Source organism: Marimonas lutisalis (assembly GCF_005434965.1).
GTDB classification, from domain to species: Bacteria; Pseudomonadota; Alphaproteobacteria; order Rhodobacterales; family Rhodobacteraceae; genus Marimonas_A; species Marimonas_A lutisalis.
In genome coordinates, this window is the sequence record NZ_SKCI01000001.1 from 1,480,337 (window position 1) to 1,538,007 (window position 57,671).

Below are 57,671 nucleotides of genomic sequence, written 5' to 3' on the forward strand. Positions count from 1 at the left end.
TTTGTCCTGCTCCAGCAGTGGGACCAGCGTGTCTGGCATTGTGTTTTGGGTAAATGCCGCGCCAATGGTCCGCGCCAAAGGATCGTCGGGAATGCTTTCAGGTGGCTGTCCGCTTGCCAGCGCTGCCAAAAAAGCGTCGTCCGGGACGGACAGATCGAGCCGCGCCGCTTGTTCTTCATACTCAGACGAGAGTAGACCAATCGCCTTGGCGATGTTGCCGGCCTCGCCGGTTATTGGAAGCCGGATTAGAGAGACCGCGTAGAACCTTGCGAAAGGAACCTCGAGATGCACCGACTGCATCGCTTTCCACGCCCTGGGCAAGCTTGATGCAACGGCGCCCGGATCGCCCGACCTTATTGCCGTATCGAAGCGCTGAATCGCCTCTACGCGGTCCCATATTCCGCCCGATGCCGCCGGATGCCGCGCAGTGTAGAAATCAACCAGGCGGTTCTCGGACAAGGCACCAGTGCGTGTTAGGCGCTCGGCGGCTTCAAGCTCGGCCTTCCAACCCGCTGTATCGTTCAAATCGGCCATTGCGTAGGCTCTCGGCAGACTACCAGTCGGAAGCCGACGACCTGCAGCCTCAAATAGCCGAAAGACAAGCGGTGAAGTGGATGCGGGCGGCGGCAGTTCAGGCGAAGTTTCGACAAGCTCAGGATCAAGAAATTGTGCCAGCAGGCTGGCTTCCAACGGTTCGAGCAGGTCAAGCGCCATTGCGCTCTCCAGAGTCAACGCTGCTGCGTTCCAGTCTCCGCCGCGTGCCGTGCAATAGATGCGCGCCGCAGGGTCCTTTGAAACAAAGGGCTTTCGGTTCAGAGCGGCGCAGGCTTCGTCCTCGACTCCGAGAAGAAGGCTAACGTCAAACCAGATGGAAAAAAGCTCAGGCGTTTCGGGCCCGGCGCGTTGCAGCAGGGCGTGGGCCGGTTCAACTGCACCAAGCTGAAGCAGTTTTTCGATCCGGGCCTCCAAGAGGCTGTGGTCCGTTCCGGCATCGACCGGCGGCTCGGCTTCGGCAAGAAGCAAGGTGTAAAGAAGCGATTGCATCGCCGGCAAACCCAGCGTGTCTTGCGCATGAATGGCTCGCACAAGATCCTCGGTCTCGCTGGCAAACCATAACGAAGATGGCAGACCGGTAACGTTCGCAGGCAACAATCCGACGGCATCTGCGGACAATTCGCCGAGAGTCTGAACCGTCACTTGGGGAGTAACGGCCGATTCCGTGACCGGCGGTTCCTCTCCTGCGAGCGGAGCCGCACGAGGCACAATACGTGTCGTCAGGGGAACCGGGTTTGACAGCCAATCTATCGCGGAAAGAGGCTCCTGCGCCTCTACCGAAACCGGCAGCACGGCTGCGACAATCAGGGCTCTAGTTTGTATCCAATTCAATGACTTGACGAATCTCTTGCTCGGGCGGTGAAAAGTCGGCGCCGAAGAACGGTCCAAGATAAGCATAGGCAATCAAAGCAATCACCGCAAGAATTGCCAGTATAAACAGCCACTTGATGATGCGTCCCATGTTAAGCCTGCCTGCGTTTTGCCTGTTTTGACCAAGTTATAACTGGCCTTTTCGCCAAGATCACGTCATTCAGGCGACATTGGGAAAATATGGCAGGCGCGCGCCTATGGTAGCGCAGAGAACATGGGCTGGCAGGTCGACAAGACAATCGTGATGGTGGGTATGATGGGCGCGGGTAAGACAGCGATCGGTCGGGCCCTTGCCGCCATTCTGGATGTTCCTTTTCTTGACTCGGACGCCGAAATCGAACGTGCCGCGAACATGTCCATTGCAGAAATATTCGAGCGAGATGGCGAGGCATTTTTCCGCGACAAAGAGAGCCAGGTCATCAGCCGGCTTCTGGATGCGCCGCAAAAGGGAGTATTGTCGACCGGTGGTGGCGCGTTCTTGGCTGAGGCAAACCGTGAAATGATTACGAAACGCGGTGTCTCCGTATGCCTGATGGCGGACATCGATTTGTTGTGGAACCGCGTGAAACACAAGCAATCCAGGCCTTTACTACAGACAGCCGACCCACGCGCAACGCTTGAGGCACTGTATCGAAAGCGCGAGCCGATATACGAACAAGCCGACATCAAGGTGACGGCACGCCCCGAATACTCGATTGATGAGATGGCAGCCAAGGTTCTGGAAGCATTGCGCGGCCGCCCTGACGTTCTGAAGGAAACGCCATGAGAGAGACCGTGCACGTGGCGCTTGGTGCGCGCGCCTATGACATCCACATCGGCCCCGGATTACTGCAGGATTCGGGAGCATTGATAGCCCCGCTGCTCAACCGGCCGCGCGTGGCGGTGATCAGCGATGAAAACGTGGCCGCGCTGCACCTGGAAACGCTGCGCAAAGGATTGAAAGAACACGATATTAGCATGGTGTCGATGACTTTGCCTTCAGGCGAGTCGACCAAAAGCTGGCCGTACCTGACGCAAGCGGTTGAGTGGCTTCTGGACCAGCGTGTCGAACGACGGGATGTCGTGGTCGCCCTGGGCGGCGGAGTGATTGGAGACCTCGTCGGATTTGCAGCCGCGATATTGCGTCGGGGTGTTCGGTTCGTGCAGCTGCCGACATCGCTTCTGGCCCAGGTTGACAGTTCGGTAGGTGGCAAGACCGGAATCAACTCCCCCCATGGCAAGAACCTTATCGGCGCGTTTCATCAGCCGTCGCTTGTGCTCGCCGATACCTCGGTTCTGGAAACTCTCACGCCCCGTGATTTCCTCGCGGGTTACGGAGAGGTCGCCAAATACGGCCTTCTTGGCGATATGTCCTTTTTTCAATGGCTTGAGGAGCATGGTTCATCCATTTCAAGCGGCGACTTGTCAGCGCGTATCCATGCGGTCAAGCGCTCCTGCGAGATGAAGGCAGGGATCGTTGCGCGGGATGAGACCGAACAGGGGGAGCGGGCTTTGCTCAATTTAGGGCATACGTTTTGCCATGCTCTTGAGGCAGCGACCGGTTACTCGGACCGGCTGCTGCATGGCGAGGGCGTGGCGATCGGCTGCGCGCTGGCCTTCGAGGTGTCGGCCCGGATTGGGCTGTGCAGCCAGGAGGATCCCAGCCGTGTTCGCGCCCACCTTAAAGACATGAACATGAAGGCTGATCTATCTGATATTCCGGGAAATCTTCCCGATGCCGATGCCCTGATCGAATTGATGAAACAGGACAAGAAAGTCACCGACGGGCGGATCAATTTCATCATGGCGCGTGGTATCGGCGAGGCTTTCGTGACGCCAGATGTGGATCTCGATGTGGTCCGAAACGTCCTGACCGAGCAACTTGCCGCCAAAGGTTAACGCCACCGCACGGTCGAAATCACGGGGGGGGTGACATGCGTATGACTCCCGGCTGACATCCGGCTGCCGGGTGTAAATGACATGCGTTAACGCCCGTTAAGGTTAATGCACCGTCCGGCCTGCCTTCATCTGACCGGAAATACCTCGGGGGTTTGGGGGCAGCGCCCCCAATCATTCAAACCTGCGCGCCGCAGGCGCTCCGCAAGATCACCCCAACTCAGGCGCGCAACCGTTCGCCTTTCGGGTCAAAGGGCGGTTCGGACAGAATCGTGGCGCGGTGGGGTCGGCCCAGAACCATCACCTCGACCGCATCGCCGGGCGCTGCACCTTTGACATAGCCAAGTGCCAGGCTCATACCGACGGAGTAGCCGTAGGCGCCCGAGGTGACGCGCCCGACGCCCTGCCCGTCCTTGAAGATCGGCTCACCCCCCGTTGCATCGGCGTTCGAGGCGCGCGCATCCTCTTCGTTCAGCGCCAGCAGGACGAGGGATTCTCGCGCAGGTTTCGCCATTACCTCGGCGGCGGCGGCCTTGTTCAGGAAGTCCTTGTCCATCTTCACAAGCCGATCCAGCCCCACCTCCTGCGGCCAGTACTCGGGGCTGTATTCGCGGCTCCACGAGCCATAGCCCTTTTCGACCCGCAGACTCATCAACGCGCGGCTGCCCACCGGGCCGGCCCCCACGTCGCGACCAGCCTCGAGAAGCGCTTCGTAAAGGCGTTTTTGATCTTCGGTGGCGCAATGCAACTCCCATCCGAGATCGCCCGTAAAGGACACGCGCAGCGCGATACAGTCCACGCCCGCGATCTCGATCCGCTTGGAGCGCATGAAGGGGAAATCTGCCGTCTCGAGCGAGGTGTTGGTGAGCCGCTGCAGCATCTCGCGCGAGCGCGGCCCGGCGACGTTGAAGCCGCACATTGCCTCTGTCATCGGTTCGAACGTCGTGCCCTCGGGCAGCGGCACCATGTCGTAGAAGCGTTTCTGGTATCGTTCGGCCATGCCGGAACTGACGATCCAGAACTCGTCCTCGGCGGTGCGCGTCACCGTGGCATCCCCGGCGATGCCGCCGCGCATGCCGATCAGCGGTGTCAGGCAGGACCGGCCCACCTCGCGCGGCATGCGGTTGGCGAAAACGGCGTTGAGCCAGTCCTCGGCCCCTGCCCCGCGCACTCGGTACTTGGCAAAGTTCGAGATGTCGATGATGCCGGCGTTTTCGCGCAGCATGCGGCATTCTTCGCCCACGGGCCCCCACCAATTCTGGCGGTCGAATCCGTTGGTGTCTTTGGTGTCGGGCTGATCCGCAAACCACAGCGGGTGCTCCCAGCCGTAGTTGAGCCCCATAACCGCGCCCATGTCCTTTTGCATGTCATAGACGGGGCGTGTGCGCACCGGGCGGCCCGCCTCGCGCTCTTCGTTCGGGAAATGGATCGAGAAGCGATGGGCATATTGGTTCTGGACCCGCGCCATGGTGAATTTCTTGTCGGCCCAGTCCCCGAACCGCGCCACATCCCAGGCGAACATGTCATACTGCATTTCGCCTTCGATCAGCCATTGCGCCACCATTAGGCCCATTCCGGCGGATTGCGAAAATCCGGGAATGATGCCGCAGCAGGCGAAATAACCCCTGAGTTCGGGCACCGGGCCGAGGAGAACGTTGGAATCCGGCGACCAGATCATCGGGCCGTTGATCACCCGTTTGATCCCCGCCGTGCCCGCGACCGGCACACGGTCGATGGCGCGCATGATGTTTTCCTCGATCCGTTCCAGATCGTCGGGGAAAAGATCATGGGCGAAATCGAGCGGCGTGCCGTCTTCGGCCCAGAACTTCATGTCGCGCTCATAGGCGCCGATCAAGAGGCCCTTGCCCTCTTGCCGCATGTAATATTCGCCGTCGCGGTCGGCGACCGACGGCAGGCGGCGATCGAGCGCCGCGATCTCGGCGATGGTTTCGGTGACGAAATACTGGTGCTCGGTCGGCATCAGCGGCAGTTCGATCCCGGCCATCGCCGCCACTTCGCGCGCCCAGAGACCCGCGGCGTTGATCACCCAGGGTGTTGAGATATCGCCCTTGGGCGTGCGCACGATCCACGAGCCGTCGGGCTGCGCCTCGGTGCCGATCACGGGGGTGAAGCGGTGAATCTCGGCACCGCGCTGGCGCGCGCCTACCGCATAGGCGTTGGTCACTCCCGAAGGATCGACGTTGCCGCCATCGGGTTCGTACATGATGCAGCGGATGCCGTCGAAATTGACCAGCGGGTGCAGGCGCTCGGCCTCGTCGCGGCTGACCTCGTGGAAGTTCATGCCGTAAAGGCGGGCCTTCGATTCCTGCAGGCGCAGCTGGTGTTCGCGCGCTTGGGTCTGCGCGAGATAGAGCGAGCCGGGCTGAAACACGCCGCAGGACTGGCCGGTCTCAGACTCGAGATTCTTGTAGAGCTGCATCGTGTAGTGCTGAAGCCGCGAGATGTTGGCGCTGTCATGCAGGCCGTGGATACCCGCGGCGGCGTGCCAGGTGGAACCGCTGGTGAGCTCGTCACGCTCGAGAAGCACGACATCGGTCCAGCCGAGTTTCGTGAGGTGGTAAAGGATCGAGCAGCCGATCAATCCGCCGCCGATCACGACGGCCTGGGCGTGGGTGCGCATGGGGACTCCGTTCTTTGGTCGCGGCCAGATTGGACGGCGCGCGGGGCGCTTACATGGCGGTTCCCGACATAGGCGCGCCTGTCTGCGTCAGAGACGCCGCATGATCGGCCAGCGCCTGGCGGTCGATCTCGTGCGGGATGGTCTCGAGGGCACGGGTCAGCGCCTGCCCGCGAAGCTCTTCCGCGACGGCGGCCAGCACCGGGTCCGGATGCCGAGCCAGTGCGAACAAGCGTTCCTGCAGCACCGCCTGGACCTCGTAGACGCCCGCGCCGTCACGCGCGATCAGACCCAGGGGACGGCGGATCAGGTGGTCGGGGTTGAGCGCGCGAATAAAGACGCGCGGATATGTGGCCGGATCCCCCGGGCTGGCCTGGGGCGCCTGCCAGCCCTGCAGGATTCCGGCGATCCGATCGATCATGTCGATGGCGGTGCCGCCGTCATTCACGCCGGGCGACAGCGCCTTCGAGGCGATCTCGGCCAGCATGGTCAGGCCGAAGCCGGGATCCTGTTCGACATCGCGCATCTCGCCGATCTGGACATTCGCCACGACGGAGGCGACGAGCGCGTCATCCGTGACATGGGCGATGATGTCGCCCTTGTCGATATAGTCGCCGACCTCGCGGATCAGGTAGGCGTGGCCATCGCAGGCCTTGGCGCGGGCATCTATGGCCGCGGGAAAGATCCGTTCGACATAGCCCGAGCGGTTGGCGCGAATATCGGTCACGCCTTCGGGGATCACCATCGCGTCGGTCAATGCGGTCGCGCCCAGGCAGGGGCGTTCCATGCGGTCGTGAAATGCTTTGGCGGTCAGCTCGCAGATCCTGTCGGAGATGTCAGCGAGGCTGCCCATGGTCTGCAGCCGCACCAGCCAGCGCATGATCATAACCACGACGAGAACGATCACCACGAGTGTCATGGCAAAGAGCACGACGATATCGCGATCCTCGAAAAACTGGGTCGAGCGCAGGATGATCGATGAGAGCGCGTAGACGAAGGCGCCGATGAAGGTGGCGAGTACCATCTGGGTTGAACGGTCGCGGAGCTGGATCCGGTGGGCGCGCGGTGTCCATTGCGCCGAGATCGAGCGGTGCACCGAGACCATCACCGACAGCGAAAACGTGGTGACGGCGAGCATCGAGCCGGACAGGATGTCAAGGAGTTGATCAACCGAATTGGCCCCGATCCAGAGGGCGAGCGACGGCGGCAGGAAAGGCCCGATCAGCTTGGCCGCGAGGACAGCCACGACCCCGAGCAAAGAGATCGCCGCAACGCGCAGCCAGAGTTTTCGAAACAACAATCGCACGCGTTGAACAAACGAGGTAAACATGCCGTATCACCTTGGTTTCGGAGCGGTTCAGTGCGCCTGAAACGACGCGGGGCGTCGCTGGCAGACATTCTCCGCCCTCGGGACTTGTCACATTCTGGCAGAGTGCTCCGGCAATAAAAAGGAAAGGTTGCAATGAAATCCACGGCGCAGGTTGTTGTCATCGGAGGCGGGGTTGTCGGGTGTTCGGTGCTGTATCACCTGACCAAGCTGGGCTGGTCGGACGTGATGCTGGTGGAGCGCTCGGAATTGACGAGCGGCAGCACCTGGCACGCGGCGGGCGGGTTTCATACGCTGAACGGCGATACCAACATGGCCGCGCTGCAGGGCTATACCATCCGTCTCTACAAGGAGTTGGAAGAGATCACCGGCATGTCCTGCGGGCTGCACCATGTGGGCGGGGTGACGCTGGCCGACAACCGCGACCGGATGGACATGCTGCTGGCCGAGCGCGCCAAGCACCGCTACATGGGGCTGGAAACCGAAATCGTGGGCCCGGATGAGATCAAGCGCATCGCGCCGGTGACCAATGTCGAGGGCGTGATCGGTGCACTCTACGACCCGCTTGACGGGCACCTGGACCCGAGCGGGACGACCCATGCCTATGCCAAGGCCGCGCGGATGGGCGGTGCCACGATCGAGACGCATTGCATGGTCAAGGAAACCCGCCAACGCCCCGACGGCAGCTGGGACGTGGTGACCGACAAGGGCACGGTCCATGCCGAGCACCTGGTCAATGCCGCGGGCCTGTGGGCGCGCGAGGTGGGCGCGATGGCGGGCGTCTATTTCCCGCTGCACCCGATGGAGCACCAGTACCTGGTAACCGAGGAAATTCCCGAGATCGCCGAGATCATCGACGCGGGCGGCGAACACCCCCACGTTATGGACCCCGCCGGCGAATCCTACCTGCGGCAGGAAGGCCGCGGCCTGTGCATCGGGTTCTACGAACAGCCCTGCCGCCCCTGGGCGGTGGATGGCACGCCGTGGAGCTTTGGCCACGAACTGCTGCCGGATGATTACGACAAGATCGAGGACTCGATCGCGTTCGCCTACAAGCGTTTTCCGGTGCTGGAGCGCGCGGGCATCAAATCCGTCATCCACGGCCCCTTTACCTTTGCGCCCGATGGCAACCCGCTTGTGGGCCCCGTCCCGGGGATGCGCAACTACTGGTCGGCCTGTGCGGTGATGGCGGGCTTCAGCCAGGGCGGCGGTGTTGGCCTGATGCTGGCGCAGTGGATGATCGAGGGCGAGTGCGAGCGCGACACCTTCGCGATGGATTGCGCGCGCTTCGGAGACTGGATCACGCCCGGCTACACGCGGCCCAAGGTGATCGAGAACTACCAGAAACGGTTCAGCGTGGCCTATCCGAACGAGGAACTGCCCGCGGCACGCCCGTTCCGGCAGACGCCGATGTATGACGTATTCGACGCCATGGGCGCAGTCTGGGGCGCGCAATACGGGCTGGAAGTGCCGAACTATTTCGCCGAAGGCGATGAGCCACGATATGAAACACCTTCATTCCGCCGCTCGAACGCCTGGGAGGCCACCAGGCGCGAGGTGAAGACCGTGCGCGAAGCCGTTGGAATCAATGAGGTTCACAACTTTGGCAAATACCTGGTGACGGGCCCCGGCGCGCGGGACTGGCTGGACCGGATCATGGCCGGGCGCGTGCCCAGACCGGGGCGGTTGAGCCTGACGCCGATGCTGAGCGCGAAGGGGCGCATCATTGGTGATTTCACCATATCCTGCCTGAGCGACGAGGCGTTCCAGCTGACAGCAAGCTATGGCAGCCAGGCCTATCACATGCGCTGGTTCGAGCAGCACGAAGCCCCCGGCGTGACGGTGGAAAATGTCAGCGACCGTCTGAATGGGTTCCAGATTGCCGGGCCGAAGGCGCGCGCGGTGCTGCAATCGGTGGTGCGCGAGGATATTTCCGACATGCGGTTCATGGACCTGCGGCACCTGACGGTTGGCATGGTTGATTGCCTGGTGCAGCGTGTCAGCTATACCGGCGATCTGGGGTTCGAAATCTATTGCGATCCGATGGCGCAGCGCAGCCTGTGGGACACGCTGTGGCAGGCCGGCCAGCCGCACGGGATGAAACCCTTTGGCATGCGCGCGATGATGAGCCTGCGCCTGGACAAGTTTTTCGGGTCGTGGCAGCGCGAGTTTTCACCGGATTACACGCCGGGCGAAACCGGACTGGACCGCTTTATCCAGTGGTCGAAAGACGTTGATTTCATTGGCAAAGAGGCCGCGCTGGCCGAGCGTGAAAAAGGCGCGGCGAGGCGCCTGGCGGTGTTCGAGGTTGATGCCGATGACGCGGATGTGGTGGCCTATGAGCCGATCTGGCTGGATGGCGAAGTGGTGGGCTTCTGCACCTCGGGCGGCTATTCGCACCATGCCGACAAGTCCATCGCCCTGGGGCTGGTGCCGAAGGATGCGGTCAGCCCCGGTCTAGAGGTCGAAATCGAGATCCTGGGCCAGATGCGCAAGGCGCGCGAGATCAAGGAGCCGCTTTTCGATGCTGACGGGGCCCGGATGCGCGGCTAACCTGCGGGCATGTCGGATGTGTTGATCCTGATCCCGGCCGCCGGCGCCTCGAGCCGGATGCGCGGGCGAGACAAGCTGATGGAACTGGTGGATGGCGAACCGTTGTTGCGGCGCCAGGTGCGCCGAGCCCTGGCCACGGGCACCGATGTCGTGGTGACGGTCTCGCGGGAATTTCCGCAGCGGGCCGAGGTGCTGAAGCAGATCGCGAGCCCGTCTTTGACGGTTCTGGACGGAATCGACGGGCGCGAAGGCCTGGCGGTATCGCTCCGCGAGGCTGCCCGGGTGGCGAAGAACGCCGCCGGGTTGATGGTTCTGCTGGCGGATATGCCCGAGATCACCCGGGCCGATATCGAGACCATGCTGAACGCGTTTCGCGCGGAGCCTGACGCGGTGCACAGGGCCACGGACCGGGATGGCACACCGGGCCATCCGGTCGTGTTTCCTGAGCGATTGTTTCCGAAACTGGCGCAGATCACCGGCGACAGGGGGGCGCGGGACGTGCTGAGAGAGGAAACCGTGCGCATGACCCCCCTGCCCGCGCGGCATGCGGTCACCGACCTGGATACACCGGAAGACTGGGCCGCATGGCGCGCGGCCCGGGATGGTTAAGCAGTTTGCATGCTCGGGGGAACGATGATTTCGTCGACCCCCTGGAACACGATTGAATCGGCGCCATCCGTGATCACCCCGCAATCGGGGCCCGACCATTCGATCAGGACCGGGTAGATCAACGCGCTGAGATCGATGACGAAATAGCGCGGACCGGTGGTACCACCGATCAATATGTCTTCACCGAGACCGAGGCACCGCGGGGTCAAACGATAGATAGAAGGATCGGCTTTATTCGCCACAAAGCATTCCGCTGCACTCATAATTTCTGCTCCTTTTGCCGGTTTCCCCGCGGTTTCCGGGTACCGATCTGTACTGTTTACAGGGAGAGGGTGTGCGATGGCTTTGGCAAAATTTGGGCAGGCTCGGGGTCATTTCTGACGCTAAAGCGAGACAGGTGGTTTCGGCAAACCAAAAACGGGAAGAGATGCGAACACCTCTTCCCTAGCGCCCGGGCGAAAGGGTCAGGGCCCGGGACAGCTGCATACCCATTTTCTTGGTGGCGCCCCCGGGGCCGCCCCTGTGAGCCGCCCCGGGAATTGTCTTGTCAGCGCGCGCCTCGTGCTTCTTGAGCGAGCGGCGGGCGGCGGTGTATTTATTCACACCTACACGCGTCTCAAGCTCGGGGAAGAGCTCGAAGATTTCATCGCGCTGCGCGTCGCCCAGTCCGTCGAGGACATTAGCCCCCGGCTGGAAGCTTTCGGTCCAAGCCCCGTTCGAGAGCACCACTTCGTGCTGGTCGAACATGAAGTGGACAAAGGTCACGCCCAGCGTTCCAACCTCGTCCACGCCGTTCAGATCGGTCAGGTGCTTGGCCGCGGCGAGGACTTCACGCTCTTCGAAATAGAGCTGCGCCTTGTCGCCGGTCATCAGCAGGCGATGCTGCGGGCTGACCAGGATGTCGTGCTCGGGCAGGTTGTCGCCCAGGCTACCCTTCTGGATCAGGATCGGACGCAGATGCGGTGCCCGGGCCAGCTCTTGACCGGTGAGGTTACGGCTGCCGATCCAGCGGATCTCCTGGATGCCGTTGTCACGGGTGATGATCTTGTCGCCGACCTTGAGGTCCTCGACCAGACGCTCGCCCTTGGGCGTCGCGATCGCGGTTCCCGGCGTGAAGCAGGGTACGACATTCTCGATCTCGGTGAAGGTGAGCGTCCCGGTGACGTCGCCGTCGGCATCGCGATAGGTCACGATCCCATCCTAGCTGTCCGGCGATGTGTAGGTCACATTGAGCGACCCACCCGGAACCGCGGAACCTGTGAGATCGAGCCTGTCGAAATCGTCTGGTCCGTCATCGACCGGGCCATCGCCGCCGTCGATCACGTCACCCTTGTTGACGTTCAGAAAAGTGTCGCGGCCATCGCCCCCCAAAAGCGAGTCCTTGCCGGCTCCGCCATCAATGGTGTCATTGCCCGCACCGCCCGTCACGGTGTCGTCGCCGTCGCCTGCCAGGACAGAGTCGTCGCAGGTGGTGATCGTATCGTCGCCGTCGCCGGCCATGACCAGGTCGCGGTCATTATCGGGGTCGGGGTCGGTAGCGTCGTCCTCTTTGGTGGTCGAGCAGGTGTCGATCAGGTCATCGCCCGCACCGCCGCCCACGGTATCGGCGCCGTCGCCGCCATCAACCGTATCGTCGCCATCGCCGGCCAGAACGGAGTCGTCGCCTGCGCCCGCATCCACAAGGTCGTCGTCGATGCCTGTGTCGATCACGTCGTCCCCGGTGCCGCCCAGCAGCGTGTCGTCATCATCTTCGCCGAAGATAGTGTCGTTGCCCGCGCCGCGGTCGACGAAATCCAGCCCGTTGATCGGAACCGGATCGGTTTCGTCCGGAGCCTGGCCGAAGAGCAGCGTGCTGTCGCCGGCATTGATCCAGTCGTCGCCGTCTTCGCCGAGGATCGAGTCGGAACCATGCCCGCCGATGATAGAGTCGTCTCCGGCGCCGCCGTCGATCAGGTCGGCATCATCGCCGGTCGAGATCAGATCGTTGCCGTCTCCGCCGGTGACAGTGTCGCGCCCTTCGGTGGTGTTGGGATCCGAAAGGATCGTGCCAATGGGCAGGTTGGGATCATCGCCTACGTAGTCGGAGAACGTGTCGACGCCGGCGATGATGGTGTCATCCCCTGCCCCGCCATCAATGCTGTCGGCGCCCTGGATGTCATTGATCGAATCATTGCCGTCGCCAGCATCGACCACGTCATTATCGATACCGGGGTTGATCACGTCGTCACCAGCACCGCCGGAGATGGTGTCAGCATCGTCGCCGGTGGAAATCGTGTCATTCCCATCGCCACCATCGACGATGTCGAGATCGTCGGCCGGATCGGAATCGACCGGGATGCCCGGGAATGTCGGCACGTCGATCGCCGGGGTGCCCGGTGCCGAGGTGTCGATCACGTCACCGCCCAGGCCACCATCGGCGGTATCGTTGCCATCTCCGCCCAACACGAGTCGGCGTCATCGCCGCTGTCGTCGCCTTCTCCGGCAAGCACGGTGTCATCGCCGCCGCCCACGACAACGATATCATCCTGCGGCGGGTTGCCCGGCATGTTGTCCATGTTGTCGATCATGTCGCCTTCGGGGTCACCCATGTAGGCGTCATCGATCAGGTCGTCGCCCTCGCCACCTTCGACGATGTAATCGGGCATGACTTCGGGCGCCACGGTGACGGTGGCGGTATCGGTTGCACCCAACTCATCGGTGATGCTGTATTCGAACGTGTCGGGGCCCGAGAAGCCGGGTTAGGCGTGTAGACCGGCATGCCCGAGACCGGATCGATGACCACGGTGCCATTGGCCCCATCGGTCACACCGGTGACATCGAAATCGTCGCCCTGCGGGTCGACATCGTTGCTGACCACGAGAACCATGACCGGCGTGTCGACATCGGTTGTGGCAGTATCGTCGACGGCGTCCACGGTATTCACGGGGGTGCCATCGCCCACGGTGACGGTCACGCTGGCGGTGTCGATCGCACCCAGATCATCGGTGATGGTGTAGTCGAACGTGTCCGTGCCGGTGAAGCCGGCATCCGGCGTGTAGACCGGGTTGCCGGAGACCGGGTCGATGGCCACGGTGCCGTTGGTGCCATCGGTCACGCCGGTGACGGTGAAGCTGTCGCCCTGCGCATCGCTATCGTTGTCAAGGACCGGAACGATGACGGGCGTATCGAGATCGGTGCTGGCCGCATCGTCGACCGCGTCGACATCGTTAGAGTCGGTGGTCGAGAAGTGGATGTCCGAAACCATGACGCGCTGATCTCCATCACCGGCATTGTCGTACTCGATCACGATCTGCGATACCGGACCGTCGATCTGAACAAGGGCCGAACCTTCGCCGTCGGTCGGTTCCCATGCAGATCCACCTTCGAGCGTGTTGGAGCCACCGGTGACATCGGCGCCCGGAATGATCGTCACCGGCACTTCGTTGCCATTAGCATCGTAGGCGCGGATGGTCAGTAGATCGAGGTGATAACCGCTGGGCTCACCGGTATCGTCGACGCCCGAGTCGATATCGTTGATCCGGAAGCTGACATTCTGGACTTCGTCGCCATAGGCCACATCGGATGCCGCGAACGAGATGGTTGTGGTCGAGGTGTCGTCGATGCCGCCTTCACCGCCTTCGACGAACAGCTTGAGGAAGGAAAACGCGCTGAAGGGATCATCGGAAGCGACATAGCCTTCGGCGTAGAAGGCAAAAGCCTGCGCGCCTTCGTCGATACCCTGAAAACCAACGGTGACATCCACACCGCCCGTATCGACCGTTTGGGTTGCCCCCATACTCGTACCGTATGTACCGAACAAACCCCAATCCAGAACCAGATCAGCCATAGTTAACGACCCTTTCAACTCTCACCATGCACGCCATTTACGCAGCACTGTGACCATCGGACCCCTGCCGGATGCCTCCGCACAGGGCCCGCAAACCCTTTCTTTCATGATGCAAAATTGGGACGTGAAAAGCACGAACGCCTGGTGGGGGGGGGTCCCCCAACTCTGGCAGCTCTGGCGGCAGGCTTGGCACTCGTTAACACCGGCTTGCGCCACTTTTCCCGCATCCAATGGATGCATCACAGTTCAGCGGCCGCCCCTTGGCCAGCAGACATGCCCCCCAGTCGGGCACCAATATCGATACTGCAGAAGGACGCCGACACAAACCCAAATTTGGCGGGAAAAAGGCACGCCAAGTCCCCTTTCGCCTTTTTTCGGCTGCACCGTCGGCAAGGATTCGTCGGCATTTCCGAGAATTGTTTCCCAACGGAAAACACAGCGAGAAGGCGAATTCAGGCAATAGTGAAAGTGATACGCGTCTCGCCGGCGATGCGACTCCTGCGGAAAGCAGGCATCTACTGTTTCTGTTTTGTAAACAGCGAGAATTCGCCAAAATATGGCGGAAATTTGTTTACCATGGTTAACTGCGGCGCGGGTCTGCTTGACGCGTTTCGATCCAATCCGGAGAATTGATTAGGTATTCTGAAATAATTGCCTCAATTCGTCGCGAATCGCGGATACCGGCCCGCGAGAAGAAACCGGGATATTGGTGCCCAAGGTGAGACTCGAACTCACACGGTATTGCTACCGGGGGATTTTGAATCCCCTGCGTCTACCATTCCGCCACTTGGGCCCTGCAAGATCCGGGTTTACAGCGTTGGACCGGGGATCGGAAGAGGGAAATTGCCCCGTGCGCAGCCGTTGGCCTGGCATCACAGCGGCCGCCGGGCGTAACGGGTTGACGGCGGCCCCGGTTCCATAGGCATATGCGGGTCAACAACAACGAGGCAGGCATGTTACGCGGGCTGTATAACCGGACGATGCAACTGGCAGATCATCCGCGCGCGATGTGGGCGCTGGCAATGATCGCCTTCATCGAAAGCTCGGTCTTTCCGATTCCGCCCGATGTTCTGATGATCCCGATGATCCTGGCGCGGCCCAGCCGGGCCTTTGCCATTGCCGCGGTGGCGCTGGTGGCGTCGGTGCTGGGCGGCATGCTGGGCTATGCGATCGGATATTTCGCCTACGAGCAGATCGGCCAGCCGATCCTGGCATCGATGGGCAAGGCCGAGGCGATGGAGGCGTTCAACACGCGGTTCAACGATTTCGGGTTCTGGGCGGTGCTGACTGCGGGCATGACGCCCTTCCCTTACAAGGTGATCACCATCATGTCGGGCTGGACCGCGATGCCGCTGCCCACCTTCATCGCCACGTCGATCCTGGCGCGGGGGTTGCGTTTTTTCATCGTCGCGGCGCTCTTGTGGAAATTCGGCGCACCCATTCGTGATTTCATCGAACGGCGGCTGGGCTTGATGTTCATCCTGTTCGTGATCATGCTTCTGGGCGGATTCTACGTGGTGAAATACCTATGACACTCAACCGGCCTGCCCTGATCCTGCTGGCCGCCGGGGGATCGGCGGCGATGATGATCGGGGCCCTGCTGTTCCAGTACGTGGGTGACATGGCGCCGTGCAAGCTGTGCTACTGGCAGCGTTATCCGCATATCGCGGCCATTGGCATCGGAGTGCTGGCGCTGATGGTGCCGGGGCGCGGGTTTCCCCTGCTGGGGGCGCTGGCGGCCGCGACGACGGGCGCGATCGGCGTCTATCACACCGGGGTCGAGCGCGGCTGGTGGCCGGGCCCGGAAAGCTGCACCGGGGGTGGCGGGCTGGGCGGCCTGAGCGGTTCCGACCTGCTGAGCCTGGATACGCCCACAGGGGTCGTGATGTGCGACGAAGTCCCCTGGGAGATGTTCGGCCTGTCGATGGCCAGCTGGAATGCGGTGGCCGCGTTCGGCTTTGTACTGATCTGGCTGCTGGCAGCGCGCAACCGGGTTTGACCCTTTCGAAGTGAATGTACCGGGCTGCGCCACGCACACGGCGCAGCCCGGCGGATGCCGCACCGCTCTTGGGGACAGCGGCGCGGATCACGGGAACCGTCAGTTGCTGGACGGGGTCTCCATCAAGCCTGCGGCCTGCGCGGCCTTGACCTCTTCATCGTCGAGCGCGCCATCGCCGCTGGTGTCCATTGCCGAGAAGCTGTCGGCGGTGACTTCCGGGTAGACGGCCTGCACCTCTTCGATGGTCAGCATGCCATCGCCGTTGGCGTCCACCTCGGTGGCGCTCATGGCCAGGGCGGGTGTCAGAATGACGGTAAGTGCCGCGATGGTGGGATAGATCGTCTTCATGTCTTGTCTCCTCATGTGAGTAACGAAGGTCTTTGCCTTCGGGGACATGAAGCGTTGCGCGGACGGGTTTGGAAACGCGCAGGCCGCGGCGGCGCGGTTTCGGGCCGAAAGGTGCCCAAAAGTGCCAGGCACACGCGCCGGAGTTGGCCGGGCAAAATCCTGCCACCATGGGTTGCGCGACTTTCCCCCGCGGCGCGGCGTGGTTTTGCGCGGAGATCGGCCGGAAAAGCGCTCTGCCCGCCCGTCGGCGGCGGATTGCCGGATGCGCGACTCGGCCAAGAAAAGAGGGGGGCCCGGAGACCCCCCTTGAGTTTCGCCGTTCAGGCTCACTCTTTAATTTACCGCCCGGTTTCTGCCTGCGGCCTGAACGTCGCAAGGGGCGAGCGCACCCGCCCCGTTGACCCTTAGCTGCACCCGCTTGTCGCGCCGCAGGTGTTGCATTTCATGCAGGTGCCGTTGCGCACCAGCGTGTAGTTGCCGCAATCGCCGCAGGCCTCGCCTTCGTAGCCCTGCATCTTGGCCTTGGTGCGCGCATCCATCCCGACCGTGCCCGAGGACATCGCCGTCGTCGACGCGACCGACGACGCCACATCACCCATCGAGGTGGTGGTTGCCACCGCATCGGCGGTTTCGGGCACCAGCGTGTTGAGGGTGGCGACCGGATCGGCCGAGCCATCGAGCGCGGTAGCGCCGATCGACTGACCGCCCTGCAGCACCACGAGCTCTTGTGGCAGGCGCTTGCGCAGGTAGCCCGTCGAGCTGATCTGTTTCAGCACTTCGAGCGAGCGCGAGGCGGCGGTATCCGACATCTCCTTGATGTTCGACACGCCCTCTTCCTCTCCGCGGCCCAGATCGTCGAAGGTCGCGCCTTCGGGCTTCACATGGGCAAGGTCGGTGCGGTCGAGATAGGAGACCGCCAGTTCGCGGAAGATGTAATCAAGGATCGAGGTCGCGTTCTTGATGCTGTCATTGCCCTGCACCATGCCCGCTGGTTCGAACTTGGTGAAGGTGAAGGCATCGACGAACTCTTCGAGCGGCACACCGTATTGCAGGCCGACCGATACGGCGATCGCGAAGTTGTTCATCATCGCGCGGAAGCCGGCGCCTTCCTTGTGCATGTCGATGAAGATCTCGCCCAGGGAGCCGTCTTCGTATTCGCCGGTGCGCAGGTAGACTTTGTGCCCGCCGACGATCGCCTTCTGGGTATAGCCCTTGCGGCGCTCGGGCATCTTTTCGCGGTGCGATTTGATGATCTCCTTGACCACGACCTTCTCGACGATCTTCTCGGCCAGCGTTGCCGCTTTCTCCTGCGGGGTGCCGGTTTCGAGAATTTCCTGTGCCTCTTCGTCATCCTCGACCAAGGCCGCGGCGAGCGGCTGGCTGAGTTTCGAGCCGTCGCGGTAGAGCGCGTTGGCCTTGACGCCGAGGGACCAGGAGAGCTCGTAGGCTTTCTGGCAGTCCTCGATGGTGGCGTCGTTGGGCATGTTGATCGTTTTCGAGATCGCACCCGAGATGAACGACTGTGCCGCCGCCATCATCTTGATGTGGCTGTCGACCGACAGGAAGCGCTTGCCCTTTTTGCCGCAGGGGTTGGCGCAATCGAACACGTGGTAGTGCTCGACCTTGAGATGCGGTGCACCTTCGAGCGTCATGGTGCCGCAGACGTGGTCATTCGCGGCCTCGATATCGGCGCGGGCATAGCCCAGATGGCGCAGCATGTCGAAGGTGGGATCGTTCAGCTTCTCGGCCGGGATGCCCAGCACCTTGGTGCAGAACTCTACACCCAGGGTCCACTGGTTGAACACGAAGCGGATGTCGAAGGCCGAGCCAAGCGCCGCCTCGATCTTGTCGAGCTCGTTCTGGCCGAAGCCATGCCCGATGAGCGAGGTGTGGTTGATGCCGGGCGCATTGCCGATCGTGCCGTGGCCCACCGCGTAGGAAATGATTTCCTCGATCTGGGCCGAGCCGTAGCCGAGCTTTTCAAGCGCGGCAGGCACCGACTGGTTGATGATCTTGAAGTAGCCGCCGCCGGCGAGCTTCTTGAACTTCACCAGGGCGAAGTCGGGCTCGATCCCGGTGGTGTCGCAATCCATCACCAGGCCGATGGTGCCGGTGGGCGCGATGACCGAGACCTGCGCATTGCGGTAGCCGTGCTTCTCGCCCAGCTTGTAGGCCTCGTCCCAGACGGCCATCGACAGGTCGACCAGTTTGGGATCGGGGCAGTTCTGCAGGTCGAGCGGCACCGGCTTGACGGCGAGATCTTCATAGCCCTCGGTCGCGCCGTAGGCGGCGTTGCGGTGGTTGCGGATGACGCGCAGCATGTGCTGGGCGTTGCGCTGGTAGCCCGGGAAAGTGCCCAGTTCGCCGGCCATCTCGGCCGAGGTGGCATAGCTGACGCCGGTCATGATCGCGGTGAGGGCACCGCAGAGCGCGCGGCCCTCGTCGCTGTCATAGCCGAGGCCCATGTTCATAAGCAGGCCGCCGATATTGGCATAGCCAAGGCCGAGCGTGCGGAAATCATAGGAGAGCTGCGCGATTTCCTTGGAGGGGAATTGCGCCATCATCACCGAGATTTCCAGCGTCACGGTCCAGAGCCGGGTGGCGTGCATATAGTCCTCGGCCTGGAACTCCCCGTCCTTGAGGAAGGTCAGCAGGTTCATCGAGGCCAGGTTGCAGGCCGTGTCATCGAGGAACATGTATTCCGAGCACGGGTTCGAGCCGCGGATTTCGCCATCTTCCGGGCATGTGTGCCAGGAATTGATCGTGTCGTGATACTGGATGCCGGGATCGGCGCAGGCCCAGGCGGCGTGGCCGACCTGCTCCCAGAGATCACGCGCCTTGATGGTCTTGGCGACGCTGCCGTCGGTGCGGCGGATCAGTTCCCAGTCTTCATCGTTTTCGACCGCCTTGAGGAAAGCGTCGGTCACCCGGATCGAGTTGTTGGAGTTTTGTCCGGAGACCGACGCGTAGGCCTCACTGTCCCAGTCGGTGTCGTAGGTGGGGAACTCGATGCTGCCATAGCCCTGCTTGGCGTAGTCGAGCACACGCTTGATGTAGGTTTCGGGAATGGCAACCTTCTTGGCTTCGCGGATCGCGGACTTGAGCGCGTCGTTTTTCGACGGCTCGACAGCGTCGTTCAGATCACCGTCCCAGGTGCGGATAGCCGCGAAGATGCCGTTGAGCTTCTCCTCGTGCATCTTGGAGCCGGCCACGATCGAGGCAACCTTCTGCTCTTCCTTGACCTTCCAGTTGATGTATTCCTCGATATCGGGGTGGTCGGCATCGACGATCACCATCTTGGCGGCGCGGCGCGTGGTGCCACCCGACTTAATCGCGCCGGCGGCGCGGTCGCCGATTTTCAGGAAGCCCATCAGGCCCGAGGACTTGCCGCCGCCCGAGAGCGATTCACCTTCGGCGCGGAGCGACGAGAAGTTGGTGCCGGTGCCCGAGCCGTATTTGAAGAGACGGGCCTCGCGTACCCAGAGGTCCATAATGCCGCCCTCGTTCACCAGGTCATCGGCGACCGATTGGATGAAGCAGGCGTGCGGCTGCGGATGTTCGTAGGCGCTGGTCGACTTGGTCAGCTTGCCAGTTTTGTAATCAACATAGTGGTGACCCTGGCCGGGGCCGTCGATGCCATAGGCCCAGTGCAGGCCGGTGTTGAACCATTGCGGGCTGTTGGGCGCGGCCATCTGCGAGGCCAGCATGTAGCGCATCTCGTCATAATAGGCGCTTGCGTCCTCTTCGGAGGAGAAGTAGCCGCCCTTCCAGCCCCAGTATGCCCAGGCGCCGGCCAGGCGATCGAACACCTGCTTGGCCGAGGTTTCGCCGCCGAATTCCACGTCGTCGCCATCGGGCACGGCACGCCAGAGGAACTCGGGTACGCCCTTATCCTTGACCTTTTTCAGGCGCGAGGGGACGCCCGCCTTGCGGAAATATTTCTGCGCGATCACGTCGCTTGCGACCTGGCTCCAGCTCGACGGTACTTCGACTTCGTCGAGACGGAAGACCACGGTGCCATCGGGATTACGGATTTCCGACGCCGTGGTGACGAATTCCAGGTCCGCGTAAGCGTCTTGTCCTGCCTTGGTGAATTTTCTTTCGATTTTCATCGCTGCCCCATGTGTCCCAGCTTTTGACTTCCCCAAACGCCCGATAACCTTGGGCGTTCCGACCATCGAGGGGCGAGAGGCAAAGATCCGCCGCACGCGGCCCGGAGAAACCCGGTTCCGACGATGCGTGCCACCCGTTGACCCGGCGGCAGTGTTGCGCGTTTAGTCTCTACCTGCCTGTCCCTCTGTGGCCACTATATGTTGTGGCCTTCTGACCGGCCCGCACAATCTGGCGTAGTCAGCCATATGAGGTCAACGGATTTATTTCAAAGAATCCCCGATTTTGATGTTGACCGTGTCCGAGACACAAACTCTGGGGGCGGCAAGGTGATTCACCTGTCTGAGGGATGCCACTTACCGAGACGTGACTTGACCTTGTGGATAAGCCGGGAAACATAATGTGTTTCGGCATAGTTATGGCAGCTGCCCTTGACCACCGGCATTTGGACCGCGACGCCACCGTTCGGTTTGAAGCCTTCACGACGACGCCGACCAAAAAAATTTCGACGATCCGGCGATTGTCACGTTCAGGACACAAAGGACACACCCGTGACCCCTTCGAAGCGATTCTTTTTGCCCGTCGCGGTCGGCTTCGCGGCATTGCTTGCCGGCTGCGACGCACCGGCGCCGAGCGGCCCAGCGGTTCCACAGGTGGAAAGCGCCTATTTCGCCGAACGTCCGGATGCGCTGATCAAGGCAGCGCAGCTCGCCTGCAGCGGGCCGGGCGAAACGGTGCATGCGCCGCGCCCCGGGGTGGTGCAGTGCCATATGCTGCTGGAGCCGCAGTCCACCGCGGCGGCGATCCTGGCCTATGACGGAACGGTTGATGATCTTCCGCGGCTCGTGGTCAGCCTGGCCAGCGCACGGGCCGGCGACGGCTATGTCGTGACCGGCTGTGCCTTTCTGAAAGTGCCGCAAAAGGCCGGCGGCGTAAAACGTGTCGTTCACAACGATCCCAGAATCGCCACCCGGCTGCGCCGCATGCTTGAATACCTGGGCGGTCAGCCGCTGCGGGAGGTTCCGGAAGGCGCGCGGGAGGCTTGCCTTTCGACCTGAGCGGACAGTTTGAGAAGGGCCCAATGCCGATTGGGCCGGTGACATCCGGCACAAACGCCTGAGCCATGAGATTGGTCGGGGCGGCGAGATTCGAACTCACGACCCCCTGTACCCAAAACAGGTGCGCTACCAGACTGCGCCACGCCCCGAACCGGGTCTGTGTGTAGTCGGGCGCCCTACCCTTGTCCATATCAAATGAAAACGGCCCCGGAGATGCCGGGGCCGTTTCGTTGTAGAAGCTCAGAAATCAGTTCAGCGCGGCATCGGTGATGTCATGCGTCCAGGCCCCTTCGGGTTCCTTCGTGATCACCGGATCCGAGCCGCCGGAGAGCAGCGACTTGACCGTGCGCTCGTAATCGGCCGGATCGAGCGCGCCGTTCGAACCCGCGGTCAGCTTGGCGATCTCGCCCATCATCCGCTTCTGGTGCTTTTCGGTCTGGGCGCCGGTCTCGTCATATTCGAGCACGATCATCGCCGCTTCGTCGGGGTTTTCCTCGGCGTATTTCCAGCCCTTCATCGCGGCGCGGACAAAGCGCACCATCTTGTCCTTGAAGGCCGGATCGGCGAGCTTGTCCTCGAGCACGTAGAGCCCGTCTTCGAGCGTGGCAACGCCTTCGTCCTCGTATTTGAAGACAGTGAGGTCTTCGGGGGTGAGGCCCGCATCGATGACCTGCCAGTATTCATTGTAGGTCATGGTCGAGACGCAGGCGGCCTGGCCCTGCAGGAGCGGATCGACGTTGAAGCCTTGTTTCAGGACGGTCACGCCGTCATCCCCGCCATCGGTGGAAAGGCCCAGCTGGCTCATGTAGCTGAGGAAGGGGAATTCATTGCCGAAGAACCAGACGCCCAGCGTCTTGCCCTTGAAATCGTCGGTGCTTTCCACGCCAGCATCCTTGCGGCAGGTCAGCATCATGCCCGAGCTTTTGAACGGCTGGGCGATGTTGACCAGCGGCAGGCCCTTTTCACGCGCTGCGAGCGCCGCGGGCATCCATTCGACGGTAACATCGGCGCCGCCGCCGGCGATCACCTGGGTGGGGGCGATATCCGGGCCGCCCGGCTTGATCGTCACATTGAGGTCTTCCTCTTCGAAGAAGCCCTTTTCGAGCGCGACGTAGTAGCCCGCGAACTGTGCCTGGGTCACCCATTTGAGTTGCAGCGTCACGTCATCGGCGGCCTGCGCCAGCGATGCCGCGGCGGCCATGGCGCCCGCCATTACGGTTGTCATCAGTTTCTTCATTTGTCTTCAGCTCCCTGTGTTGCTGGTTATTGAATTCTCTTGCCGTGTCTTGCCCGCGTCAGCCCCGTTGCGAAGGGTGCCAGAAGGTGACCCCCTTCTCTATCAATGCCAGAATACCATAGAAGGCGCTGCCCACGATCGCGGCGACGACGATTTCCGCCCAGACCATATCGAGTGCGAGTTGGCCGACCGAGGTGGAAATGCGAAAGCCCATGCCGATGATGGGCGAGCCGAAGAATTCGGCCACGATTGCACCGATGAGCGCCAGTGTTGATGAAATCTTGAGCCCGTTGAAGATGAAGGGCATGGCCGCCGGCAGCCGAAGTTTGAAGAGCGTCTGGCGATAGCTGGCGGCATAGGTATGCATCAGGTCGCGCTGCATGGCGGTGGTTTCCTGCAACCCGGCCACCACGTTGACCAGCATCGGGAAGAACACCATTACCACGACCACGGCGGCCTTCGACTGCCAGTCGAAGCCGAACCACATGACCAGGATGGGCGCAGTGCCGATGATCGGCAGGGCGGCCACGAAATTGCCTACTGGCAAGAGGCCGCGCTGCAGGAAAGGCGAGCGGTCTATGGCGACGGCTGTGAGGAACGCGGCGCCGCAGCCGAGGATATATCCGGTGAGCGCGCCCTTGACGAAGGTCTGCACGAAGTCGCCCCAGAGGATCGGCAGCGAGGTCGACATTTTGACTGCGATCGCCGAGGGCGGCGGCAGGATGACGAAGGGCACCTGCATGGCGCGCACTGTGACCTCCCACACGACCAGGATCAACAGGCCGAGAATAATGGGCGCGGACAGGCGCGCCCAGCCCGCGCCGCTGAAATGCCGGGCGAGACCGCGGATTACGAACCAGCCCAGCCCCGTGGCCACGAGAGCAAGCACCACGCCGACCCATCCCGAGCCGTCGGCCACAGACAAGGCCAGGCCGGAGAGGATGACAAAGCCCGGAAGGGTCAGCCCGATGGATTTCATCGCCGCATTCATGCCTGTATCCCCATGCGTTTGAGCGTGAGCCGCTGGATCAGGCCGATGAGACCGACGAGAACGGCCGCGAGGATCGCGGCGGCAAAGAGCGCCGACCAAATCTGGATGGTCTGGCCATAATAGCTGCCCGTCAGCATCCGAGCGCCGAGGCCACGCACGGCGCCGGTGGGCAGTTCGCCCACGATCGCGCCGATCAGCGAGGCCGAGATGCCGATTTTTAGCGAGGCGAAGAGGTAGGGCATGGACGCCGGCAGGCGCAGTTTCCAGAAGGTCTGGGCCCGCGTGGCGTTATAGGTGCGCATCAGGTCGAGCTGCATCGCGTCGGGCGCGCGCAGGCCTTTGACCATGCCGACCACCACGGGAAAGAAGCTGAGATAGGCGGAGATGATGGCCTTGGGGATGAGACCCTGAAGCCCGACCGAGTTCAGCACCACGATGATCATCGGAGCGAGCGCAAGGATCGGGATGGTCTGCGAGGCGATGGCCCAGGGCATTACGCTCATGTCCATGGCGCGGCTGTGCACGATGCCCACCGCCAGCAGGATGCCGAGGCCGGTGCCGAAGACGAAGCCCAGAAGCGTGGCGCTGAGCGTGATCCAGCCGTGAAAGATCAGGCTGCGCTTGGAAAAGGCGCGGCCGTTGGCGGCCATGGCGCCGGTGGTTTTCCAGAGCTCGGCGGCGACCTGTTCGGGGGATGGCAGGCGCGGACGTTCCTGGCCGAAAGCGCCGCCCACGAGGCCGGGGTTTTTCAGCGCGAGAGCGATGCCGCCCATCTGCAACCGGTCGATCGCCTTGGCCGGGGTCACCTCGGCCCCTGCCCGTTCAGCCTGCTGCACGGCCTCGTGCATGTTCATCGGGATGCAGGCAAGATACCAGATCCCGATGATCGCCGCGACGACAGTGAGGACAGAGAGCGCCGACTTAATCATCGTAGGCGTGCCCCGCGCGCAGCCCTTCGCGGACGCGATGGGCGATTTCGAGGAATTCCGGCGTGTCGCGGATATCCAGCGGACGTTCGCGCGGAAGCGTGTTTTCGATCACGTCGGTGATCCGGCCGGGCCGCGGTGACATGACGACAATCTTGGTCGAGAGATAGACCGCTTCGGGGATCGAGTGGGTGACGAAGCCGATGGTCTTGTGGGTCTTGTCCCAAAGTTCCAGCAACTGTTCGTTGAGATGGTCGCGCACGATCTCATCGAGCGCGCCGAAGGGTTCGTCCATCAGAAGAATATCGGCATCGAAGGCGAGTGCCCGGGCGATCGAGGCGCGCTGTTGCATGCCACCCGAGAGCTGCCAGGGGAATTTCTTGCCAAACCCTGCAAGATCAACGAGTTCAAGGACACGCTTCACGTGATCATCCTGCTCGGACTTGGGATATCCCATGATCTCGAGCGGTAGCTTGATGTTGCCTTCGATCGTGCGCCACGGGTAAAGGCCCGCGGCCTGGAACACATAGCCGTAGGCACGGGCCCGGCGGGCGTCATCGGGGCTCATCCCGTTCACGGTCACCGTGCCGCCGGTGGGTTCCTCAAGTGCTGCGACGACGCGCAAGAAGGTCGTCTTGCCACACCCCGACGGACCGATGAAGCTGACGAAATCGCCTTTCATGATATCGAGGCTGACATCTTTCAGCGCATGCACCGGGCCATCGTTCGTCTGGAAGGTCAGATCGAGGTTCCGGGCCTGGATGACGGGGGTATTTTCGTTCACGCTGTGCGCTCCCACAGTTTCGGTTCGGCGAATTCCACGCTGTTGCCGGCCGGATCGCGCACGTAGATCGAGCGCGCGCCGCCCGGCCAGTTGAAATCGGCCTCGATCTCGATGCCCGCGTTTTCAAGCCGCGCGCGCCACCCGTCAAGCGCATCTGCGGGAACATTGAAGCACAGGTGCCCCGGACCGGTGGCCCCGTGGGGCGGCACCGGCAATTCTGTGTCGGAGCGCGGCGGGATACGGGTTTCACGCGCCACGAACAGCAGAACGATGGTTGCGCCGGCGCGATAGAACAGGTTGCGCGGATCCTGCCGCCGAACCTCTTCCAACCTCAGCAGATCGCCGTAGAAAATCGCCGCCGCATCGAGATCATCGACGTAAAGCGCCGCTTCGAGCACGCCGGATATGGTGGGCGTATCGCTCATACGCCGGTGGCCGGGATGCCGCTGCGTTCGACGGGCCGCGGCGCGGTCAGTTCCTTCCACTGGCTGAGCGCGCGGTTGACCGGGGCGTTGGGTTCGCGGGCGACAAACTTGCCGTGGCCTTCCTGAGTTTGCATCGTGCCATCCATGACCGCGATCTGACCACGGGACAGCACGAAACGCGGCAGGCCCTTCACGTGTTTGCCTTCGAACACGTTGTAATCGATCGCGGATTGCTGGGTCTTGGCCGAGATGGTCTTTTCCTTTTCCGGGTCCAGCACCATGATATCGGCGTCCGCCCCGACAAGGATCGCACCTTTTTTCGGATAGCAATTCAATATCTTGGCAATGTTTGTTGATGTAACGGCCACGAATTCGTTGGGGGTGAGACGCCCGGTGCCGACGCCGTTGGTCCAGAGCATCGGTATCCGGTCTTCGAGGCCCCCAGTGCCGTTCGGGATCTTGGTGAAATCGCCCACGCCATAGCGTTTCTGTTCGGTCGTGAAGGCGCAGTGATCGGTGGCCACCACGGAAAGCGAGCCCGATTGCAGCCCGTTCCACAGACTGTCCTGGTGCTGCTTGTTACGGAACGGGGGCGACATTACGCGGCGGGCGGCGTGATCCCAGTCCTTGTTGAAATACTCGGATTCGTCGAGCGTCAGGTGCTGGATCAGGGGCTCGCCCCAGACGCGCTTGCCCTGCATGCGGGCGCGGCGGATGGCTTCGTGGCTTTCCTCACAGCTCACGTGCACCACGTAGAGCGGTGCGCCGGCCATGTCAGCGATCATGATCGCGCGGTTGGTGGCCTCGCCCTCCACCTGCGGCGGGCGGGAATAGGCGTGCGCCTCGGGGCCGGTATTGCCCTCGGCCAGGAGCTTGGCGGAAAGCTCGGCCACGACATCGCCGTTTTCGGCATGCACCATCGGTGTGGCACCGAGTTCGGCGAGACGCTGGAACGACGCGTAAAGCTCGTCATCGTTGACCATCAGCGCACCCTTGTAGGCCATGAAATGCTTGAAGGTGTTGATGCCACGCTCGCGCACCACCTTTTCCATCTCGTTGAAGACCTGCTCGCCCCACCATGTTACCGCCATGTGGAAGGAATAGTCACAATTCGCGCGGGTCGATTTGTTGTCCCAGCGTTTGAGCGCATCGAACAGCCCCTCGCCCGGGTTCGGGAGGGCGAAATCGACCACCATCGTGGTGCCGCCTGCCAGCGCGGCGCGGGTGCCGCTTTCGAAATCGTCCGAGCTGTAGGTGCCCATGAAGGGCATTTCCAGGTGGGTATGCGGGTCGATGCCGCCGGGCATGACATAGCACCCCGTGGCGTCCAGTTCCTTGTCGCCCTTGAGGCCCGCGCCGATCTCGGTGATGACGCCGCCCTCGATCAGCACATCGGCCTTGTAGGTCAGATCGGCGGTGACGATGGTGCCGTTCTTGATGACTGTGGTGCTCATTTCATTCTCCCCGTTGGTCTGGCGCGTCGTCTATTGGACGCATAGCGGTGCATCGGTGATACCAGCCGCGCGCATTTCCGGCGTGATCAGTGGATAGCGTTCGCCATATTGGACGTAATAGTAGCATGGACCCGGTCGTTCCGGATCATAGCGTGCGATCAAGTCGTCGAGTGTCACGCTCGATGGAAGCGCCGCCAAGACTTCGGGCGGCGGCGTGTGATCGAGTTTTTCCCAGCGCTGTCCCGGCGAATCCGGCAGGGGCGTTTTCGCGCATCCGGCGAGTATCGCGCTCGAAGCGAGGAGCAGCAGGACAGGCCCGAGATTGCGGCGTGCGCGGATCATCAGTGGATACTCCCGAAAACCGAGACGGCATCGCCGTGCACGCCGATATCCACCGGCCCGAACTTGCTTTCCACCGCGAGCGAGAACATCTCGGCCCACGGAATGTAGATCACGCGATAAGCACCGTTCGAGCAGGTGACGGCCCAGCAGGTGGCCGTCATGCCGCCGGAAAACAGCGTTTCCACCTCGTAAGGATCAATCAGCGCCGCGCGGAATTCCTTGAGAAGAAGCCGGTGCCAGTCGGCCGGCATGGGAATGACCTGTCCGACACTGCGCAGGTTGCCGGCATCGGGATCGTAGTCGTGCAACTCTTTCTCGATCAATTCCTTTATCGTCGCTGTTGGTGTCACTCCACGATCTCCGCCGTTTCCACCACCGCATGCATCAGCACGTCGGCCCCGGCGGTGGCCCAGTCCTTGGAGATCTCCTCGGCCTCGTTATGCGACAGACCGTCGACGCAGGGGCACATGACCATTGCCGTGGGCGCCACCTGGTTGATCCAGCAGGCATCGTGGCCTGCGCCCGAGATGATGTTCATGTGGGAATATCCCAGCCGCTCGGCGGCGTTACGCACCGCCGTGACGCACCCGTCGTCAAAGGTTACCGGGTCGAAGCCGCCCACCTTCTCCATCTCGAGGCCCAGGCCCATGTCGCTGCAAATCTCTTCTGCCGCCGCCTTGAGCCGCGCCTCCATGTCGAGGATCACCGCATGTTCGGGAGAACGGAAATCGACGGTGAAAACCACCTTGCCGGGGATCACGTTGCGCGAGTTGGGGTAGACGTCGATATGGCCGGCCGCACCCACCGCGTGGGGCGCGTGGGACCAGGCGATTTCATCCACCTTTTCAAGGATGCGCGCCATGCCGAGGCCCGCGTTCTTGCGCATGGGCATCGGCGTCGAGCCGGTATGTGCGTCCTTGCCGGTGATGGTGATCTGTGTCCAGCTGAGCCCCTGCCCGTGGGTGACGACGCCGATATCCTTGCCTTCTGCCTCCAGGATGGGCCCCTGTTCGATGTGCAGTTCGAAAAACGCCTTCATCTTGCGGCTGCCCACCGGTTCATCGCCCTCCCAGCCGATGCGCTTCAGTTCATCGCCGAATTTCTTGCCCTCGGCGTCCTCCCGGCTCTTGGCCCAGTCTTCGGTATGAACGCCCGCAAAGACGCCGGAGGCGAGCATGGCGGGGGCAAAGCGGGTGCCTTCCTCGTTCGTCCAGTTGGTGATGACGATCGGGTGCTTTGTCTTGATGTTGAGGTCATTGAGCGTGCGGACAAGCTCGAGCGCGCCGAGGACGCCCAGGACACCATCATACTTCCCGCCCGTCGGCTGCGTATCGAGATGCGAGCCCACGTAGACCGGCAGCGCATCGGGATCCTGGCCCGGGCGCATCGCGAACATGTTGCCCATCGTATCGACGCCCATGGAACAGCCCGCATCCTCGCACCATTTCTGAAACAGCGCGCGGCCCTCGGCATCGGCGTCCGTCAGAGTCTGGCGGTTGTTCCCGCCGGCGACGCCCGGGCCGATCCTTGCCATCTCCATCAAACTGTCCCAAAGGCGATCGCCATTGATCTTGAGGTTCTCTCCGGGGGCTGGCATGCGCAATCCTTCCTCGTGCATATCCGGCACATGGGAGGGCAGTATACGGCACCATCCCCACATGCGCCTGTTTTGACCAACTGGTAAAACCGACGCTAACACGGCTTTACACCCAGTCAAGAACTTCGCATCATCGGGGTCCGGAACAAAGGGTTTTTCCGAAGTTCTGGTCAAAGAATGATCACCTGACCACGGCCCGACGCGGAAGACATGCAACGCCCCGCCCGAACCATCACGCGCATACAGCGCAAGAACACCGCGGCGATCCTGGACGCGGCGCTGGAGGTGTTTTCGGCACATGGCTTTCGGGGCGCGACTGTGGACCAGATCGCCAAGGCGGCCGGCCTGTCGAAACCCAACCTGCTATATTACTTTCCGTCAAAGGAGGCGATCCATGCGGCCCTACTGGACGGGTTGATGGAAACCTGGCTGGATCCGCTGCGCGCGATGGACGAGGCTGGCGATCCGTTGGAGGCGGTCCTGGGCTATGTGCGGCGCAAGTTGGAAATGAGCCGGGATTTCCCGCGGGAAAGCCGGCTGTTCGCGAACGAGATCATCCAGGGCGCACCACGGATCGGGCCGAACCTGTCGGGAGAGTTGAAGGAACTGGTCGACCAGAAGGCCGAGGTGATCCGGCACTGGATCGAGGATGGTAAGATTGCCGAGATCAATCCGCATCACCTGATATTCTCGATCTGGGCACTGACCCAGCATTACGCCGATTTCGACGTGCAGGTGCACGCGGTGCTGGGCGGGGACCACGTGGACCCCTACCCCGAGGCGCAACGGTATCTTGAAACCCTGTTCACGCGGTTGCTAACGCCCTGACAGCTTGCATTTACGCGGCATTAACCATGTCCGTGGCAGATTGCGCGCATGCAACCGATATCAAGGCAAAACAGCTCTGAATACTGGCTCGATCAGATCTTTTCGGCCAAGGCCGCGACAAAGGGCTCTGTCATCCGTCGCTCGATCAACTGGATTGACCGCGAGGTCGGTCGTGACCGTTTCGAAGCCAAAGCAAGACGCCGGCGATTTCACCTGCTGCAAACGGCCGACCAGTTCATCGTGGTCTGCCACAGCGGTTCGATCCGGATGCTCTTCTAGAAATTTCGCAGAAAGTTCGTTTTCGATTTTTCTGCGAAAAATCGGACTACTCCGCCGCGCAGGCCCCCGGGTTGTTGGGGTGTGTCGTCCAGTTTGCGTAGTCGTCCGAAACCGTCTCGCCGGTTCGGGGATCGACCGAGCCGGCCGTCATGCGCTCCATGGTGATGCAGTCCTCGACCGGGCAGACATTGACGCAGAGGTTGCAGGCGACGCATTCGGCATCGTTCACCTCGAACACCCGGCCCTCTTTCATCCAGATCGCCTGGTGCGAGGTGTCTTCGCAGGCGGCATAGCAGCGGCCACACTTGATGCACTTGTCCTGGTCGATCTTGGCCTTGGTGACGTAGTTCAGGTTCAGGTACTGCCAGTCGGTGACATTCGGCACCGCCTGCCCGATAAACTCAGCGGTGCTGGCATAGCCCTTCTTGTCCATCCAGTCGCTGAGGCCCGAAATCATTTCCTGCACCACCTTGAAGCCATAGGTCATGGCCGCCGTGCAGACCTGCACGTTACCGGCGCCAAGCGCCATGAACTCGGCCGCGTCGCGCCATGTGGTTACACCGCCGATGCCCGAAATCGGCAAACCGGCGGTTTCGGGATCACGAGAGATTTCAGCGACCATGTTGAGCGCGATCGGTTTCACCGCCGGTCCGCACATGCCACCGTGGCTGCCCTTGCCGTCGATAGAGGGCTCGGGGCTGAAATCGTCGAGATTGACGGAGGTGATGGAACTCACCGTGTTGATCAGGCTGACGGCATCGGCGCCGCCGGCCCTGGCCGCGCGGGCCGGGTAACGGATATCGCTGATATTGGGCGTCAGTTTCACGATAACCGGCTTGTCATAATTCTCCTTGCACCAGCGGGTGACCATTTCGATGTATTCGGGAACCTGCCCCACCGCCGCGCCCATACCCCTTTCGGACATGCCGTGCGGGCAGCCGAAATTGAGTTCGATCCCGTCGCAGCCGGTTTCGGCCACGCGCGGCAGGATCGCTTTCCAACTTTCCTCGGTGCAGGGCACCATGAGCGACACGATCACCGCGCGGTCGGGATAGTCTTTTTTCACACGGGCGATTTCGTCGAGGTTGGTTTGCAGGGGCCGATCGGTGATCAGCTCGATATTGTTGAGCGCCAGAAGCCGGCGGTCTGCGCCCCACATCGCGCCATAACGCGGGCCGTTCACATTAACGATCGGCGGGCCATCTTCGCCCAAGGTTTTCCAGACGACGCCGCCCCATCCCGCCTCGAAGGCGCGGCGGACGTTGTATTCCTTGTCCGTGGGCGGCGCCGAGGCGAGCCAGAACGGGTTGGGTGATTTGATACCAAGGAATTCTGTCGTAAGATCAGCCATTTTGCCGGCCCTCCTTCAACCCATCAGGGTCTGGTGAATGTCTTCAGCCGCGTCGCGGCCCTGGGCCACGGCGGTTACCGTCAGGTCTTCGCCGGGCGCCGAGCAGTCGCCACCAGCCCAGACGCGGGCTAGAGAGGTCTTGTGTGTCTCGTCTGCCAAGAGCGCCGAGCCGTCGCGTGCGAGGCCATCTGGCGCATTTTCGAGCGTCTGGCCTATGGCCAGCAGTACCTGGTCCGCTGGCAGATCGAAGGTTTCGCCCGTGCCGGCCAGCTTTCCCGCCTCTTGCGCGGTGTATTCGAAGCTTACCCCGGTCACGTCCCCTGCACCGGTTGCTGCAACAGGTTGGGCATTGAACACCAAAGTGACGCCCTTGGCGGCGGCAAGATCCTGTTCGAACCGGCTGGCGGGCATCTCGCCGCGGGCGCGACGATAGACTATGGTGACGTTTTCCGCGCCCAGCAGCTTGGATTGTACCGCGGCATCGACGGCGGTCATACCGCCGCCGATGACCACGACATTGCGCCCGACAGGCACGGAGGAGAGATCGCCGGCCTGACGCAGATCGGCGATGAAATCGACCGCGGGGCGGATACCCCCGAGATCGAACCCGGGCAATGCGTGCACACCCGGCTTGCCCATCCCGAGGAACACGGCATCATGATCCGCCACCAGCTGGTCGAGCGTTTCGTCCCGTCCCAGCTGCTGACCGTAACGGATTTCAATGCCGCCTATGCCGAGCAGCCAGTCGACCTCGGCCCGGGCGAAATCGTCGACGGTTTTGTAGCTGGCGATCCCGTATTCGTTGAGACCGCCGGGCTTGTCGCGCTTTTCGAAGACCACGACGTCATGGCCATGCATGGCAAGGCGGTGGGCACAAGCCAGGCCGGCCGGGCCTGCCCCCACCACGGCCACCTGCTTGCCAGTGGGCGCCGCACGGGAGAACGGTTGCGGGCCCTTGGCCATCACGGCATCGGTGGCGAAACGCTGAAGCCGCCCGATCTCGACTGGTTTACCTTCGGCGATTTCACGCACGCAGGCCTCTTCGCAGAGCGTTTCGGTCGGGCAGACCCGGGCGCACATGCCACCCAGAATGTTCTGCTCGAGGATCGTCTTGCCCGCCGCCAAGGGCGTGCCGGTGGCGATCTGGCGGATGAAGAGCGGGATGTCGATCGAGGTGGGACAGGCCGTGATACAGGGCGCATCATGGCAGAAATAGCAGCGATCGGCGGCCACGTGGGCCTCGTGCGCATCGAGCGGCGGATGCAGGTCCGCGAAATTCTCACTCAGAACCTCGGCCGACAGACGGCCTGCAACGATTCCGGGGGTTCGTGTCGAATGCGCCATCATGGCACCTCTCGCTGGCTTCCTTTCATTCAGCGTGCCACAGAATATTTTTTTATCAAATGGTAAATTTTCGAGAATGCGGAAAACACACTGATGCTGCATTCAACGCCCGAAAATTATGCAGGTTTTGCAGTCAGACGCCGAGGTAGCGGTCGCGGCGTTCATCGTCCAGCGCGTCGAAGGCACCGCCCCAGACCGAGCGACCACGCTCGAGAATCACACCGCGATCGGCAACGGTGGACAACTCCCTGAGCGACTTGTCGACCACGAGGATGGCAAGACCCGTGTCGCGCTTGAGACGGCCGATGGCGGCCCAGATTTCGTTGCGGATCACGGGGGCCAGGCCCTCGGTAGCCTCATCCAGGATCAAAAGGCGCGGATTGGTCATCAGCGCGCGGCCGATGGCGAGCATCTGCTGTTCGCCGCCAGATAGCGATGCCGCCATCTGGTTCTGGCGTTCTTCTAGGCGCGGAAAGAACTCGGACACGCTGCGCAGGGTCCAGTCACCCGGACGGGCCGAAGCCAGAAGGTTCTCACGCACTGTGAGATTGGGGAAACAGCGCCGGCCTTCGGGCACAAGGCCGATGCCGGCACGCGCGGCCCGGTAGGACGGCCAGCGCGCCATATCATGGCCATCGAGCATAACCGCCCCGCCTCGATGTTTCAGCATCCGGCAAATCACCTTGATCGTCGTGGACTTGCCCATGCCGTTGCGCCCCATGAGCGCCAGAACCTCACCCTGGTCGAGGCTGAGCGACACATCAAAGAGCGCCTGGCTGGGACCGTAGAAGGCCGAGATGTTCTGAAGCCGCAAGAGGCTCATGCGTCGTCCTCCTCGCCGAGATAGGCCTCGCGCACCTGCGAGTTGGCGCGGATCTCGTCCGGGGTGCCGGTGGCGATGATCCGGCCGTAGACCAGCACGCTGATCCGATCGGCCAGCTGGAACACGGCGTCCATGTCATGTTCGACCAGCAGGATCGGCGCGCGGGATTTGAGGCCGTGCAGGAAGTTCACCAGCAGCGCCGACCCATCGGCGCCGAGCCCGGCCATCGGCTCATCCATCAGGAATACGTGCGGTTTGAGCGTGAGCGCGACGGCCACTTCGAGCTGACGGCGTTGTCCGTGCGACAGGTCGGCGGTGCGGAAATGAGCGAATTCATCCAGTCCCACCTCGCTCAGGGCGGCCATTGCGGTATCGCGCAGGTCAGCCTGTTTCATCACCGGACGCCACAGCCCCGGCGCGCGGTGGCGGGCGCCGAGCGCGCCAAGCACGGCGTTTTGAAGCACCGTGTCCTCCATCGCCAGCGAGGAAATCTGGAAAGTGCGGCCCAGCCCGGCCTGCGCGCGGGCCACGGGGCCATCAAGGGTCACGTTGCGCCCTTCGAGCCAGACCTCGCCTGTGTCGGGTTTCAGGCTTCCGGCGATCTGGGCGATCAGGGTGGATTTGCCCGCCCCGTTCGGTCCGATCAGCGCATGGATTTCGCCGGCGCGCAGATCGAGCGAGACATCGTCAGACGCCTTGAGCGCACCGAAGCTTTTGGAAATGCCGCGAATGTCGAGGATAGCATCAGTCATCGTCATCCCCCTTGCCCTGCCCCGCCAACAGCCCGATCAACCCGCCGCGCGCAAACAGCACCACGATCAGCAGAAGCGCGCCCAGATAGATGTGCCAGTATTCCGACAGGCCGCCCAGCACCTCTTCGAGCAGGATGAACAGAGCCGCCCCAGCCACCGGCCCGAAGAGCCGCGCCACGCCGCCCAGGATCACGAAGACCATGATTTCACCGCTGGTCTGCCAGCTGAACATCGTGGGGCTGACAAAGCGGTTGAGATCGGCATAGAGGGCGCCGGCCAGCCCGGTGATGGCCCCCGAGATGATAAAGGCCATGAGGCGCAAGCGGTAGGGTTCGATCCCCACGGCGCGCACGCGTGCCTCGTTCTGGCGGGCGGCATTGAGGGCGAGGCCGAAGCCCGAGCGCGCAAGCCGCGCCACGACGAACAGAGCAAGCAACAGGATCACGAAACAGAGCCCATAGAACTGGATCGGATCGAGCGTGTTGAGCCCCGGGAAATGATCACGCACGTAGATCGAAAGGCCGTCTTCGCCGCCATAGGCCGGCCAGGAGATGGTGAAGTAGTAGAACATCTGCCCGAAGGCGAGCGTGATCATGATGAAATAAACGCCCGAGGTCCGCAGGGACAGCGCGCCGGTGGCCAGGGCGACCAGCGCCGAGACAACGATCGCCAGCAGCCAGATGACGGGCATGGATTGTGTGCCCTCGATCAGGAACGGCCATTCCATGATCGGGTCATAACTTTGGGCATGACTGGCTAGGATACCGGCGGCATAGCCACCAATGCCGAAGAACATGGCGTGGCCGAGGCTGACCAAGCCGCCAAGGCCAAGCGCCAGGTTCAGACCGACACCGGCCAGCGCGAGGATCACCACCTTGGTGGTGAGCGTGATGACATAGGGTTCATCGGCCATGTAGGCCCAGAGCGGCACCGCCAGCAGGCCCACCACGATGAGCGCGTTGATGAGAGGTTCGCGACGCATGACTCAGGCGCTCCCGTAAAGCCCGGTGGGCTTGATCAGCAGAACGGCGGCCATGAGGATGTAGATCGACATCGAGGCCAGAGCCGCGCCAACCGCGGTGGCCGAGGACGGATCCATGAACGTTCCGAAGAGCACGGGCAGCAGGACGCGACCCATCGTGTCGGTCAGCCCCACCAAGACCGCGCCGACAAACGCGCCGCGGATCGAGCCGATCCCGCCGATCACGATGGTGACGAAAGCAAGGATCAGCACTGGTTCGCCCATGCCGACCTGCACCGACTGGATAGCGCCGACCAGCGCACCGGCGAACCCGGCGAGCGCCGCGCCCAGGGCGAACACAGCCGTGTAGAGCACCGAGATGTTGACGCCGAGCGCGCCGATCATCTCGCGATCGCTTTCACCGGCGCGGATGCGCATACCGATGCGGGTGCGGGTAATCAGCAGGTACATCGCCAGCGCGACCAGGAGGCCGAAGCCGATGATGGCAAGGCGATAGGCCGGGTAATTGATGCCGAAGGGCAGAGCTACGGCGCCCGACAAAGCCGCCGGCACATCGAGGTAGAGGGGGAACGACCCGAATACCCAGCGGGTGCCTTCGGAAAATATAAGGATCAGCGCGAAGGTGGCGAGCACCTGATCGAGGTGATCGCGATCATAGAGCCGGCGGATCACCACTATTTCCACGATCACGCCCGCCAGCGCCGCAGCCGCCAGCGAGGCGATGAGCGCCAGGGTGAACGAGCCGGTCGCGGCCGCCACGGCGGCGGCGGCAAACGCCCCGACCATGTAAAGCGAGCCGTGCGCAAGATTGATGAGCCCCATCACGCCAAAAATAAGCGTCAGCCCAGCCGCCATGAGAAACAGCATGACGCCGAACTGAAGCCCATTGAGGAGCTGCTCGATCAGAAGGATCAGGTTCATATGCCCGAAAGACCTGCCAAGAGGATCGCCGGGGCGCAGAGCACCCCGGCGACGCCTGTCTTACATCTTGCAGTCGGCGCCGTAGACGTCGGTGTGGTCCTTGGCGGCCACGCCGATCACCTTGTTGGTGACAACATCGCCCTCTTTTACCACCTCGCGCATGTAGATGGTGTGGATCGGGTGATGGTTCGGCGCGAACTTGAAGTCACCCCGGACCGACTGGAAGTCGGCTGCTTCGAGCGCGGCGCGGAAGGCATCGGCATCCTTGACGTCGGCTTTGGCCGCGGCCGAGGCGAGCAGCAGACCGGTGTCATAGCCCTGCGCGGCGTAGAGCGACGGCAGGCGGCCGAACTCTTCCTGGAAGGCCGCGACGAACTCGGCATTGCCGGGCACATCGAGGTCTTTCGACCAGTGCGAGGTGTTCTTCACGCCAAGCGCAGCCTCGCCGATGGCGCCGAGGATGCCCTGATCGAAGCTGAAGGCCGGACCCATGACGGGCTTTTCAGCACCAGAGCCGGCATATTGCTTCATGAAGGAAATCCCCATGCCGCCGGGCAGGAAGTAGTAGATCATGTCGGCATCCGACGCCTTGATCTGGGCGATCTCGGCGGCGTAATCGGTCTGGCCAAGCTTGGTATAGACCTCGTCGCTCACTTCACCTTTGTAGAACCGCTTGAAGCCCGCGATCATATCCTTGCCCGCCGGGTAGTTGGGCGCCATCAGGAACACCTTGCCGATACCGTTTTCCGACGCCCAGGCGCCCGCGGCTTCGTTGAAGGCGTCATTCTGCCAGCTGACGTTGAAATAGTTCTTGTGACAGCCCTTGCCCGCCAGTGCCGAAGGTCCGGCATTGGGCGAGAGATAGAACTTGCCCTGCGCCGTTACGGCCGGAACGACCGCCATTGCCAGGTTGGACCAGATAATGCCGGTCAGCACGTCGACTTTTTCCGATTGCACCAGCTTGTCGGCCAGTTGAACGGCGACATCGGGTTTGCGCTGATCGTCCTCGACAATGAGTTCGATATCGGCGCCGGTCTTCTTCATGGCCAGCATGAAGCCGTCGCGCACGTCGATTCCAAGGCCCGCGCCGCCGCCTGAAAGCGTGGTGATCATGCCCACCTTCACGCCTTCGGCATAAGCCGCACCTGCTGTCATCGCGGCGGCACAGGCCGCCAACATCAGGGATTTGAGTTTCATGGTTTTCCTCCCGGTTATGCGCAATATAGTGCCTCAGCCGTTACGAGCGCGGTGCTCCGCACAACTCGTCATCTGATAACGCTCTGTTTTCGTTGTCTTGCGATCACAGACACATGTGGCAGATGCATTATACTGCTATTTTGCCTGCACAGGGTTCCGTTAGCGCGCACCGTTGTCAATACAAACTTGGCAAACATTCCCAAAAAGACACCCGGACCACCAAATGCATAAGCGTACCGCCCTCCACCATGATCACAGCTCGCTTTGGCCTTCGATATTTTAAGTTTGAAATAACTGCTGGCCGAGGTTACGCTTTCAGAAAAGGGGCGCAAAGCACCCCGCCGAATCATGGGAGGACAGGATGCGGATTGCATGCCTTGGAGGGGGTCCCGCCGGCCTCTACTTCGCGATATCCATGAAACTGCGCGATCCGGCCCACGATGTCGTCGTGATCGAACGCAACCGCGCCAACGACACGTTTGGCTGGGGCGTGGTGCTGTCGGATGACGCGCTGGACCAGCTGGAGGCAAACGACCCCAAGAGCGCCAGGGCCATCCGTGATCATTTCGCCTATTGGGACGATATCGCCGTGATTCACAAGGGCCAGCGCACCGTATCGGGCGGGCACGGATTTGCCGGGATCGGGCGCAAGCAGCTTTTGACCCTGCTGCAGGAACGCGCCCGCGAACTGGGTGTCGAGCTTCGGTTCGAGACCGAGTTCGAAAGCGCAGAGAACTACCACAAGGAATATGACCTGGTCGTTGGGTGCGACGGCATCAATTCGCGGGTACGAGCGGAGTATGCCGAGGTGTTCCGGCCCAATGTCGAGCTGCGCAAGTGCAAGTTCGTCTGGCTGGGCACGCATCAGAAATTCGACGATGCGTTCACTTTCATCTTCGAGAAAACCGAGCACGGATGGATCTGGGCGCATGTCTACCAGTTCGATGCGGACACGGCGACGTTCATCGTCGAATGCAGCGAAGAGACTTGGGCGAATTTCGGTTTCCAGGACATGAGCAAGGAAGAGATCGTCACGACATGCGAAGATGTCTTTGCCGCGCATCTGGGCGGTCACAGTCTGATGTCGAACGCGGCGCATCTGCGGGGTGCAGCGGTCTGGATCAACTTTCCCCGCGTTCTGTGCGAACGCTGGTACCACGAAAACGTCGTGCTGCTTGGCGATGCTTCGGCCACGGCGCATTTCTCGATCGGCTCAGGCACGCGGCTGGCCTGCGACAGCGCAATCGCGCTGGCCGACTACCTGCACTCCGAGCCCACGCTAAAGGCTGCGTTCCAGCGGTACCAGGATGAGCGCCGACTGGAGGTGCTACGGCTGCAATCCGCGGCGCGCAACAGCCTTGAGTGGTTCGAAGAGGTCGAGCGCTACCTCGATCTCGATCCGGTTCAGTTCAACTATTCCCTGCTGACACGGTCGCAGCGAATTTCACATGAAAACCTGCGCCTGCGCGATCCTGCGTGGCTGGAGAGCGCGGAACGCTGGTTCATGGATCAGGCGGGGGCGCCGAAAGAGGCAGCTGTGCGCGCGCCGATGTTCGCGCCGTTCAAACTGCGCAACATGGCCTTGAAAAACCGGATCGTCGTGTCACCCATGGCGCAATACAAGGCGGTTGAGGGCTGCCCGACCGATTGGCACCTGGTGCATTACGGCGAACGCGCCAAGGGCGGTGCCGGGCTGGTCTATACAGAGATGACCTGCGTCAGCGCGGAGGGCCGGATCACACCGGGCTGTCCCGGGCTTTACGCACCAGAGCACGAAGCCGCATGGACGCGCCTGACCGAATTCGTCCATTCCGAAACCGATGCGAAAATCTGTTGCCAGATCGGACATTCGGGGCGCAAGGGATCGACCCGGCTGGGCTGGGAAGAGATGGACGCCCCCCTGCCCTCTGACAACTGGAATCTGGTTTCGGCCTCGGCGATTGCCTGGTCGCCGCGCAACGCCACACCGCGCGAAATCACCCGCGAAGAGATGGATATGGTGCGCGATCAGTTCGTGGCGGCGGCCCGGATGGCGGAGCGTGCGGGCTTTGACATGATCGAGCTGCACGCCGCGCATGGCTATCTTCTGTCGTCTTTCATCTCGCCGGTATCGAACCTTCGCACCGACGGCTATGGCGGCAAACTGGAGAACCGCATGCGTTATCCGCTGGAGGTATTCGAGGCGATGCGGGCGGTTTGGCCCGCGGAAAAGCCGATGAGTGTGCGGATCAGCGCGAATGACTGGGTGGGCGATGACGGGGTGACACCCGAGGACGCGGTGAAGATCGCACGGATGTTTTCAGAGGCGGGCGCCGATATCATCGACGTCTCCGCCGGCCAGACCAGTATCGACGCGAAACCCGTATATGGACGGATGTTCCAAACCCCGTTCTCGGACCGCATCCGCAACGAGGCCGGGATCTGCACCATGGCCGTCGGCAACATCTACGAAGCCGATCATGCCAATTCGATCCTGATGGCCGGGCGCGCCGATCTGGTGGCGGTAGGGCGGCCGCACCTCTCGGATCCCTACTGGACCCTCCACGAGGCTGCCAAAATCGGCGACCGGCAGGCGGGCGATTGGCCCCTGCCCTACCTCGCGGGCCGCGATCAGCTGTGGCGGCTGGCAGACCGAGACGCAGAAATGGTGACCAAGGTATGAGCGAGATGATGCAGCGCGAGAGACAGGTTCACGAACCGCTATCGAAGGCCCGGCTGAGGCTGTGGCTGAAGCTTTTGAAAGCGTCGAGCCAGATCGAGAGCAATATTCGCAGGAAGCTGCGCAACGAATGCAATTCGACCCTGCCACGGTTCGACGTGATGTCGGCGCTCTATCGCGCGCAAGACGGCCTGAAGATGAGCGAGATCAGCCAGAGGCTGCGGGTTTCGAACGGCAACATCACCGGCATCGTCGACAAGCTGACCGAGGAAGGGCTGGCGCTGCGCGTGGCCGTTCCGGGCGACCGGCGGGCGCATCTGGTGCGGCTGACCGAAAAGGGCCGTGCGGTCTTTGCCGACCAGGCCACGCGGCATGAAAGCTGGATCGACGAAATGCTGGGTGGACTGAACGAAGACGACATCGAGGGGATGATCCTGCGCCTCGATCACCTGGGCGAAACCCTGGAGGAACAAGACTGATGCAAAGAGACGTGACCCATTTTCAATGCGAGATTGACGGCGGCGTGGCGACAATTGCCCTGAACCGGCCGGAACGGAAAAACCCGCTGACCTTCGACAGCTATGCGGAGCTGCGCGACTGGTTCCGTGATCTGCATTACGATGACGAGGTCAAAGCGGTGATCTTTGCCCCGACGGGTGGCAATTTCAGCTCGGGCGGGGATGTGCATGAAATCATCGGGCCGCTGACCAAAATGAACATGAAGGAGTTGCTGCGCTTTACCCGGATGACCGGCGACCTGGTGAAGGCGATGATCAATTGCGGCAAGCCGATCATCGCCGCGGTCGATGGCGTGTGCGCGGGCGCAGGCGCGATCATCGCGATGGCATCGGACATGCGGATCGCCACGCCTCAAGCGAAGACGGCATTCCTGTTCACCCGTGTGGGCCTTGCGGGCTGTGACATGGGCGCCTGCGCGATCCTGCCGCGGATCATCGGTCAGTCGCGCGCGGCCGAGCTGCTGTATACCGGGCGGGCGATGAGCGCGCAGGAAGGCGTGGACTGGGGCTTTTTCAGCCGTCTGGCCGAGACCGATGACCTGATGAACGAGGCGCAGGCAATGGCGACACGGATCGCGGAAGGCCCCAATTTCGCGCATATGATGACCAAGACGATGCTGGCGCAGGAATGGTCGATGAGCCTTGAGATGGCGATCGAGGCCGAGGCGCAGGCCCAGGCGATCTGCATGCAGGGGCAGGATTTCCACCGCGCCTATCATGCCTTTGTCGCCAAGGAAAAACCGGTGTTCGAGGGCGACTGATGGCGGACAAGAGCTTCCTTCACTGGCCCTTTTTCGAGGATCGACATCGGGCGTTGGCCGAGGAGCTTGAAACCTTTGCCGCGGGCCTCGCCATCGCTCACTCGGATACGGATGCGGCCTGCCGGGCGCTTGTGACGGCCCTGGGGGATGCCGGGACCCTGAAACATTCGGGCGCCGAGGACGGAAAACTCGATGTGCGCAGCCTGTGCCTGATCCGCGAGACGCTGGCGTGCCATGACGGGCTGGCCGATTTCGCCTTTGCCATGCAGGGGCTGGGCACCGGGGCAATTTCGCTGTTCGGAACGGATGCGCAAAAGGCCGAATGGCTGCCGCAGACGCGCGCCGGCAAAGCGATATCGGCCTTTGCCCTGACCGAGCCGCAATCGGGTTCGGACGTGGCCAGTTCGACGATGACGGCCACATCCGACGGCAATGATTATGTTCTGAACGGTGAAAAGACGTGGATATCCAATGGTGGCATCGCCGATGTCTACACGCTGTTCGCCCGTACTGGCGAGGCACCCGGTGCGAAAGGGTTGTCGGCTTTTGTCGTGCCCACCGGGTTGCCTGGATTCGAGGTGGTCGAGCGGCTGGATACCATCGCCCCCCATCCACTGGCGACGCTGCGGTTCACCGATTGCCGTATACCGGCCAGCGCCATGATCGGGGACCCCGGCGCGGGATTCCGGATTGCCATGTCTGTTCTGGATGTCTTTCGATCGACGGTCGCGGCGGCGGCGCTCGGCTTTGCCCGCCGCGCGCTGGACGAGGCGGTGGCGCGGGTCACCACACGGCAGGTGCAGGGCGCGCCGCTCGCGGATTTACAGATGGTGCAGGGCCATATCGCGGACATGGCGGTTGATGTGGATGCAGCCGCCCTGCTGGTTTACCGGGCCGCCTGGACCAAGGATGCAGGCGCGCCAAGGGTTACCCGCGAGGCGGCAATGGCGAAGCTTTTCGCCACCGATCACGCGCAGGACGTCATCGACCGTGCCGTGCAACTGCATGGCGGCGACGGCGTAAAATCGGGTGAGGCCGTCGAGAAGCTTTACCGCGAGATACGGGCCCTGCGCATCTACGAAGGAGCCTCGGACGTGCAACGCGTAGTAATCGCGCGCCAGACGCTGGGCCAGCTTCACGGAGGATAAGGGATGTTGCGACCATCGGCCCATGAAGACAGTTTCGCGCGGGATAACCTGCCCCCGCCGGAAACCTGGCCCGATCTGCTGTTGGACGGGTTCGACTATCCCGACCGGCTGAACGCGGCTGTCGAGCTGACCGATGCGATGGTCGCAAAAGGGTTTGGAGACAACACGGCGCTGATTGGCAATGGACGGCGGCGCACTTACAAGGAATTGACGGATTGGACCAACCGTCTGGCCCACGCGCTGGTCGAAGACTTGGGTGTAAGGCCCGGAAATCGCGTGCTTATCCGATCAGCCAACAACCCGGCGATGGTGGCTTGCTGGCTGGCCGCGACCAAGGCCGGCGCGGTGGTAGTGAACACAATGCCGATGCTGCGCGCGGGCGAATTGGCCAAATATGTCGACAAGGCCGAGATCACCCACGCGCTTTGCGATACGCGGCTGATGGACGAGATGACGGTCTGCGCCAAGAAGTCGAGTTTCCTGAAAACGGTGGTGGGGTTCGATGGCACCTCGAACCACGATGCCGAGTTGGACCGGCTTGCCCTGGAAAAACCCGTGCAGTTCGATGCGGTCGACACAGCGCAGGACGACGTGGCCCTGATCGGGTTCACCTCGGGCTCGACCGGAGAGCCAAAGGGCACGATACATTTCCACCGCGACCTGCTGATCATCGCCGATGGCTATGCGCGCGAGGTTCTGGATGTGCGGCCCGCGGATGTTTTCGTGGGCTCGCCGCCGCTGGCGTTTACCTTCGGGCTTGGCGGCCTGGCGATCTTTCCGCTGCGCTTTGGCGCGGCGGCGACGCTGCTGGAACAAGCCACGCCGCCCAACATGATCGAGATCATCGAGAAATACCGCGCGACGGTGTGTTTCACCGCACCGACCGCCTATCGCGCCATGCTGACCGCGATGGAGGAAGGCGCCGATCTGTCGTCGCTGCGTGCCGCCGTCAGCGCGGGCGAGACACTGCCCGCACCGGTCTATAACAGTTGGATGGAAAAGACCGGCAAGCCGATGCTGGACGGGATCGGCGCGACGGAAATGCTGCATATCTTCATTACCAACCGCTTTGAAGACCACCGCCCCGCCTGCACCGGAAAACCGGTGAGCGGGTATGAAGCCAAGATCGTCGGCGAGGATGGCCATGACCTGCCCCCAGGCGAGGTTGGACGGCTGGCAGTGCGCGGGCCGACAGGGTGCCGCTATCTGCGCGGGGAACGGCAGGCGGAATACGTGCAGAACGGCTGGAACATCACCGGCGATGCATTTTCGATGGACAAAGACGGTTATTTCCACTTCGCCGCGCGCAACGACGACATGATCCTGTCGGCAGGCTACAACATCGCCGGGCCCGAGGTGGAAGCTGCGCTGCTGGCTCATGACGCCGTGGCCGAATGCGCGGTGATCGGCGTGCCGGATGAGGCCCGCGGCGCAATCGTCGAAGCGCATGTGGTGCTGGCCGAAGGCGCAACGCCCGGTGAGGGGCTTGCCAAGGCGTTGCAGGATCACGTGAAAGCGTCGATTGCGCCCTATAAATACCCGCGCTCAATCGTTTTCGCCGATGCCCTGCCCAAGACCGAGACCGGGAAAATCCAGCGCTTTCGCCTGAGGAGAGACAAATGAGCAGCGCCTATGATCCCGGGCGCGAGGGCGCCAGACTGAGCTTTGACGGCGCGATGTCCTATGGCGACTACCTGCATCTGGAAGCGATGCTGGACCAGCAGCATCCGATGAGCGATGCGCATGACGAGATGCTGTTCATCATCCAGCACCAGACCAGCGAACTGTGGATGAAGCTGGCGATTCATGAATTAACAGCGGCGCGCAATGCTCTGAAATCCAGTGAATTTCCGCAGATGTTCAAGATGTTGGCCCGGGTCAGCCGGATTTTCGAGCAGCTGAACAGTGCCTGGGACGTTTTGCGCACGATGACGCCGGCCGATTATACCCGGTTCCGGGAGGCCTTGGGGCCTTCGTCGGGATTCCAGTCATGGCAGTACCGGATGATCGAATACGTGCTGGGCAATCGAAACCCGAACATGCTGAAGCCGCATGCGCACGTTCCCGAGGTGAAAAAGCACCTGGAGGCCGAATTTGCCCAGCCGAGTTTCTACGACGAGGTGGTCGTGCAGCTGTTCGAAGGCACCGGCGGCGGCACGCCCCCTGCCCCGCAGCTTGATGCGCCGCACAGCGCGCAACCCGAGATCCAGGCCCGCTGGAAGATCGTCTACGAGGACAGCGAAACGCATTGGTCGCTTTACGAGTTGGCTGAGAAACTGGTTGATCTCGAAGACTATTTCCGCCGCTGGCGGTTCAACCATCTGACCACCGTAGAGCGCGTCATCGGGTTCAAGCGGGGGACCGGGGGGACGACGGGGGTGCGGTATTTGCGCAGGATGCTGGATGTGGAGCTCTTCCCGGAGCTTTGGCACCTGCGCGGCGAGTTGTAGGAAAGGAGACGGGCGAATGGCGGGCAAAACGATCCAACCGGAGGGCTGGGCCCCGGCGCTGGGATATGCCAACGGGATGCTGATGGCGGATGGCACGCTGCATGTCGCGGGCCAGATCGGCTGGAACGCGCAGAAGGTGTTCGAGCGCCACGACTTCGTTGGCCAGATGGAGCAAACCCTTGAGAACATTTCCACAATCGTCCGTGCCGCAGGCGGTGAGGTAAGCGATATCGGGCGGTTGACCTGGTACGTGAAGGACAAGGCCGAATACCTGGCGCATCAGCGCGAGGTGGGCGACGCATACCGCCGCGTCTTCGGGCGGCATTTCCCGGCGATGTCGCTGCTGGTGGTGCGGGACCTGGTCGAGGACGAGGCGCTGCTGGAGATCGAGGCGACGGCCTATATCGCGAAAGGTTAACGCCGAAAACGGGCGGCACAACGCGTGCACAGGACGTGCACAACCCGTGCACCCCCCTTTCGGGCCACGGCAAGAGATTAACGCCACGAAAAATCGGTTAATGCGGCACCACGGGAGGGCTTGCGTGACGGACGGACGCGCGCCACCATGGTGCGGTCACGCTGAACCGGGGGCGAGAGATGAAAGACCTTGACCGCAAGCCGATCACCAACAGCCATTGGGGCACCTACTGGGTAGACATCGAAGACGGGCGGGTCAGTGGGCTGGAGCCGTTCGAGGCCGATCCCGACCCCTCGCCCATCGGGCAGAACATCATCGGCGTGCTGGATGATCCGCTGCGCATCACCGCGCCGCATGTGCGCAAAAGCTGGCTGGAACATGGCCCCGGCGCGCATGGAGAGCGGCGCGGCGAGGATCCCTTTGTCGAGGTGAGTTGGGACGAGGTAAACCAGCTGATCGCGGATGAACTGGAGCGCGTGCGCAAGACCCACGGCAACAGCGCGATTTACGCTGGATCCTATGGTTGGGCCAGCGCCGGGCGGTTTCACCATGCGCAGGGGCAGCTGAAACGTTTCCTTAATTGCATCGGCGGCTATACCAAATCGGTGAACACCTACAGTTTCGCCGCGGCCGAGGTGGTGGTGCCGCATGTGCTGGGCGATTTCCGCGCCTTCTTGGACCGGATGACGGCGTGGGAGTCGATCGCCGAGGCCTGCGACCTGTTCGTGGCGTTTGGCGGCGTGCCCCTGAAGAACGGGCAGATCACCCAGGGCGGCACCGGCGCGCATGTGCAGAAGGCGGGCCTTCTGGCCGCGCATGCGGTCGGCACGCGGTTCGTCAATGTCTCTCCCCTGCGGTCCGACGTGCTGGACGAGGTCGGGGCGGAATGGCTGGCGCTGCGGCCCTCGACCGACGCGGCGCTGATGCTGGGGCTGGCGCACACGATCCTGAGCGAGGGTCTGCATGACCGGGCGTTCCTGGAGCGTTACACCGTCGGGTTCGACCGCTGGGCGGCTTACCTGACCGGCGAGAGCGACGGTGTGGCCAAATCCGCCGACTGGGCGGCGGAGATCACCGAGATCCCCGCCGACACGATCCGCGACCTGGCCCGCCGGATGGCCAAGGGGCGCACGATGATCTCGGTCGCTTATGCGCTGACGCGGCAGGACCATGGCGAGCAGCCCTATTGGGCCGGCATCGCGCTGGCGGCGATGCTGGGCCAGATCGGCCTGCCGGGCGGCGGTGTGGGCTTCGGCTATTCGGCGATGAACCACACCGGGCTGAACCGCCGACAGGTGCCCTATGCCGCCTTTCCGCAGGGCCAGAACCCGGTGCGTGATTACATCCCCGTGGCGCGGATCACCGACATGCTGGAGAATCCCGGCGGCGAGGTGGACTATAACGGCCGGCGCCTGACTTATCCCGATATCCGGCTGGTCTGGTGGGCGGGCGGCAACCCGTTTCACCATCACCAGGACCTGAACCGGATGCGCAAGGCCTGGGCCAAGCCCGAGACGATCATCGCCAATGAATGGTGCTGGAACGCGCTGGCGCGGCATGCCGATATCGTGCTGCCCTGCACCACGCCGCTTGAGCGCAGCGATACCGCGATGTCGCCCAAGGACCCTTACCTGACGATGATGGACAAGGTGATGGAGCCCGTGGGCGAGGCACGCGACGATCACGAGATTTTCCGCGGGATCGCGGCGCGGATGGGTGTGGAAGAGGCCTTTACCGAAGGGCGCAGCCCCGAGGACTGGCAGCGGTGGCTTTATGACGTGTCGCGGCAGGCCGCCGCGCGGGGTGGTGTGGAGCTGCCCGGGTTCGAGGAACTGCGCGAGGCGGGCTGGCACCGGGTGCCAGAGCCCGACGAACCCACGGTGATGATGAAGGCCTTTCGCGACGATCCGGAGGGGCGGCCGCTGAAGACGCCGAGCGGAAAGATCGAGATATTCTCGGAAACGATTGCCGGGTTCGGCTATGACGATTGCCCGGGCCACCCGGCGTGGATCGAACCGCTGGAATGGCTGGGCGGAGCCACGCGTGCCGCGCCGCTGCACATGATTTCGAACCAGCCCAAGACCAAGCTGCACAGCCAGATCGACCACGGCAAGGTGAGCCGGGCCGACCGCGTGCAGGGCCGCGAGCCGCTCTTGATGCATCCCGAGGATGCCGCCGCGCGGGGATTGAGCGACGGCCAGATCGTGCGGATCTTCAACGGGCGTGGCGCCTGTTTTGCCGGGTTGCGCATCAGCGAAGACATCCGCCCGGGCGTGATCCAGATGGCGACCGGCGCGTGGTACGACCCCGACGGCGAAACCTGTCTGCACGGTAATCCCAACGCGCTAACCCCGGACAAGGGCACATCGCGTCTGGCCCAGGGGCCGATCGCGCATTCCTGCCTGGTCGAGGTCGAGGCGGCGGCGGATGTGCCCGCGTTGAAAATCACGCGCCCGCCGATGATCGAGAAACGGGCCTAGCTGGCCGGGCTTTCGCCTGTGCCCTGCGCGGTATCCGCGCCGGTGATCAGAACTGGGCAGCGCGCCGCATCGACCAGACGGCGCAATTGCGCCTGATCACGGATCGGGCCGTGGCGCATATCGAGAACGACCGCCATCGCGCGCGTCCGGTTGAGCCAGCGCAGGAGCGTTGCTTCGTCGCCATCCGGCGCGGTCAGGATTTGCGCCCCCATCCGTTTGGCGAGGATGTCAGCCAGACCGGGGCCGTCGCCCGCGCTCGGACCGGGGGCGCCGATCTGGATGATCACGAGCCGGGCCGGCCGCGGAGCCGCGTAGCCCAGCACGACGATATCCCAGCCGCGGGCCAGCGTGCAGAGCGAGGCCACGTGCTCGCCCCGGTGGCGCCGGAACGACAGGTCCGCCTCGGCCGCGCCGGTCAACTCGCCAAGCGCCTTGCGGAAGGCCTTGCCCTCGCTCTCCAGCACGGCGCGCAGACGCGCGGGCGAGGCCTGAACCGTGCCCCAGACCGAAACGAAGGCGGAATACGGGCCCTCGTCAAGTTCGGCGAAGAGTTCTTCTTCGAGGAAAACACCGCCCAGATCGGCCGGCATGAGCTCGGACAGCGGGCCGGCCAGCGCCAGCGCGGCGCGCGCATCCGCAAGTGATCCCGCGCCCACCAGCACGCGCCGTTTGGCGAGCGCCCGAGCCGTCATTTCTTCGCCCCCGCGTTCAGATCACGCCCAAAGGCGCGGCGCTGTTCGGCGAAGCTCCGCAAACGCGCCTCGACCCGGGCATTGACGCTGTCGGCGGGAAAGGCGCCATCGGCGTCACGCTGGCCCGCCGGCCTGCCGGTAAGCAGGGCGATCCCTTCGTCGATCGTGGCCACGGGGATCACGCGGAACCTGCCCGCCGCGACGGCCTCGACCACGTCGCGGTTCAGCATAAGGTGCTCGACATTGGCCTTCGGGATCAGCACGCCCTGGGTTCCGGTGAGACCCTTTTGCAGGCAGGTGTCGAAAAACCCCTCGATCTTTTCGTTGACACCGCCGATGGCCTGCACTTCGCCCAACTGGTTGACCGAGCCGGTGACGGCGAGCCCCTGATCGATGGGCAGATCGGCGAGCGCCGAGAGGATCGCGTAAAGTTCGGCCGAGGAGGCGCTGTCACCATCGACGCCGCCATAGCTTTGTTCGAAGACGAGGCTGGCGTGGAGCGAGAACGGCAGGTCGAGCGCGAAAGTCGAGGTGAGATAACCCGAGAGGATCATCACGCCCTTGGAGTGGAGCGGTCCGCCCAGTTCGACCTCGCGCTCGATGTCGACGAGCTTGCCCGCGCCCATGCGCACGCGGGCGGTGATGCGCGAGGCGCGGCCGAAGCGGTAGTCGCCCATCGGGATCACCGAGAGCCCGTTGATCTGGCCGGTTTTCTGCCCCGCGGTGTCGATCAGGATGGTTTCGCGGGCGACGGCCTCTTGCAGGCGGTCTTTGACGCGGGCGCTGCGGCGGTCGCGTTCGTGGATCGCGCGATCCACATCCGCGACCTCGATGGCTTCGCCGCCATTCTCAGCGGCATAGTGATCCGCCTCGCGCAGGATGTCGCCCAGAATGCCGATGCGCAGCGACAATTTCCGGGAGTCCTCGGCCTCACGCAGGGCCTGTTCGAGCAGGCGTGCGACCGCAGGCGCAGCCACGGGCTTCAGGCCTTCGCGCTGGGCAAAAGACGCGATCACGCGGGCAAAGAGCGTGGCGGTGTCATCGGTGAACTCGATCGTGGTTTCGAAATCAGCCTGCAGCTTGAACAGGTCGCCGAAATCGGGATCGAGCGCGACCAGCAGCGCGTGCAGCAACCGGTCGCCGATCAGGATGACCCGCACATCGAGCGGGATGGGATCGGGTTCGAGCGAAACGGTCGACATCAGGCTGAGACGTTCAGCGATCGAGGTGATCGCGATCTCGCGCGCCTTGAGGCAGCGTTTGAGCGCGTCCCAGGCATAGGGTTCGGCCAGAAGGCGGCGGGCATCAAGGATCAGGTAGCCGCCATTGGCGCGATGCAGCGCGCCGGGGCGGATCATGGTGAAGTTGGTGATCAGCGCGCCCATTTCCGAGACATGCTCGACCCGGCCTGTCAGATGGTCATGGGTCGGCAGGTCTTCCTTGACCACCGGGGCGCCGGCGCCATTGTCGCGGGCGACCATGACGTTGACGACATATCGGTCGAACAGGCGGTTTTCATGCTGCTTGCCGGCGACCTCGGGGAACGGCCCCTCTTCGCGCCGCATCGCCGCCCCGAGAAACAGCGAGGCGTTGGCAACCATGTCCTTGCCCACCTCGGCGAGGTAGGCGGTAACGACATCGACGCCGTCGAACTCGGCCTCAAGCTCGGAAATCCGGGTCGAGACCACCCGCTCGGCTGTGCGGGCGTTGAGCTCTTCCACCTCCTTGCGGCTTTGGCGTTCAAGCTTGGGGCCGTTGCGCAGCACGGTGGCAAGCTCTTCCTGCAGGCGGGCGATCTTTTCGTCGATTGCGTCTTTTTCCTCCTGCTTCAGGACACGGTACTGGTCGGGCTTGATGACCTTGCCCTCGCGCATGGCAGCCAGCATGTAGCCCATCGGCGTCCGCACCAGCGCGACATCCTCGGACGAGGCTTTCTCGGTGAACTCGGCCATCGCCTGTTCCTGCTGGGCGCCGTAATCCTCTTCGATGGCGCGGCGCTGGGACTGGTATTCGTCGGATTCGAAAAAGGCCGGGATGTCGGTGGCGAGATCATCGACCACATCCTGCATCGCGTGTTTCAGGCGCAGCGCCGTGCCCGGCGGCAGGCGCAGGCAGCGCGGTTTCTCGGGCGTATCGAAATTGTTGACGTAGACCCAGTCATCCGGCCCGTCGCGGGTGGCTGCCTGTTCATCGAGCAGCCGGCGCACGGCCCAGTGCCGCCCCATGCCGGGATCGCCCAGAACGAACAGGTTGAAATCATGATGCCCGATGCCGCTGGCCAGCCGCAGGGCGTCCATCGCCCTGTCCTGGCCGATCAGCGCGTCATAGCTCTCGAGTTCGCCCGTGTGTTTGAACGGCAGGGTATCGGCGGACACCACGCGCCGCAAAAGCGGCGCGGGCAGCGGCTTTGCTGTTTCGACCTGTTCGGGCATGTCACCTCCGTCGCTTTGCCAAAAGACTATCGCCCCGGGCGGACCCGGGACATGATCTTGATCAACGCTCCGGGCGGGAGCGGCCCGCCCTGCCCTAGGCGCCCGCCAGCATCGTTTCCACAAGGCGCTGGACGCGCAGAGCCTCCTCGACCGTTGCGAGGCGATTGGGTTTGCCCGCGATGCACAAAAGCAGGTCATCGAGCTGCGCGCGCAGGCTGGCCGCGCGCGGATCAGCGGGGCGTTCGCGCACTTCGGTGAATTCACCGCCATCGGACATGGCATCGACATAGAAATCGGTGATGCGGCGGCTGACCTTCGTGCCCTTGATCGTCAGTTCCTGACGGTCGGGCTGCGCCCCGCCAACGCTGGCCATGATGGTGACCGGGCGACCGTCTTGCGCTTCGAGCCGGGCGAGCATGTGGGTTTCGCAAAGCGCCGGATCGTCGGGATAGGACGGGCGCGCCCATTTGACCGAGAGCGGGCCGAGGATGCGTTCGGAGAAAAACAGGAAATGCGAGATCACCTCGCGCGTCATGCCGCCTTCGGCCTTGAAACGCAGCCAGTCGGCGGCCTTTTGCCATTCGCGCGGCCAGGCGCCGTAGGTGACCACGATATCGGCGCCGACGACATCGCCCAGGGCGCCGGTCTGCGCGGCCTGCGCCATATCGGTCATGGCGGCGCCGGCGGCCTGGGTGAAGTTCACCGCGGCCGGCACGCCGGTCGCGGCAAGGCGCGCGACCAGGTCCTCGCTCTCGGCGATGTCGACGCCGAGCGGTTTTTCCAGAAACACCGCCTTGCCGGCGGTGGCGGCGGCCAGCGCATAGGCCTTGCGCGGCACCGGCGGGCACGAGAGGTAGACCAGGTCGGCGGCGGCAATCGCCGCCTCGGCGCTGTCGGTCACCTGCGCGCCGGGCGCCATTGCCTGCGCCGCGGCGCAGGCCGACGGGTCGGGATCCCAGAGCGCCGTGGGCGTATAGCCTTCGTGCCGTTCCATGTGTTCGAGCATCCGGCGCCCCATGATGCCCAATCCGATGATCGCTGTTTTCACGGTCATGTCTTTGCCCCGTTTTTCCTGTTTCTGGGTTTCGTTGGTTCGGTTGTGTCGTGGGTCAACGCCCCACGGCGTAGGCCTGCATCAGCCGCGGCGTGGCGGCGGCGCGCAGAAGGCCATCAGGGTCACGCGCGGCGGCGGTCAGGCGGCCCACTGTCCATGGGTCTGCCACGTCGACCTTGTGGCCGCGGGCGCGCAGGTCGTCGATGACGGCTTGGCCTGCGGCGGGTTCGATCATCAGGTGGCCGGGCTGCACCGCGCGCGGGTGAAAGGACGACAGGAAATGCGCGGTGTGAAAGAGCGGCGCATCGACCGCCTCCTGCAGGTTCATTCCACCATGCACGAGGCGCAGGAAATAGATCAGCTGCCACTGGTCCTGCTGGTCGCCGCCGGGCGTGCCGAAGGCCAGCGCGCGCCCGTCGCCGCGCGCGGCCATCGAGGGCGACAGCGTGGTGCGCGGACGCCGGCCCGGGGCAAGCGAGGTGGGCAGGCCCGGGTCGAGCCAGAACATCTGCGCCCGGCTGTTGAGCGGCATGCCGAGGCCCGGCACCACCGGCGAGGATTGTAGCCAGCCGCCCGAGGGGGTGGCCGAGATCATGTTGCCCCAACGGTCGATCACGTCGAGATGCACGGTATCGCCGCGTTTTTCAGCCAGGTGCGCCATCGTCGGCTCGCCGCTGCCGATGCCGGCCGCCGCATCGCCCTGCGCGGCGGCGCGGGCAATCGCGGCCTCGGCCAGGTGCGCCAGGCCGTCGATCCGGCCCGGCCGCTGATCGAGCGAGGCCGCCTGTCCGATCAGCGCGCGGCGGGTGGCGGCATAGTCGCGCGACAGCAGCGTGTCGGCGGGAATGTCGTAGAAACCGGGATCGCCGTAATAGGCTTCGCGGTCGGCGAAGGAGAGTTTCATCGTCTCGGTGACGAGATGCACGAACTCGGCGCCCAGCGGGTCGAGCGTGTCGAGTCCTGCGCCGTCGAGGATGCGCAGCGATTGCAGGAGGCTGGGCCCCTGCGACCAGAAGCCGGCCTTCCAGACCGTCCAGTCACCGTAATCGACGGACAGTGGCGCCTCGTAGGTTGCCTGCCAGTTGGCCATGTCGTCGCCTGTCAGAACCCCCTTGCGGCGGGCGCCTTCGGCGTCCATCAACTCGGCCTCGGCCACGAAGCGGTCGATGCTGTCGGCGATGAAGCCGCGGTAGAAGGCCGCGCGCGCCGCCTCGATCTGGGCCTCGCGGCCTGTCGCAGCCTCGGCTTCGGCGAGGAGCCGCTCCCAGGTGTCGGCCAGGTCGGGATTGCAGAAGAGCGTGTGCGGCGCGGGCGGCTGGCCGCCGGGCATCCAGGTGGCGGCGGAGCTGGGCCATTCGTCGCGGAAGAAATCGGCCAGCCCGGCGATGGTGGCCGAGACGCGCGGCAGCACGGGGTGGCCCGCGCGGGCATAGTGAATCGCGGGTTCCAGCACGTCGCGCAAGGAAAGCGTCCCGTGATCGCGCAGAAGGATCATCCAGGCATCGAAGGCGCCCGGCACCACGGTGGCGAGAAGCCCCGCGCCGGGGATGCGCTCGAGCCCGACGCTGCGGTAATGCTCGATCGTGGCGCCGGCGGGTGCCACGCCCTGCCCGCACAGCACCTGTGGCACCTCCTGACCGGCAAGGCGGAACAGCGCGGGCATGTCGCCCAGCGGGCCGTTCAGATGCGGCTCGACCACGTGCAGCACAAAGCCCATCGCCGCGGCGGCATCGAAGGCGTTGCCGCCCTGTTCAAGCATCTTCATGCCGACCGCCGAGGCGATCCAGTGGGTCGAGGTGGCAACGCCGAACGTGCCGATCAGTTCCGGGCGGGTGGTGAAGCTCACGCTGTCCTCGTTTTCTCTGTTTGGGTCAGAATAGGCGGATTTCGGGCGATTCCCAGAAGGCCGTAACGTCGCGTGCCGCCGTTGCCTTCATCAGTGGGCTTGCGCATCGGGCCGGATAACGGTTTGTTGTGGCGCGAACGACCCCGGAGGAGGACGCCGGGGCGCAACAGGGCGGACCTTGGAATGATCGAAACGGCACTGGGCCTGACGGGCGGCTTTACCGCGCCGCATCGCGTGGCCACGAAAATCGGCGCGGATGTTCTGGACGATGGCGGCACGGCAATCGAGGCGATGGTTGCGGCGGCGGCCGCGATTGCCGTCGTCTACCCGCATATGACGGGGATCGGCGGCGACGGGTTCTGGCTGATCCATCGCAAGGGCGAGGCACCGGCGGCGATTTCCGCCTGCGGCCCGGCCGCCGGGCTAGCCACGCCCGAATGGTATGCCGAGCGCGGGCATGTCACCGCGCTGCCGACGCGCGGAGCGCAGGCGGCGCTGACCGTCCCGGGCTCGGTTGGCGGCTGGGAGGCGGCGCTGGCCCTGGTCGATCCGTCCAAGCGCCGCGCGCTTTCGGAGCTTCTGGTCCCGGCGATCGCGCTGGCGAAGGGCGGCGTGGCAGTCACGCGCAACCAGTCGGTGACAACCGAGGAAAAAATCGACGGGCTGCGCGATGTGCCCGGCTTTGCCGATCTTTATCTGCGCGACGGGCAGGCGCCCGCGCCGGGCGATGCGCTGGTGCAGGCGGCACTGGGTGCTACGCTGGCGGCCATCGGTCAAGATGGGACCGACAGCTACTATCGTGGGGATATCGCGAAAACGCATGCCGCCTTCCTTGAGGCGCAGGGCAGCCCGCTGCGCCTGACGGATTTCGAAGCCTATCACGCGGAACAGCAAACGCCGCTGACGATCAGCACGTCGCTGGGCACGCTTTACAACATGGGGCCGCCCACGCAGGGCATGTCATCGCTGGCGATCCTGGGTGTTTTCGACCGGCTGGGCATACGCGAGGGCGAAAGTTTCGATCACATTCACGGGCTGATTGAGGCGACCAAGCAGGCCTTTATCACGCGCAATGCCGAGCTGGGCGACGCGCGCGCCATGCGCCAGCCGGCGCAGGAGTTCCTGAGTGATGTCGAGATGGAGCGTATGGCCGCCGCCATCGACATGAAAACTGCCCTGCCCTGGCCGCACGAGGCCAAGCCCGGCGATACGATATGGATGGGCGCGGCCGACCGGTACGGCAATGTGGTGAGCTTTATCCAGAGCGTGTTCTGGGAGTTTGGCAGCGGCCTGACCTGCCCCGAGACCGGAGTGATGTTCCAGAACCGCGGCGCGGGCTTTTCGCTGGCCGGCGGGCCGAACCAGCTGGCCCCGGGCAAGCGGCCCTTCCACACGTTGAACCCGGCGCTGGCGCATCTGAAGGACGGGCGGGTGATGTCCTATGGCACGATGGGCGGCGAAGGCCAGCCGCAGACGCAGGCGGCGGTGTTTTCGCGCTATGCCCAGTTCGGTATGCCCCTGCAGCAGGCGGTGACCGCGCCGCGCTGGCTGTTGGGCAAGACATGGGGCGATGATACGACCAGCCTGAAGCTGGAGGATAATTTCGACCCGGCGCTGCGTGCCGCGCTGGCCGCAGCCGGGCACGAAGTTGAAACCGTGTCCGCCTTTTCCAGCCTGATGGGACATGCCGGCGCGGTTGTCAGCCATCCTTCGGGCCTGATCGAAGCCGCCAATGACCCACGTTCGGATGGGCTGGCCTATGCCGTCTGACCTTTGACCAAGACCAACACGAAATAAATGGAGCCCGACATGAGCCCGACCGTCTCTGCCCTGATCGCCACGCATGACGAAAACGCCCCCGCCATCGGCGCGCCCGACCGGCCCTGGCTGAGCTATGGGGGATTGCGGACCCTGTCGGCCGAGGTGGCCGACACGTTGCACGGCTTTGGCGTGGGCCGCGGCGACCGGGTGGCGATCGTGCTGCCCAACGGGCCGGAAATGGCCGCGGCCTTTGTCACCATCGCGCAAGCTGCCACCACCGCACCGCTGAACCCCGCCTACCGGCAGGAGGAATACGAGTTCTACCTGGAGGACCTGCAGGCCAAGGCGCTGGTCGTGGCCGAGGATTATGACGGCCCTGCCCTGCCCGCCGCGCAGAAATTCGGGATCGCCATCCTGCGTCTTTCGTTTGATCCGGAGGCGCCGGCCGGCAGTTTCACCTTGAGCGCCGAGGGCAGGATCGGCGATTGCGACAGCGCCGCGCCGGAACCCGATGATATCGCGCTGATCCTGCACACCTCGGGGACGACATCGCGGCCCAAGATCGTGCCGCTGATGCAATCGAACATCCATGCCTCGGCGCATAACATCATGACATCGCTGGCGCTGACGCCCGAGGACCGCTGCCTGAACGTGATGCCGCTGTTTCACATTCACGGGCTGATCGCGGCGGTTGCCGCATCGCTGGCCGCAGGCGCGCAAATCTGCTGCACGCCGGGGTTCAACGCGCTGCGCTTTTTCGCGCAGCTGGATGATGTGAAGCCCAGCTGGTACACCGCCGTGCCGACCATGCACCAGGCCATCCTGGCGCGTGCCGAGCGCAACCGCGAGATCATCGAGAGCGCTAATCTGCGCTTCCTGCGCTCGTCCTCGGCCTCGCTTCCGGCGCCGGTGATGCACGAGCTGGTCGAGACCTTCGGCGCGCCGGTGATCGAGGCCTATGGCATGACCGAGGCCACCCACCAGATGTGCTGTAACCCGCTGCCGCCGCGCGCGCAGAAGCCCGGATCGGTCGGCGTGCCCGCCGGCCCCGAGGTGCGCATCGCCGACGAGGCCGAGGACCGCCTGCTGGACGCGGGCGCGACCGGCGAAGTGGTGATCAGCGGGCCGAACGTGACGCCGGGATACGAGGGCAACCCGAAGGCCAACGAAGAATCGTTCTTCATGGCCGAGGGCAAGCGCTGGTTCCGCACCGGCGACCAAGGAGCGTTTGACGGGGACGGATACCTGAACCTGACCGGTCGGCTGAAGGAGATCATCAACCGGGGCGGCGAAAAGATCAGCCCGCTTGAGGTGGATGCGGTTCTGCTGAGCCATCCCGAGATCGCGCAAGTGGTCTGTTTCGGCGTGCCGCATGACAAGCTGGGCGAAGAGATTGCCGCGGCGGTTGTGCTGAAAGAGGGATCGGCGCTGGACGAGAAAGCGATCCGCGC

General features: G+C 63.3%; 47 protein-coding genes, 2 tRNA genes and 2 pseudogenes (2 of these 51 running past the window's edge). 19 read left to right on the forward strand and 32 right to left on the reverse strand.

What is annotated here, in order from left to right:
• Both E0501_RS07095 and E0501_RS21265 read right to left on the reverse strand, forming a co-directional pair.
• A protein-coding gene (locus tag E0501_RS07095) for a hypothetical protein (protein WP_235857758.1) crosses the window boundary here: on the reverse strand, positions 1 to 1,347 show its 5' portion. Its footprint begins 162 nt before the window's first position; the window shows 1,347 of its 1,509 coding nt (coding positions 1–1,347); the start codon lies at positions 1,345 to 1,347; its stop codon lies beyond the left edge, outside the window.
• Between the two features lie 19 nt (positions 1,348 to 1,366).
• Positions 1,367 to 1,516, reverse strand: coding sequence for a hypothetical protein (locus E0501_RS21265; protein WP_170222766.1), 150 nt, complete (start codon positions 1,514 to 1,516; stop codon positions 1,367 to 1,369).
• Positions 1,517 to 1,639: 123 nt separating this feature from the next.
• Between E0501_RS21265 and E0501_RS07100 the strand changes: the two genes are divergently transcribed.
• Both E0501_RS07100 and aroB read left to right on the forward strand, forming a co-directional pair.
• Positions 1,640 to 2,191 (forward strand): shikimate kinase, encoded by a 552-nt coding sequence (locus E0501_RS07100; protein WP_137700610.1) that lies wholly within the window; start codon positions 1,640 to 1,642, stop codon positions 2,189 to 2,191.
• Positions 2,188 to 3,303 (forward strand): 3-dehydroquinate synthase, encoded by a 1,116-nt coding sequence (aroB, locus tag E0501_RS07105; protein WP_137700611.1) that lies wholly within the window; start codon positions 2,188 to 2,190, stop codon positions 3,301 to 3,303. The genes E0501_RS07100 and aroB overlap by 4 nt, the downstream gene beginning before the upstream one ends.
• A gap of 217 nt (positions 3,304 to 3,520) precedes the next feature.
• Here the strand turns inward: aroB and E0501_RS07110 are convergent, their stop codons facing one another.
• Both E0501_RS07110 and E0501_RS07115 read right to left on the reverse strand, forming a co-directional pair.
• Entirely contained in the window at positions 3,521 to 5,941 is a 2,421-nt protein-coding gene (locus E0501_RS07110) for a GcvT family protein (protein WP_137700612.1), read from the reverse strand.
• 49 nt (positions 5,942 to 5,990) lie between these two features.
• Positions 5,991 to 7,268, reverse strand: a complete 1,278-nt coding sequence (locus E0501_RS07115) for a DUF2254 domain-containing protein (protein ID WP_137700613.1) — start codon at positions 7,266 to 7,268, stop codon at positions 5,991 to 5,993.
• A gap of 132 nt (positions 7,269 to 7,400) precedes the next feature.
• Here E0501_RS07115 and E0501_RS07120 point away from each other — a divergent pair, with 132 nt between their 5' ends.
• Positions 7,401 to 9,818, forward strand: a complete 2,418-nt coding sequence (locus E0501_RS07120) for a GcvT family protein (RefSeq protein WP_137700614.1) — start codon at positions 7,401 to 7,403, stop codon at positions 9,816 to 9,818.
• Positions 9,819 to 9,827: 9 nt separating this feature from the next.
• Complete coding sequence (locus E0501_RS07125) at positions 9,828 to 10,427, forward strand: nucleotidyltransferase family protein (RefSeq protein WP_137700615.1); 600 nt, start codon at positions 9,828 to 9,830, stop codon at positions 10,425 to 10,427.
• Here the strand turns inward: E0501_RS07125 and E0501_RS21125 are convergent.
• From E0501_RS21125 to E0501_RS07160, 5 genes and pseudogenes are all read right to left on the reverse strand, one after another.
• Positions 10,424 to 10,690 carry a hypothetical protein gene (locus E0501_RS21125; protein ID WP_161594575.1) on the reverse strand — a complete coding sequence of 89 codons (267 nt, stop codon included), beginning with the start codon at positions 10,688 to 10,690 and terminating at the stop codon, positions 10,424 to 10,426. The genes E0501_RS07125 and E0501_RS21125 overlap by 4 nt on opposite strands.
• A gap of 181 nt (positions 10,691 to 10,871) precedes the next feature.
• Positions 10,872 to 12,872, reverse strand: a pseudogene (locus tag E0501_RS21850) (Hint domain-containing protein).
• Positions 12,818 to 13,072, reverse strand: coding sequence for a hypothetical protein (locus E0501_RS07135; RefSeq protein ID WP_137700616.1), 255 nt, complete (start codon positions 13,070 to 13,072; stop codon positions 12,818 to 12,820). Before E0501_RS07135 ends, E0501_RS21850 begins: the two are co-directional and overlap by 55 nt.
• A gap of 72 nt (positions 13,073 to 13,144) precedes the next feature.
• Positions 13,145 to 14,253 (reverse strand): annotated as a pseudogene (locus E0501_RS21130) (Ig-like domain-containing protein); the annotation flags it as partial.
• A gap of 707 nt (positions 14,254 to 14,960) precedes the next feature.
• Positions 14,961 to 15,046 (reverse strand) — tRNA-Leu (locus tag E0501_RS07160).
• 160 nt (positions 15,047 to 15,206) lie between these two features.
• Between E0501_RS07160 and E0501_RS07165 the strand changes: the two genes are divergently transcribed.
• Positions 15,207 to 15,785 (forward strand): YqaA family protein, encoded by a 579-nt coding sequence (locus E0501_RS07165; protein ID WP_137700621.1) that lies wholly within the window; start codon positions 15,207 to 15,209, stop codon positions 15,783 to 15,785.
• Positions 15,782 to 16,252 (forward strand): disulfide bond formation protein B, encoded by a 471-nt coding sequence (locus E0501_RS07170; RefSeq protein ID WP_137700622.1) that lies wholly within the window; start codon positions 15,782 to 15,784, stop codon positions 16,250 to 16,252. Before E0501_RS07165 ends, E0501_RS07170 begins: the two co-directional genes overlap by 4 nt.
• A gap of 99 nt (positions 16,253 to 16,351) precedes the next feature.
• On the opposite strand, the gene E0501_RS07175 is transcribed toward E0501_RS07170, so the two are convergent.
• Both E0501_RS07175 and E0501_RS07180 read right to left on the reverse strand, forming a co-directional pair.
• Positions 16,352 to 16,600, reverse strand: coding sequence for an EF-hand domain-containing protein (locus tag E0501_RS07175; RefSeq protein WP_193555880.1), 249 nt, complete (start codon positions 16,598 to 16,600; stop codon positions 16,352 to 16,354).
• Positions 16,601 to 17,004: 404 nt separating this feature from the next.
• Positions 17,005 to 20,712 carry a vitamin B12-dependent ribonucleotide reductase gene (locus tag E0501_RS07180; RefSeq protein WP_137700623.1) on the reverse strand — a complete coding sequence of 1,236 codons (3,708 nt, stop codon included), beginning with the start codon at positions 20,710 to 20,712 and terminating at the stop codon, positions 17,005 to 17,007.
• Between the two features lie 429 nt (positions 20,713 to 21,141).
• Here E0501_RS07180 and E0501_RS07185 point away from each other — a divergent pair, with 429 nt between their 5' ends.
• Positions 21,142 to 21,768: a hypothetical protein gene (locus tag E0501_RS07185; protein ID WP_137700624.1), complete on the forward strand. Its 627-nt coding sequence runs from the start codon at positions 21,142 to 21,144 to the stop codon at positions 21,766 to 21,768.
• 72 nt (positions 21,769 to 21,840) lie between these two features.
• On the opposite strand, the gene E0501_RS07190 is transcribed toward E0501_RS07185, so the two are convergent.
• From E0501_RS07190 to E0501_RS07235, 10 genes are all read right to left on the reverse strand, one after another.
• Positions 21,841 to 21,917 (reverse strand) — tRNA-Pro (locus tag E0501_RS07190).
• A gap of 98 nt (positions 21,918 to 22,015) precedes the next feature.
• The gene (locus E0501_RS07195) at positions 22,016 to 23,005 is read right to left on the reverse strand and encodes an ABC transporter substrate-binding protein (protein ID WP_137700625.1); all 990 of its coding nucleotides are present in this window, start codon (positions 23,003 to 23,005) and stop codon (positions 22,016 to 22,018) included.
• A 58-nt stretch (positions 23,006 to 23,063) separates the two neighbouring features.
• Positions 23,064 to 23,996, reverse strand: coding sequence for an ABC transporter permease (locus E0501_RS07200; RefSeq protein ID WP_235857762.1), 933 nt, complete (start codon positions 23,994 to 23,996; stop codon positions 23,064 to 23,066).
• Positions 23,993 to 24,922, reverse strand: a complete 930-nt coding sequence (locus E0501_RS07205) for an ABC transporter permease (RefSeq protein ID WP_137700875.1) — start codon at positions 24,920 to 24,922, stop codon at positions 23,993 to 23,995. The genes E0501_RS07200 and E0501_RS07205 overlap by 4 nt, the downstream gene beginning before the upstream one ends.
• Complete coding sequence (locus E0501_RS07210) at positions 24,918 to 25,706, reverse strand: ABC transporter ATP-binding protein (RefSeq protein WP_137700626.1); 789 nt, start codon at positions 25,704 to 25,706, stop codon at positions 24,918 to 24,920. The genes E0501_RS07205 and E0501_RS07210 overlap by 5 nt, the downstream gene beginning before the upstream one ends.
• Positions 25,703 to 26,131 (reverse strand): VOC family protein, encoded by a 429-nt coding sequence (locus tag E0501_RS07215; protein WP_137700627.1) that lies wholly within the window; start codon positions 26,129 to 26,131, stop codon positions 25,703 to 25,705. The genes E0501_RS07210 and E0501_RS07215 overlap by 4 nt, the downstream gene beginning before the upstream one ends.
• Positions 26,128 to 27,585: a dihydropyrimidinase gene (gene hydA / locus E0501_RS07220; protein WP_137700628.1), complete on the reverse strand. Its 1,458-nt coding sequence runs from the start codon at positions 27,583 to 27,585 to the stop codon at positions 26,128 to 26,130. Before hydA ends, E0501_RS07215 begins: the two co-directional genes overlap by 4 nt.
• A gap of 30 nt (positions 27,586 to 27,615) precedes the next feature.
• A complete protein-coding gene (locus E0501_RS07225; RefSeq protein ID WP_137700629.1) occupies positions 27,616 to 27,927 on the reverse strand; it encodes a hypothetical protein in 312 nt (103 codons plus the stop codon).
• Entirely contained in the window at positions 27,927 to 28,277 is a 351-nt protein-coding gene (locus E0501_RS07230) for a hypothetical protein (protein WP_137700630.1), read from the reverse strand. The genes E0501_RS07225 and E0501_RS07230 overlap by 1 nt, the downstream gene beginning before the upstream one ends.
• Complete coding sequence (locus E0501_RS07235; protein WP_137700631.1) at positions 28,274 to 29,524, reverse strand: Zn-dependent hydrolase; 1,251 nt, start codon at positions 29,522 to 29,524, stop codon at positions 28,274 to 28,276. Before E0501_RS07235 ends, E0501_RS07230 begins: the two co-directional genes overlap by 4 nt.
• Before the next feature lie 210 nt (positions 29,525 to 29,734).
• Between E0501_RS07235 and E0501_RS07240 the strand changes: the two genes are divergently transcribed.
• Together E0501_RS07240 and E0501_RS07245 are read left to right on the forward strand one after the other, a co-directional pair.
• Entirely contained in the window at positions 29,735 to 30,352 is a 618-nt protein-coding gene (locus E0501_RS07240) for a TetR family transcriptional regulator C-terminal domain-containing protein (protein ID WP_137700632.1), read from the forward strand.
• A gap of 48 nt (positions 30,353 to 30,400) precedes the next feature.
• Positions 30,401 to 30,631 carry an N-(5'-phosphoribosyl)anthranilate isomerase gene (locus tag E0501_RS07245; RefSeq protein WP_137700633.1) on the forward strand — a complete coding sequence of 77 codons (231 nt, stop codon included), beginning with the start codon at positions 30,401 to 30,403 and terminating at the stop codon, positions 30,629 to 30,631.
• Between the two features lie 46 nt (positions 30,632 to 30,677).
• Here E0501_RS07245 and preA read toward each other — a convergent pair whose 3' ends face one another.
• The 7 genes from preA to E0501_RS07280 all read right to left on the reverse strand — a co-directional run bounded on the left by preA (position 30,678) and on the right by E0501_RS07280 (position 38,001).
• Complete coding sequence (preA, locus tag E0501_RS07250; RefSeq protein ID WP_137700634.1) at positions 30,678 to 31,982, reverse strand: NAD-dependent dihydropyrimidine dehydrogenase subunit PreA; 1,305 nt, start codon at positions 31,980 to 31,982, stop codon at positions 30,678 to 30,680.
• A 15-nt stretch (positions 31,983 to 31,997) separates the two neighbouring features.
• Positions 31,998 to 33,326 (reverse strand): NAD(P)-dependent oxidoreductase, encoded by a 1,329-nt coding sequence (locus tag E0501_RS07255; protein WP_137700635.1) that lies wholly within the window; start codon positions 33,324 to 33,326, stop codon positions 31,998 to 32,000.
• A gap of 133 nt (positions 33,327 to 33,459) precedes the next feature.
• Positions 33,460 to 34,149: an ABC transporter ATP-binding protein gene (locus tag E0501_RS07260; protein WP_137700636.1), complete on the reverse strand. Its 690-nt coding sequence runs from the start codon at positions 34,147 to 34,149 to the stop codon at positions 33,460 to 33,462.
• The gene (locus E0501_RS07265) at positions 34,146 to 34,901 is read right to left on the reverse strand and encodes an ABC transporter ATP-binding protein (protein ID WP_137700637.1); all 756 of its coding nucleotides are present in this window, start codon (positions 34,899 to 34,901) and stop codon (positions 34,146 to 34,148) included. Before E0501_RS07265 ends, E0501_RS07260 begins: the two co-directional genes overlap by 4 nt.
• Entirely contained in the window at positions 34,894 to 35,883 is a 990-nt protein-coding gene (locus tag E0501_RS07270; RefSeq protein WP_137700638.1) for a branched-chain amino acid ABC transporter permease, read from the reverse strand. Before E0501_RS07270 ends, E0501_RS07265 begins: the two co-directional genes overlap by 8 nt.
• 3 nt (positions 35,884 to 35,886) lie before the next feature.
• Positions 35,887 to 36,804 carry a branched-chain amino acid ABC transporter permease gene (locus tag E0501_RS07275; protein WP_137700639.1) on the reverse strand — a complete coding sequence of 306 codons (918 nt, stop codon included), beginning with the start codon at positions 36,802 to 36,804 and terminating at the stop codon, positions 35,887 to 35,889.
• A 60-nt stretch (positions 36,805 to 36,864) separates the two neighbouring features.
• On the reverse strand, positions 36,865 to 38,001 hold the full coding sequence (locus tag E0501_RS07280; protein ID WP_137700640.1) for an ABC transporter substrate-binding protein: 1,137 nt from the start codon (positions 37,999 to 38,001) through the stop codon (positions 36,865 to 36,867).
• Between the two features lie 361 nt (positions 38,002 to 38,362).
• Here E0501_RS07280 and E0501_RS07285 point away from each other — a divergent pair, with 361 nt between their 5' ends.
• From E0501_RS07285 to E0501_RS07320, 8 genes are all read left to right on the forward strand, one after another.
• Positions 38,363 to 40,663, forward strand: a complete 2,301-nt coding sequence (locus tag E0501_RS07285) for a bifunctional salicylyl-CoA 5-hydroxylase/oxidoreductase (protein ID WP_137700641.1) — start codon at positions 38,363 to 38,365, stop codon at positions 40,661 to 40,663.
• The gene (locus E0501_RS07290; RefSeq protein WP_235857763.1) at positions 40,660 to 41,139 is read left to right on the forward strand and encodes a MarR family winged helix-turn-helix transcriptional regulator; all 480 of its coding nucleotides are present in this window, start codon (positions 40,660 to 40,662) and stop codon (positions 41,137 to 41,139) included. The genes E0501_RS07285 and E0501_RS07290 overlap by 4 nt, the downstream gene beginning before the upstream one ends.
• On the forward strand, positions 41,139 to 41,939 hold the full coding sequence (locus tag E0501_RS07295; protein ID WP_137700642.1) for an enoyl-CoA hydratase family protein: 801 nt from the start codon (positions 41,139 to 41,141) through the stop codon (positions 41,937 to 41,939). Before E0501_RS07290 ends, E0501_RS07295 begins: the two co-directional genes overlap by 1 nt.
• Positions 41,939 to 43,087: an acyl-CoA dehydrogenase family protein gene (locus E0501_RS07300; protein WP_137700643.1), complete on the forward strand. Its 1,149-nt coding sequence runs from the start codon at positions 41,939 to 41,941 to the stop codon at positions 43,085 to 43,087. The genes E0501_RS07295 and E0501_RS07300 overlap by 1 nt, the downstream gene beginning before the upstream one ends.
• A 3-nt stretch (positions 43,088 to 43,090) precedes the next feature.
• The gene (locus E0501_RS07305) at positions 43,091 to 44,710 is read left to right on the forward strand and encodes an AMP-binding protein (RefSeq protein WP_137700644.1); all 1,620 of its coding nucleotides are present in this window, start codon (positions 43,091 to 43,093) and stop codon (positions 44,708 to 44,710) included.
• Positions 44,707 to 45,537, forward strand: coding sequence for a tryptophan 2,3-dioxygenase (locus tag E0501_RS07310; RefSeq protein ID WP_137700645.1), 831 nt, complete (start codon positions 44,707 to 44,709; stop codon positions 45,535 to 45,537). The genes E0501_RS07305 and E0501_RS07310 overlap by 4 nt, the downstream gene beginning before the upstream one ends.
• A 16-nt stretch (positions 45,538 to 45,553) precedes the next feature.
• The gene (locus E0501_RS07315; protein ID WP_137700646.1) at positions 45,554 to 45,955 is read left to right on the forward strand and encodes a RidA family protein; all 402 of its coding nucleotides are present in this window, start codon (positions 45,554 to 45,556) and stop codon (positions 45,953 to 45,955) included.
• Positions 45,956 to 46,134: 179 nt separating this feature from the next.
• Positions 46,135 to 48,435 (forward strand): molybdopterin guanine dinucleotide-containing S/N-oxide reductase, encoded by a 2,301-nt coding sequence (locus E0501_RS07320; protein WP_137700647.1) that lies wholly within the window; start codon positions 46,135 to 46,137, stop codon positions 48,433 to 48,435.
• Here E0501_RS07320 and E0501_RS07325 read toward each other — a convergent pair.
• From E0501_RS07325 to E0501_RS07340, 4 genes are all read right to left on the reverse strand, one after another.
• On the reverse strand, positions 48,432 to 49,127 hold the full coding sequence (locus tag E0501_RS07325) for a hypothetical protein (protein ID WP_137700648.1): 696 nt from the start codon (positions 49,125 to 49,127) through the stop codon (positions 48,432 to 48,434). The genes E0501_RS07320 and E0501_RS07325 overlap by 4 nt on opposite strands.
• Positions 49,124 to 51,559, reverse strand: coding sequence for a Lon protease family protein (locus E0501_RS07330; protein WP_137700649.1), 2,436 nt, complete (start codon positions 51,557 to 51,559; stop codon positions 49,124 to 49,126). Before E0501_RS07330 ends, E0501_RS07325 begins: the two co-directional genes overlap by 4 nt.
• A gap of 94 nt (positions 51,560 to 51,653) precedes the next feature.
• Positions 51,654 to 52,613, reverse strand: coding sequence for a Gfo/Idh/MocA family protein (locus E0501_RS07335; RefSeq protein ID WP_137700650.1), 960 nt, complete (start codon positions 52,611 to 52,613; stop codon positions 51,654 to 51,656).
• A 55-nt stretch (positions 52,614 to 52,668) separates the two neighbouring features.
• Positions 52,669 to 54,459 carry a gamma-glutamyltransferase family protein gene (locus tag E0501_RS07340; RefSeq protein WP_235857764.1) on the reverse strand — a complete coding sequence of 597 codons (1,791 nt, stop codon included), beginning with the start codon at positions 54,457 to 54,459 and terminating at the stop codon, positions 52,669 to 52,671.
• 183 nt (positions 54,460 to 54,642) lie between these two features.
• On the opposite strand from E0501_RS07340, the gene E0501_RS07345 reads away from it, so the two are divergent.
• Both E0501_RS07345 and E0501_RS07350 read left to right on the forward strand, forming a co-directional pair.
• Positions 54,643 to 56,229 carry a gamma-glutamyltransferase family protein gene (locus E0501_RS07345; protein ID WP_137700651.1) on the forward strand — a complete coding sequence of 529 codons (1,587 nt, stop codon included), beginning with the start codon at positions 54,643 to 54,645 and terminating at the stop codon, positions 56,227 to 56,229.
• Between the two features lie 39 nt (positions 56,230 to 56,268).
• On the forward strand, positions 56,269 to 57,671 hold the 5' portion of the coding sequence (locus E0501_RS07350) for an acyl--CoA ligase (RefSeq protein WP_137700652.1). 130 nt of this gene lie beyond the right edge of the window; only the first 1,403 of its 1,533 coding nucleotides appear in the window; its start codon is at positions 56,269 to 56,271; the stop codon falls past the right edge of the window.

Coding starts and splice junctions, on each gene's coding strand:
- E0501_RS07300 (WP_137700643.1), top strand. CDS start 41,939: ATGGCGGACAAGAGCTTCCTTCACTGGCCCTTTTTCGAGGATCGACAT.
- aroB (WP_137700611.1), top strand. CDS start 2,188: ATGAGAGAGACCGTGCACGTGGCGCTTGGTGCGCGCGCCTATGACATC.
- E0501_RS07310 (WP_137700645.1), top strand. CDS start 44,707: ATGAGCAGCGCCTATGATCCCGGGCGCGAGGGCGCCAGACTGAGCTTT.
- E0501_RS07280 (WP_137700640.1), bottom strand. CDS start 38,001: ATGAAACTCAAATCCCTGATGTTGGCGGCCTGTGCCGCCGCGATGACA.
- E0501_RS07240 (WP_137700632.1), top strand. CDS start 29,735: ATGCAACGCCCCGCCCGAACCATCACGCGCATACAGCGCAAGAACACC.
- E0501_RS07285 (WP_137700641.1), top strand. CDS start 38,363: ATGCGGATTGCATGCCTTGGAGGGGGTCCCGCCGGCCTCTACTTCGCG.
- E0501_RS07175 (WP_193555880.1), bottom strand. CDS start 16,600: ATGAAGACGATCTATCCCACCATCGCGGCACTTACCGTCATTCTGACA.
- E0501_RS21125 (WP_161594575.1), bottom strand. CDS start 10,690: ATGAGTGCAGCGGAATGCTTTGTGGCGAATAAAGCCGATCCTTCTATC.
- E0501_RS07180 (WP_137700623.1), bottom strand. CDS start 20,712: ATGAAAATCGAAAGAAAATTCACCAAGGCAGGACAAGACGCTTACGCG.
- E0501_RS07325 (WP_137700648.1), bottom strand. CDS start 49,127: ATGACGGCTCGGGCGCTCGCCAAACGGCGCGTGCTGGTGGGCGCGGGA.
- E0501_RS07195 (WP_137700625.1), bottom strand. CDS start 23,005: ATGAAGAAACTGATGACAACCGTAATGGCGGGCGCCATGGCCGCCGCG.
- hydA (WP_137700628.1), bottom strand. CDS start 27,585: ATGAGCACCACAGTCATCAAGAACGGCACCATCGTCACCGCCGATCTG.
- E0501_RS07170 (WP_137700622.1), top strand. CDS start 15,782: ATGACACTCAACCGGCCTGCCCTGATCCTGCTGGCCGCCGGGGGATCG.
- E0501_RS07115 (WP_137700613.1), bottom strand. CDS start 7,268: ATGTTTACCTCGTTTGTTCAACGCGTGCGATTGTTGTTTCGAAAACTC.
- E0501_RS07295 (WP_137700642.1), top strand. CDS start 41,139: ATGCAAAGAGACGTGACCCATTTTCAATGCGAGATTGACGGCGGCGTG.
- E0501_RS07315 (WP_137700646.1), top strand. CDS start 45,554: ATGGCGGGCAAAACGATCCAACCGGAGGGCTGGGCCCCGGCGCTGGGA.
- E0501_RS07245 (WP_137700633.1), top strand. CDS start 30,401: ATGCAACCGATATCAAGGCAAAACAGCTCTGAATACTGGCTCGATCAG.
- E0501_RS07335 (WP_137700650.1), bottom strand. CDS start 52,613: ATGACCGTGAAAACAGCGATCATCGGATTGGGCATCATGGGGCGCCGG.
- E0501_RS07225 (WP_137700629.1), bottom strand. CDS start 27,927: ATGATCCGCGCACGCCGCAATCTCGGGCCTGTCCTGCTGCTCCTCGCT.
- E0501_RS07215 (WP_137700627.1), bottom strand. CDS start 26,131: ATGAGCGATACGCCCACCATATCCGGCGTGCTCGAAGCGGCGCTTTAC.
- E0501_RS07110 (WP_137700612.1), bottom strand. CDS start 5,941: ATGCGCACCCACGCCCAGGCCGTCGTGATCGGCGGCGGATTGATCGGC.
- E0501_RS07275 (WP_137700639.1), bottom strand. CDS start 36,804: ATGAACCTGATCCTTCTGATCGAGCAGCTCCTCAATGGGCTTCAGTTC.
- E0501_RS07320 (WP_137700647.1), top strand. CDS start 46,135: ATGAAAGACCTTGACCGCAAGCCGATCACCAACAGCCATTGGGGCACC.
- E0501_RS21265 (WP_170222766.1), bottom strand. CDS start 1,516: ATGGGACGCATCATCAAGTGGCTGTTTATACTGGCAATTCTTGCGGTG.
- E0501_RS07260 (WP_137700636.1), bottom strand. CDS start 34,149: ATGAGCCTCTTGCGGCTTCAGAACATCTCGGCCTTCTACGGTCCCAGC.
- E0501_RS07265 (WP_137700637.1), bottom strand. CDS start 34,901: ATGACTGATGCTATCCTCGACATTCGCGGCATTTCCAAAAGCTTCGGT.
- E0501_RS07290 (WP_235857763.1), top strand. CDS start 40,660: ATGAGCGAGATGATGCAGCGCGAGAGACAGGTTCACGAACCGCTATCG.
- E0501_RS07100 (WP_137700610.1), top strand. CDS start 1,640: ATGGGCTGGCAGGTCGACAAGACAATCGTGATGGTGGGTATGATGGGC.
- E0501_RS07255 (WP_137700635.1), bottom strand. CDS start 33,326: ATGGCGCATTCGACACGAACCCCCGGAATCGTTGCAGGCCGTCTGTCG.
- E0501_RS07330 (WP_137700649.1), bottom strand. CDS start 51,559: ATGCCCGAACAGGTCGAAACAGCAAAGCCGCTGCCCGCGCCGCTTTTG.
- E0501_RS07200 (WP_235857762.1), bottom strand. CDS start 23,996: ATGAATGCGGCGATGAAATCCATCGGGCTGACCCTTCCGGGCTTTGTC.
- E0501_RS07125 (WP_137700615.1), top strand. CDS start 9,828: ATGTCGGATGTGTTGATCCTGATCCCGGCCGCCGGCGCCTCGAGCCGG.
- E0501_RS07345 (WP_137700651.1), top strand. CDS start 54,643: ATGATCGAAACGGCACTGGGCCTGACGGGCGGCTTTACCGCGCCGCAT.
- E0501_RS07235 (WP_137700631.1), bottom strand. CDS start 29,524: ATGCCAGCCCCCGGAGAGAACCTCAAGATCAATGGCGATCGCCTTTGG.
- E0501_RS07305 (WP_137700644.1), top strand. CDS start 43,091: ATGTTGCGACCATCGGCCCATGAAGACAGTTTCGCGCGGGATAACCTG.
- preA (WP_137700634.1), bottom strand. CDS start 31,982: ATGGCTGATCTTACGACAGAATTCCTTGGTATCAAATCACCCAACCCG.
- E0501_RS07135 (WP_137700616.1), bottom strand. CDS start 13,072: ATGCCCGATTACATCGTCGAAGGTGGCGAGGGCGACGACCTGATCGAT.
- E0501_RS07270 (WP_137700638.1), bottom strand. CDS start 35,883: ATGCGTCGCGAACCTCTCATCAACGCGCTCATCGTGGTGGGCCTGCTG.
- E0501_RS07120 (WP_137700614.1), top strand. CDS start 7,401: ATGAAATCCACGGCGCAGGTTGTTGTCATCGGAGGCGGGGTTGTCGGG.
- E0501_RS07165 (WP_137700621.1), top strand. CDS start 15,207: ATGTTACGCGGGCTGTATAACCGGACGATGCAACTGGCAGATCATCCG.